The sequence below is a fragment of the Bradyrhizobium sp. 137 genome (assembly GCF_023074095.1).
GTDB lineage: Bacteria > Pseudomonadota > Alphaproteobacteria > Rhizobiales > Xanthobacteraceae > Bradyrhizobium.
The window spans coordinates 173,015-230,050 of sequence record NZ_JADPKU010000127.1 but is presented as its reverse complement, the minus strand read 5'-3'; the positions used below and the strand labels follow the sequence as shown (position 1 = coordinate 230,050).

49 protein-coding genes (1 of these 49 running past the window's edge) are annotated in these 57,036 nt (G+C 64.3%); 17 read left to right on the top strand and 32 right to left on the bottom strand.

Going from position 1 to position 57,036, the window contains the following annotated elements; genetic code table 11:
- Positions 1–91: 91 nt before the first annotated feature.
- The 7 genes from IVA78_RS32160 to flgB form a co-directional block, all read right to left on the bottom strand.
- A complete protein-coding gene (locus tag IVA78_RS32160) occupies positions 92–2,674 on the bottom strand; it encodes a PAS domain-containing protein (protein WP_247449105.1) in 2,583 nt (860 codons plus the stop codon).
- A gap of 154 nt (positions 2,675–2,828) precedes the next feature.
- Positions 2,829–3,908, bottom strand: coding sequence for a flagellar biosynthesis protein FlhB (flhB, locus tag IVA78_RS32155; protein ID WP_247421828.1), 1,080 nt, complete (start codon positions 3,906–3,908; stop codon positions 2,829–2,831).
- A 13-nt stretch (positions 3,909–3,921) separates the two neighbouring features.
- Positions 3,922–4,692 carry a flagellar biosynthetic protein FliR gene (gene fliR, locus IVA78_RS32150; protein ID WP_247278056.1) on the bottom strand — a complete coding sequence of 257 codons (771 nt, stop codon included), beginning with the start codon at positions 4,690–4,692 and terminating at the stop codon, positions 3,922–3,924.
- A gap of 17 nt (positions 4,693–4,709) precedes the next feature.
- The gene (fliQ, locus tag IVA78_RS32145) at positions 4,710–4,973 is read right to left on the bottom strand and encodes a flagellar biosynthesis protein FliQ (RefSeq protein ID WP_011088555.1); all 264 of its coding nucleotides are present in this window, start codon (positions 4,971–4,973) and stop codon (positions 4,710–4,712) included.
- Positions 4,974–5,129: 156 nt separating this feature from the next.
- On the bottom strand, positions 5,130–5,438 hold the full coding sequence (fliE, locus tag IVA78_RS32140) for a flagellar hook-basal body complex protein FliE (protein WP_247278057.1): 309 nt from the start codon (positions 5,436–5,438) through the stop codon (positions 5,130–5,132).
- Positions 5,439–5,454: 16 nt separating this feature from the next.
- Positions 5,455–5,880, bottom strand: coding sequence for a flagellar basal body rod protein FlgC (gene flgC, locus IVA78_RS32135; RefSeq protein ID WP_247278058.1), 426 nt, complete (start codon positions 5,878–5,880; stop codon positions 5,455–5,457).
- A gap of 36 nt (positions 5,881–5,916) precedes the next feature.
- Complete coding sequence (gene flgB, locus IVA78_RS32130; protein ID WP_247278059.1) at positions 5,917–6,321, bottom strand: flagellar basal body rod protein FlgB; 405 nt, start codon at positions 6,319–6,321, stop codon at positions 5,917–5,919.
- A gap of 352 nt (positions 6,322–6,673) precedes the next feature.
- Between flgB and IVA78_RS32125 the strand changes: the two genes are divergently transcribed.
- Both IVA78_RS32125 and fliP read left to right on the top strand, forming a co-directional pair.
- The gene (locus tag IVA78_RS32125) at positions 6,674–7,633 is read left to right on the top strand and encodes a flagellar biosynthetic protein FliO (protein WP_247421831.1); all 960 of its coding nucleotides are present in this window, start codon (positions 6,674–6,676) and stop codon (positions 7,631–7,633) included.
- A complete protein-coding gene (gene fliP, locus IVA78_RS32120) occupies positions 7,630–8,388 on the top strand; it encodes a flagellar type III secretion system pore protein FliP (RefSeq protein WP_247278061.1) in 759 nt (252 codons plus the stop codon). Before IVA78_RS32125 ends, fliP begins: the two co-directional genes overlap by 4 nt.
- 231 nt (positions 8,389–8,619) lie before the next feature.
- Here the strand turns inward: fliP and IVA78_RS32115 are convergent, their stop codons facing one another.
- The 3 genes from IVA78_RS32115 to IVA78_RS32105 all read right to left on the bottom strand — a co-directional run bounded on the left by IVA78_RS32115 (position 8,620) and on the right by IVA78_RS32105 (position 14,180).
- Positions 8,620–12,348 (bottom strand): tetratricopeptide repeat protein, encoded by a 3,729-nt coding sequence (locus IVA78_RS32115; protein ID WP_247421832.1) that lies wholly within the window; start codon positions 12,346–12,348, stop codon positions 8,620–8,622.
- Between the two features lie 224 nt (positions 12,349–12,572).
- Positions 12,573–13,418: a tetratricopeptide repeat protein gene (locus IVA78_RS32110; RefSeq protein WP_346015467.1), complete on the bottom strand. Its 846-nt coding sequence runs from the start codon at positions 13,416–13,418 to the stop codon at positions 12,573–12,575.
- 126 nt (positions 13,419–13,544) lie between these two features.
- Entirely contained in the window at positions 13,545–14,180 is a 636-nt protein-coding gene (locus IVA78_RS32105; RefSeq protein ID WP_247278064.1) for a FecR family protein, read from the bottom strand.
- Positions 14,181–14,562: 382 nt separating this feature from the next.
- On the opposite strand from IVA78_RS32105, the gene IVA78_RS32100 reads away from it, so the two are divergent.
- On the top strand, positions 14,563–18,717 hold the full coding sequence (locus tag IVA78_RS32100; protein ID WP_247469414.1) for a VCBS domain-containing protein: 4,155 nt from the start codon (positions 14,563–14,565) through the stop codon (positions 18,715–18,717).
- Positions 18,718–19,529: 812 nt separating this feature from the next.
- On the opposite strand, the gene IVA78_RS32095 is transcribed toward IVA78_RS32100, so the two are convergent.
- Genes IVA78_RS32095 through fliL form a run of 4 tightly spaced genes read right to left on the bottom strand, consistent with a single transcriptional unit; the run spans position 19,530 to position 22,466 of the window.
- Positions 19,530–20,291, bottom strand: a complete 762-nt coding sequence (locus IVA78_RS32095; RefSeq protein ID WP_247421840.1) for a flagellar protein FlbB — start codon at positions 20,289–20,291, stop codon at positions 19,530–19,532.
- Between the two features lie 10 nt (positions 20,292–20,301).
- Complete coding sequence (locus IVA78_RS32090; RefSeq protein ID WP_247421842.1) at positions 20,302–20,748, bottom strand: DUF6468 domain-containing protein; 447 nt, start codon at positions 20,746–20,748, stop codon at positions 20,302–20,304.
- Positions 20,745–21,947 carry a flagellar motor switch protein FliM gene (gene fliM, locus IVA78_RS32085; protein WP_247278069.1) on the bottom strand — a complete coding sequence of 401 codons (1,203 nt, stop codon included), beginning with the start codon at positions 21,945–21,947 and terminating at the stop codon, positions 20,745–20,747. The genes IVA78_RS32090 and fliM overlap by 4 nt, the downstream gene beginning before the upstream one ends.
- An 18-nt stretch (positions 21,948–21,965) precedes the next feature.
- A complete protein-coding gene (fliL, locus tag IVA78_RS32080) occupies positions 21,966–22,466 on the bottom strand; it encodes a flagellar basal body-associated protein FliL (protein ID WP_247278070.1) in 501 nt (166 codons plus the stop codon).
- Between the two features lie 377 nt (positions 22,467–22,843).
- Here fliL and flgF point away from each other — a divergent pair, with 377 nt between their 5' ends.
- From flgF to flgH, 4 genes are read left to right on the top strand one after another with little or no spacing between them, the layout of a single operon-like run.
- Positions 22,844–23,605: a flagellar basal-body rod protein FlgF gene (gene flgF / locus IVA78_RS32075; RefSeq protein WP_247421844.1), complete on the top strand. Its 762-nt coding sequence runs from the start codon at positions 22,844–22,846 to the stop codon at positions 23,603–23,605.
- A 16-nt stretch (positions 23,606–23,621) separates the two neighbouring features.
- Complete coding sequence (gene flgG / locus IVA78_RS32070; protein ID WP_247278072.1) at positions 23,622–24,410, top strand: flagellar basal-body rod protein FlgG; 789 nt, start codon at positions 23,622–23,624, stop codon at positions 24,408–24,410.
- Between the two features lie 10 nt (positions 24,411–24,420).
- The gene (gene flgA, locus IVA78_RS32065) at positions 24,421–25,551 is read left to right on the top strand and encodes a flagellar basal body P-ring formation chaperone FlgA (protein WP_247469412.1); all 1,131 of its coding nucleotides are present in this window, start codon (positions 24,421–24,423) and stop codon (positions 25,549–25,551) included.
- A gap of 4 nt (positions 25,552–25,555) precedes the next feature.
- On the top strand, positions 25,556–26,320 hold the full coding sequence (gene flgH, locus IVA78_RS32060; protein ID WP_247300082.1) for a flagellar basal body L-ring protein FlgH: 765 nt from the start codon (positions 25,556–25,558) through the stop codon (positions 26,318–26,320).
- A 339-nt stretch (positions 26,321–26,659) separates the two neighbouring features.
- Here the strand turns inward: flgH and IVA78_RS32055 are convergent, their stop codons facing one another.
- The 4 genes from IVA78_RS32055 to IVA78_RS32040 all read right to left on the bottom strand — a co-directional run bounded on the left by IVA78_RS32055 (position 26,660) and on the right by IVA78_RS32040 (position 30,132).
- Positions 26,660–27,439: a fumarylacetoacetate hydrolase family protein gene (locus tag IVA78_RS32055; protein ID WP_247421849.1), complete on the bottom strand. Its 780-nt coding sequence runs from the start codon at positions 27,437–27,439 to the stop codon at positions 26,660–26,662.
- 430 nt (positions 27,440–27,869) lie between these two features.
- The gene (locus IVA78_RS32050; protein ID WP_247449109.1) at positions 27,870–28,679 is read right to left on the bottom strand and encodes a phytanoyl-CoA dioxygenase; all 810 of its coding nucleotides are present in this window, start codon (positions 28,677–28,679) and stop codon (positions 27,870–27,872) included.
- 259 nt (positions 28,680–28,938) lie between these two features.
- The gene (dksA, locus tag IVA78_RS32045) at positions 28,939–29,304 is read right to left on the bottom strand and encodes an RNA polymerase-binding protein DksA (RefSeq protein WP_085966600.1); all 366 of its coding nucleotides are present in this window, start codon (positions 29,302–29,304) and stop codon (positions 28,939–28,941) included.
- A 216-nt stretch (positions 29,305–29,520) separates the two neighbouring features.
- Complete coding sequence (locus tag IVA78_RS32040; RefSeq protein ID WP_247421854.1) at positions 29,521–30,132, bottom strand: NAD(P)-dependent oxidoreductase; 612 nt, start codon at positions 30,130–30,132, stop codon at positions 29,521–29,523.
- Between the two features lie 151 nt (positions 30,133–30,283).
- On the opposite strand from IVA78_RS32040, the gene IVA78_RS32035 reads away from it, so the two are divergent.
- Positions 30,284–30,655, top strand: coding sequence for a helix-turn-helix domain-containing protein (locus IVA78_RS32035; RefSeq protein WP_247421857.1), 372 nt, complete (start codon positions 30,284–30,286; stop codon positions 30,653–30,655).
- A 221-nt stretch (positions 30,656–30,876) separates the two neighbouring features.
- Here the strand turns inward: IVA78_RS32035 and IVA78_RS32030 are convergent, their stop codons facing one another.
- Positions 30,877–31,290, bottom strand: a complete 414-nt coding sequence (locus IVA78_RS32030) for a flagellar assembly protein FliX (protein ID WP_247421860.1) — start codon at positions 31,288–31,290, stop codon at positions 30,877–30,879.
- 286 nt (positions 31,291–31,576) lie between these two features.
- On the opposite strand from IVA78_RS32030, the gene IVA78_RS32025 reads away from it, so the two are divergent.
- From IVA78_RS32025 to IVA78_RS32010, 4 genes are all read left to right on the top strand, one after another.
- On the top strand, positions 31,577–32,701 hold the full coding sequence (locus IVA78_RS32025) for a flagellar basal body P-ring protein FlgI (protein ID WP_247278668.1): 1,125 nt from the start codon (positions 31,577–31,579) through the stop codon (positions 32,699–32,701).
- Positions 32,701–33,069 (top strand): flagellar assembly peptidoglycan hydrolase FlgJ, encoded by a 369-nt coding sequence (flgJ, locus tag IVA78_RS32020; protein ID WP_247421864.1) that lies wholly within the window; start codon positions 32,701–32,703, stop codon positions 33,067–33,069. Before IVA78_RS32025 ends, flgJ begins: the two co-directional genes overlap by 1 nt.
- 11 nt (positions 33,070–33,080) lie before the next feature.
- The gene (locus IVA78_RS32015; protein ID WP_247300105.1) at positions 33,081–33,578 is read left to right on the top strand and encodes a hypothetical protein; all 498 of its coding nucleotides are present in this window, start codon (positions 33,081–33,083) and stop codon (positions 33,576–33,578) included.
- 161 nt (positions 33,579–33,739) lie between these two features.
- On the top strand, positions 33,740–34,099 hold the full coding sequence (locus IVA78_RS32010; protein WP_247334423.1) for a hypothetical protein: 360 nt from the start codon (positions 33,740–33,742) through the stop codon (positions 34,097–34,099).
- A gap of 119 nt (positions 34,100–34,218) precedes the next feature.
- Here IVA78_RS32010 and flaF read toward each other — a convergent pair whose 3' ends face one another.
- The 3 genes from flaF to IVA78_RS31995 form a co-directional block, all read right to left on the bottom strand.
- Positions 34,219–34,587, bottom strand: a complete 369-nt coding sequence (flaF, locus tag IVA78_RS32005; protein ID WP_008554779.1) for a flagellar biosynthesis regulator FlaF — start codon at positions 34,585–34,587, stop codon at positions 34,219–34,221.
- Between the two features lie 288 nt (positions 34,588–34,875).
- A complete protein-coding gene (locus IVA78_RS32000) occupies positions 34,876–37,116 on the bottom strand; it encodes a DUF1522 domain-containing protein (RefSeq protein ID WP_247449110.1) in 2,241 nt (746 codons plus the stop codon).
- A gap of 218 nt (positions 37,117–37,334) precedes the next feature.
- Entirely contained in the window at positions 37,335–39,581 is a 2,247-nt protein-coding gene (locus IVA78_RS31995) for a DUF1522 domain-containing protein (RefSeq protein WP_247458424.1), read from the bottom strand.
- 321 nt (positions 39,582–39,902) lie between these two features.
- Between IVA78_RS31995 and flbT the strand changes: the two genes are divergently transcribed.
- Positions 39,903–40,343, top strand: a complete 441-nt coding sequence (flbT, locus tag IVA78_RS31990) for a flagellar biosynthesis repressor FlbT (protein ID WP_247421873.1) — start codon at positions 39,903–39,905, stop codon at positions 40,341–40,343.
- A gap of 104 nt (positions 40,344–40,447) precedes the next feature.
- Here the strand turns inward: flbT and IVA78_RS31985 are convergent, their stop codons facing one another.
- The 8 genes from IVA78_RS31985 to IVA78_RS31950 all read right to left on the bottom strand — a co-directional run bounded on the left by IVA78_RS31985 (position 40,448) and on the right by IVA78_RS31950 (position 52,355).
- Positions 40,448–41,947, bottom strand: coding sequence for an aspartate aminotransferase family protein (locus tag IVA78_RS31985; protein WP_247421876.1), 1,500 nt, complete (start codon positions 41,945–41,947; stop codon positions 40,448–40,450).
- Positions 41,944–43,167 carry a hypothetical protein gene (locus tag IVA78_RS31980; protein WP_247421879.1) on the bottom strand — a complete coding sequence of 408 codons (1,224 nt, stop codon included), beginning with the start codon at positions 43,165–43,167 and terminating at the stop codon, positions 41,944–41,946. Before IVA78_RS31980 ends, IVA78_RS31985 begins: the two co-directional genes overlap by 4 nt.
- Before the next feature lie 10 nt (positions 43,168–43,177).
- On the bottom strand, positions 43,178–43,963 hold the full coding sequence (locus tag IVA78_RS31975) for a hypothetical protein (RefSeq protein ID WP_247421882.1): 786 nt from the start codon (positions 43,961–43,963) through the stop codon (positions 43,178–43,180).
- A 71-nt stretch (positions 43,964–44,034) separates the two neighbouring features.
- The gene (locus tag IVA78_RS31970) at positions 44,035–45,918 is read right to left on the bottom strand and encodes a flagellar protein (RefSeq protein WP_247421884.1); all 1,884 of its coding nucleotides are present in this window, start codon (positions 45,916–45,918) and stop codon (positions 44,035–44,037) included.
- 21 nt (positions 45,919–45,939) lie between these two features.
- Complete coding sequence (gene flgK / locus IVA78_RS31965; RefSeq protein ID WP_247421887.1) at positions 45,940–47,823, bottom strand: flagellar hook-associated protein FlgK; 1,884 nt, start codon at positions 47,821–47,823, stop codon at positions 45,940–45,942.
- A 34-nt stretch (positions 47,824–47,857) separates the two neighbouring features.
- Positions 47,858–50,119 carry a flagellar hook-basal body complex protein gene (locus tag IVA78_RS31960; RefSeq protein ID WP_247278680.1) on the bottom strand — a complete coding sequence of 754 codons (2,262 nt, stop codon included), beginning with the start codon at positions 50,117–50,119 and terminating at the stop codon, positions 47,858–47,860.
- A 178-nt stretch (positions 50,120–50,297) separates the two neighbouring features.
- Positions 50,298–50,810: a peptide-methionine (R)-S-oxide reductase MsrB gene (msrB, locus tag IVA78_RS31955; RefSeq protein ID WP_247421890.1), complete on the bottom strand. Its 513-nt coding sequence runs from the start codon at positions 50,808–50,810 to the stop codon at positions 50,298–50,300.
- Positions 50,811–50,897: 87 nt separating this feature from the next.
- Entirely contained in the window at positions 50,898–52,355 is a 1,458-nt protein-coding gene (locus IVA78_RS31950) for an FAD-binding oxidoreductase (RefSeq protein ID WP_247421893.1), read from the bottom strand.
- Positions 52,356–52,447: 92 nt separating this feature from the next.
- Between IVA78_RS31950 and IVA78_RS31945 the strand changes: the two genes are divergently transcribed.
- Positions 52,448–52,984, top strand: a complete 537-nt coding sequence (locus IVA78_RS31945) for a histidine phosphatase family protein (protein ID WP_247421894.1) — start codon at positions 52,448–52,450, stop codon at positions 52,982–52,984.
- Positions 52,985–53,033: 49 nt separating this feature from the next.
- On the top strand, positions 53,034–53,459 hold the full coding sequence (locus IVA78_RS31940; RefSeq protein WP_247421898.1) for a universal stress protein: 426 nt from the start codon (positions 53,034–53,036) through the stop codon (positions 53,457–53,459).
- Positions 53,460–54,569: 1,110 nt separating this feature from the next.
- On the opposite strand, the gene IVA78_RS31935 is transcribed toward IVA78_RS31940, so the two are convergent.
- Positions 54,570–54,806 (bottom strand): DUF1127 domain-containing protein, encoded by a 237-nt coding sequence (locus IVA78_RS31935; protein WP_247421900.1) that lies wholly within the window; start codon positions 54,804–54,806, stop codon positions 54,570–54,572.
- A 186-nt stretch (positions 54,807–54,992) separates the two neighbouring features.
- Between IVA78_RS31935 and IVA78_RS31930 the strand changes: the two genes are divergently transcribed.
- Positions 54,993–56,336 (top strand): PLP-dependent aminotransferase family protein, encoded by a 1,344-nt coding sequence (locus IVA78_RS31930; RefSeq protein WP_247469409.1) that lies wholly within the window; start codon positions 54,993–54,995, stop codon positions 56,334–56,336.
- Between the two features lie 7 nt (positions 56,337–56,343).
- Here the strand turns inward: IVA78_RS31930 and IVA78_RS31925 are convergent, their stop codons facing one another.
- Positions 56,344–56,925, bottom strand: coding sequence for a hypothetical protein (locus IVA78_RS31925; RefSeq protein ID WP_247469407.1), 582 nt, complete (start codon positions 56,923–56,925; stop codon positions 56,344–56,346).
- 78 nt (positions 56,926–57,003) lie between these two features.
- Here IVA78_RS31925 and IVA78_RS31920 point away from each other — a divergent pair, with 78 nt between their 5' ends.
- Positions 57,004–57,036: the 5' portion of a hypothetical protein gene (locus IVA78_RS31920; protein ID WP_247421907.1), read on the top strand. The gene runs 402 nt beyond the window's last position; only the first 33 of its 435 coding nucleotides appear in the window; the start codon lies at positions 57,004–57,006; the stop codon falls past the right edge of the window.

Below are 57,036 nucleotides of genomic sequence, written 5' to 3'. Positions count from 1 at the left end.
GGGGAACGGGGGTCGCTGGATACCGGCGGGTTTGCAATGCGATTTCCGCTTTCTCCCCTCGTCATTGCGGAATAACTGGAGAGGACGCGCCTCATCCCGCCTTCGTCATCGTCTCCTTCACCGCCGCCACGAGCTGGCTGAGCGTGAACGGTTTTGGCAGGAAGTCGAACTGCTGGCCTTCGGGGAGGCTCTTCTCGAACGCATCCTCGGCGTAGCCGGAGACGAAGATGAACTTGATATCCGGGTTCTTCTGCCGCATCGCCGTCAGCAGCGTCGGGCCGTCCATCTCCGGCATCACCACGTCGGAGACGACGAGATCGATCGCGCCGCTCTGCTCCTCCAGCACCTCCATGGCCTCGACGCCGTTCTCGGCCTCGACCACCGTGTAGCCGCGCGAGCGCAGGCCGCGTGCATTGAGGGCGCGCAGGCCCTCTTCGTCTTCGACGAGAAGGATGGTGCCCTGGCCAGTGAGATCGGTGCGCGGCTTGGCCTCCGCCGCCGGTGCGGCGTCCTTCGCGGCGCCATGGCTCGCGCTGACCACGGCAGCGGGCTGCTCGACCTGTAGCTCCGGCTCCGCATGATGGCGCGGCAGGAAGATATGGAACGAGGTGCCCTGCCCCGGTTCGGAATCGACGTAGATAAAACCGCCGGTCTGCTTGACGATGCCGTAAACGGTGGAAAGCCCGAGGCCGGTGCCCTTGCCCACCTCTTTCGTGGAGAAGAACGGCTCGAAAATCTTGTCGCGGATGTCGGCGGGGATGCCGGTGCCGGTGTCGGCGACCTCGATCCGGACATAGTCCGCGGCCGGCATGCCCTTGTAGGCGAGCTTGCCGGCATCGTCGCTGGTGACGTTGGCGGTGCGGATGATCAGCTTGCCACCATCAGGCATGGCATCGCGCGCGTTCACCGCGAGGTTGACGATCACCTGCTCGAACTGAGAGACGTCGACCTTGACCGGCCAGAGGTCGCGGCCGTGGACGAGATCGAGCTTGACCTTCTCGCCGATCAGCCGGCGCAGCAGCATGGTAAGATCGCTCAAAGCATCGCCGAGATCGAGCACCTGCGGCCGCAAAGTCTGCCGACGCGAGAACGCCAGCAGCTGCCGCACCAGGGTGGCGGCGCGCGTCGCGTTCTGCTTGATCTGCATGATGTCCTGGAACGACGGGTCGGTCGGTTTGTGCGCGTTCAGCAGGAAATCGTTCGCCATCATGATGGCGGAGAGCACGTTGTTGAAGTCGTGGGCGATGCCGCCGGCGAGCTGGCCGACGGTCTCCATCTTCTGCGACTGGTTGATCTGGTTCTCCAGCGCGCGCCGCTCGGTGGTCTCGAGCATGTGCACGATCGCGGCTTCCGCGTCATTCTCGGCCGAATCGACCGGCGTGACGAAGAACTGGCCCCAGCGCTCCTTGGTCCCTTCCAGCGCCACTTCGACCGGCGCGACGTCGGCCTGGCCTTCGGCGGCCTGGTTGATGGCCGCGATCAAAAGGTGCCGGTCGCGCGAACTGACCGCGCGGAAGATCGACTTAGAGGCGCTGTCGAGCCCCAAGGCTTGCCCAAGCTTGGCGTAGCGGGCGTTGGAGCGCACGACGTTGCCGGCGCGGTCGACGGTCGCGATTGCCATCGGCGTGTGGTCGAAGAAGCGCATGAAGCGCACTTCGGCGGCGCGGTCGGGATCGCTGCGCTCGTCGCGGGCACGGCTGATCACGAGCGTGCGCGACGGCCCCGGCGCGCCGTCGGCGCCGAAGGCAAGCTTGTGATAGAGCCGCACCGGCATGGTCTTGCCCGTGCGCATGCGCAGGTCGATATCGAAGACCTCGGTCTTCACCTCGCCAGGTACCGCCACGATCGAGGTCAGCAGCGAGGCGCCGTCGCCGGAGACGATGTCGGTAAGCTTCAATCCGCCCGAGCCGATCTCGGCGAGGTCGTAGTCGAGCCAGTTCGCCAGCGTCGCGTTGACATAAGCGAGCTCGCCGGCCGGATTGACCGAGAAGAAGCCGCACGGCGCGTGATCGAGATATTCGATCGCGTGCTGGAGCTCCTGGAACACGTCCTCCTGGCGCTCCCGATCGCGGGTGATGTCGGCGATCGACCACACCGCATATTTCGCCTCGCGCTTGCCGGTGCCGAGCGGGCGCACCCGCATGCGCAGCCAGCGGCCCTGGTTGCCGTCATGACCGGAGATGCGCACCTCCTCCTGCTGCCGTTTGCCTTCGCGGGCGGCTTTGAGCAGGCGGAACACGGCTTCGGAGACGTCGGGGTTGCCGATAAAGACGCGCTCGACCGGACGCACGTCCTGTGGACCGGTGGCGCCGGTCAACGTCAGATAGGCCGCGTTGGAATAGACCACATGGCCGCGCGCATCGGTGACCGCGAGCCCGTCGAACGCGTGATCGGAGATGCGGCCGATGATGGGATCGTAGAGATTGCGGTCGGCGAAGCGGATGATGCCGGCGGCGAAAGCGAACAGGTTGAACAGGCCGACCATCGCCAGCACGGCGAGGATGCCGAGAATATATGGCTGCGCCTGCGCGCGCCCAAGCGTCATCAGCCCGACGGCGACCGCGACGAGCCCGGCGGCCACCAGCAGCACGAGCGCGATGCTGCCCGAGCGCGGCGACGGCTCATGCGCCGCAACGGGCTCGCGTGACAGGTCGTGGTCGGTCTCAGCAGTCATTTCACGCTGGCGTAGCCTGTCGGCAGAGAATCAACGCGCTACGGGGCGCGCAGGGTCCTCCCTGCCTGAATCGGACCCGAAGGCGCAAGGGCAGCAGGGGCGAAAGGTACGCTGATTCCCAGATTACGGCCATTTCCGGTACTTTCCGGGCATTTTATCCCCGCCCGGCGCTGAATCCGCGCTTCAGCCGCATGACGTAGCCGATGACTTCGGCGACCGCATGGTAGTGCTCGGTCGGGATTTCCTCATCGATGTCGACGGTGGCGTAGAGCGCGCGGGCGAGCGGCACGTTCTCGACAATCGGAATGTCGTGCTCGCGCGCGATTTCCCGGATCTTGAAGGCGAGGTTGTCGACGCCCTTGGCGACGCAGACCGGCGCCGACATGCCGCGCTCGTAGGACAGCGCCACCGAATAGTGGGTCGGGTTGGTGATGATCACGGAGGCCTTGGGAACCGCCGCCATCATGCGCTTCTTGGCGCGCTGCTGCCGCAGTTGCCGGATCTTGCCCTTGATGTGCGGGTCGCCTTCGGACTGCTTGTACTCTTCTTTGATCTCCTGGAGCGACATCTTCTGCCGCTGGAACCAGCTTCGGTACTGGAAGAAATAGTCGGCGATGGCGACGATCGCGAGCGCCGCCACCACTGCCCCGAGCAGATGGATGGTCATGCTGATGGTGGCTCCGAGCATGGCAGCCGGATCGAGCTTGACCATCGCTTCCATGCGGTGCCGCTCCGGCCACAGGATCATGGCCATGACGACGCCGAGCCCGATCAGCTTGCCGAGACCTTTCAGGAAGTTCGCCGCCGCCTGCTTGCCGAAGATGCGCTTGAAGCCGGCACCGGGCGAGATTTTGCTGAATTTGGGTTTCAGCGATTCGGCGGACCACACCAGGCGATGCTGGAGCATGTTGCCGGCAATCGCCGCCAGCACCAGCATCAAGAGGGGCACGCCGATCGCGGCGAGCACGGCGAACTCGATCTGCTGCATCAGCGCGAGCAGAGCCCTGCCGTCGGTCTTGATCATCCAGGAATTGGCGAGCAGGTTGCGCATCGGCGTCAATAGCCCGCTGCCGACCGAGGCCGAGAAGGTCGAGACCACGAGCGTGCCGCCCGCCATCATGAACCAGGTGTTGATCTCCTGGCTCTTGGCGACGTCGCCACGTTCGAGTGCATCGTCGAGGCGCTTTTGCGTCGGGTCTTCTGTTTGACTCTCCGGATCGTTGTCCTCCGCCATCGATCGATCCCTATCATTTGAGCGGCATCATCTGGTGCATGACACCGATGAAGTAATCCAGATACGTACCCATCATCGCCGTGAGCACCACGGCGAGCACCAGAAAGCCCGCGAAGATCGACAGTGGCACGCCGACGAAATAGACCTGCATCTGCGGCATCAGCCGCGCCAGCACCCCGAGCCCGATGTTGAAGACGAGGCCGAACACCAGAAACGGTCCGGAGAGCTGCAAGCCGAGGCGAAAGGCGGCGGCGAAGGCCCGCGTTGCCAGCGAGGCGACATCGCCGCTCGAGACGGTCTCGCCCGGTGCGAAGATCGTGTAGCTGTCGTTCAGCGCCGCGATCACCAGATGATGGCTATCGGTGGCAAACAACAATGTCACGCCCAGCATGGTCAGGAAATTGCCGACCAGCACGCCCTGCTGTCCCTGCGTCGGATCGACCGAGGTGACGAAGCCGAGTCCCATCTGCTGCGCGATCACGGAGCCGGCGACTTGCAGGGCCGAGAGCGTCACACGGGCGGTCGCACCCAGCACGATGCCGATCGCGATCTCATGCAGCATGAGGACCAGGAGCGGCGCGAGCGAGCCCATGTCGACTTGATAGGCATTGCGATGCAGCGGCAGGATGATCAGCGTGAGCAGCAGCGCGATCGACAGCTTGATCCGCGTCGGAATGTTGGTCTCGCCCAGGCCGGGCAGCAGCATCACCATCGCACCGACCCGGGCGAAGGCGAGCATGAAGGAAGCGGCAAGCGCCGGCAGCAGCGAGATGTCGATGCGCATGACCGACGCATTGTGCCTCAGCCGCCGATGATTCGCGACGAGATCCGCAGCATGTGGGCATGGAGCGAGTCGGCCATGAACGGTAGCGCCAATAGCATCGTGGCGAAGATGGCCAGGATCTTCGGCACGTAGATCAGCGTCTGCTCCTGGATCTGCGTCAGCGCCTGGAACAGCGACACGATGACGCCGACCACGAGGCCGACCACCATCAGCGGCGACGACACGATCACGATGGTCCAGATCGCATCGCGCGCGACGTCGAGGGTTTCGGGTCCGGTCATGACACAGTTCCTTTGTTCAAGTCTCATCCTCATCATTCTGACGGGAGGGAATGTTCTCTCCCCGTCATTGCGAGCGTAGCGAAGCAATCCAGACTGCCGTCTGCGGAAAGATTCTGGATTGCTTCGCTGCGCTCGCAATGACGACGGAGGCCGAAATCAGATCGGCATCTTCATGATGTCCTCATAGGCCGCGATCACGCGATCGCGGACTGAAACCAGCGTGGACACCGCGACGTCGGTGTCGGCAACCGCCGTCACCACGTCCATCACGTTGGCTTTGCCGGCGGCCATCGCCACCGTCTGCGCGTCGGACTTGCGGCCGGACTCCATGACGCTGCCGACCGCGTCTTTCAGCAGTGAAGCGAAGGATTGTCCGGTGGGCTCGCTGCCCTTGCCGGCACCGCTGTTTTCCAGCACGCGGGCGAGATTGGCGTAAGCATTGGCGGCGATTGTCGGTGATGCCATGGCTCAGATGTCCTGTTCAGCTCTTGAGGATGTCGAGCGTGCGCTGGATCATCCGGCGCGTCGCACTGATGATATTGAGATTGGCCTCGTAGGACCGCTGCGCGTCACGCATGTCCGTCATCTCGACCACCGAGTTCACGTTGGGATATTTGACATTACCGCTCGCATCGGCGGCCGGATTATTCGGCTCGTATTTGACGCGGAAGTTGGACTGGTCCGGCTTGATCCTGCCGAGCGTGACAACCTGCGCGTCGAGCGTGCGGTCGAGCGCGGACGAAAAGGTCGGCACCTTGCGCCGGTAGGGCTCGCCGCCAGCGGTCTGCGAGGTCGAATCCGCGTTCGCGATGTTCTCCGAGATCACCCGCATGCGGCCGGCCTGCGCCCGGAGGCCGGAGGTCGCGATCGCCATCGAGCGGGCAAAGTCGCTGCTGTCATTGGCCATGATGCGTCTCTAGCTCTTCCGTTCCGGGATCATGCTCTAGCCCTTGCCGATCGCGGTCTTGAGCAGACGCAGGCTCTTGGAATAGAGCGAGGTCGCCGCCGCGTAGTCCATCTGGTTGCTGGCGGCCTTCATCATCTCCTCTTCGAGATTGACGGCGTTGCCGGCAGGGCGGGTCTCAAAACCCGCATTCTTGTTCTGGTCGAATGCGGAGGCCGCCCCTAGCGGCGTCATGTGAGAGGCGCTGGTGCGGGCAAGGGCCAGCGGCCCCATCGAGCCTGTGACGGCGCCGGTCCTGTCGAGCTTAGGCTCGACCAAGTCGCGGGGCCGGAATTTGGGGGTATCGGAGTTGGAGACGTTCTCGGACAGGACGCGCTGGCGCTCCTGGTGCCACTGCATCTTGGTCCGAAGCGCCGACAGCACCGGGAGGTCGTTAATGGACATCGTTGCGGCTCCTTCCACCCCTTGCGGACCTTGAGATCCGAAGCTAGGCAGAATTTGCCGCCTGTATGGTTAACAGCTGGTTAAAGACATCACAGGCACCGGTTCCCCGATGGACACGACAGGCGGGCAGTTCCGATTCGACCTTTCCAAAAGTGGCATTAACCCAACCATTTGGCGGCGCGTACACGGGCCAAGAAGTCGTTTTGGATCGAGCGATTCATGGGTTATTAAGAGTTGGGGACGGCAAAACTTGCCGTGGAACGTTAAGAGATCGCAGTTTGGGGCATCGTATGCCGGTGGTTGGCGCGTCTGACCACGGGCACGAGAAAAGCGCCATTTGTCGGGGACAAGTATGCAAGGCAGCCCTATCACCTTCATCGTCGCGTTCATCGTCGTTCTGGCGTTGATCGGCGTCGCTGCATGGCTGGTTCGCCGATTCGCCAGCAGCCGGCTGGGCGCCAACACCCAGCGCGGCAGGATGCCCCGACTCGCCGTGATCGATGCCGCCGCCGTCGACGGCCGGCGGCGCCTGGTGCTGGTCCGGCGCGACAATGTCGAGCATCTCCTGATGATCGGCGGCCCGACGGACATCGTTGTCGAGCCCAATATCGTTCGCGCCGGGTCCGGCCGCGACCAGTTTCCGCAGCGCTCCAGCGCTGCCGAACCGCCGCGCCTCGCCCCCATGCCCGATTCCGGCGCCTGGGCCGACGAAGCGCCGCGACCCGAACTGCTCGATCACCCCGAGCCGCAAATGCCCGAGCCGCCGCCACGGCCCGCGCGCCCGTCCTTCGCCGACGAGGTGCGCCGGCCCGCTCCCGCGCCGGCCGAGCGCCGCGGCGATCCCCTGGCCGGCTTCCCGCCCGAGCCGATCGCGCCACGGCCCGAGCGCGAACCACGGCCCGAGCCGCTGCCGCCGCGCATCGCCCGCAGCGAGCCGCCGTTGATGCCGCGTCCGCCGCGCCACAACGACCCGGGGAAGGTGCCGCCGGTGCGCGCCGAGCGTGCGGCGCCGCCGCCGCCTCCACCGATTCCACAGGCGGCTCCGCCGGCCCCTGCCCCGGCCGCCACGAGCGCCGAGCAGAATCTCGCCGAAATGGCCCAGCGGCTCGAAGCTGCGCTGCGGCGCCCGGCCGGCGAGACGGTCGCGCCTCCGGTTGCGCCGGAACCGCCGGCCGCTCCCCCACGCGCGGCACGGAGCGATCCGCCGGCGCCACCGGCCCCGCCCGCAAAGCCGGCCACGGAAAAGACCAGCTTTGAAAATCTGGAAGACGAGATGGCGTCCCTGCTCGGCCGTCCGAAGCCGTCTTCGTGAGGTTGCCGGCCCTCCCGCGTAGAGTTCTTTTTCTTTCTGTCCTAATCGGCGCGGCCTCGCTCGCGAGCCTTTCGCATGCGCAGGACATCAGCATCAATCTCGGCGGAGGTCCGGGTGGCGGCGGCGTCACCGAGCGGGCGATCCAGCTCATCGCCCTGCTCACGGTGCTGTCGATCGCGCCGTCGATCCTGATCATGATGACGTCGTTCACGCGCATCGTGGTCGTGCTGTCGCTGCTGCGCACGGCTATGGGCACGGCGACCGCCCCGCCGAACTCGGTGATCATTGCGCTGGCGATGTTCCTCACCTTCTTCGTGATGGGACCGGTCCTGCAGAAATCCTACGACGAGGGCATCCGCCCGCTCGTCGCCAACCAGATCGGCGTCGAGGACGCACTCCAGCGCGCCTCGGTGCCCTTGCGCGGCTTCATGCAGAAGAACGTGCGCGAGAAGGACCTCAAGCTATTCCTGGATCTCTCCGGCGAGGCACTGCCGGCCACGCCTGACGATCTCGCACTGCGCATCCTGGTCCCCGCCTTCATGATCTCCGAGCTGAAGCGCGCCTTCGAGATCGGCTTCCTGTTGTTTCTACCCTTCCTGATCATCGACCTCGTCGTTGCCTCAGTGCTGATGTCGATGGGCATGATGATGCTGCCACCAGCAACGATCTCGCTGCCGTTCAAGCTGATCTTCTTCGTGCTGGTCGACGGCTGGTCGCTGGTGGCGGGAAGCCTGGTGCAGAGCTACGGGGGGTGATGGGGCGTTCGGCGGCAGCTTCGCGCGACGGATCCTCTCCACTCCAGCGCTGGCCTCTCCCCGTCATTGCGAGGAGCCCTTGCGACGAAGCAATCCAGACTGCCGCTGCGAAAAGACTCTGGATTGCTTCGACTGAGCCTGTCATCGGACCGCGCTTCGCGCGGGCCCGTGGCTCGCAATGACGGAGAATGCGGCGCTCTCACAGGCCGCGCTTCGCGCGGCATCAGTCCCCTACCGCGTCATCTTGATCTGCCGCACGACCGGGATCGTGGGCAGCGAGCCGGTGTGGTCCGTCTCGTCCTTGGCCTGCGGCGCGCTAGGTGCGCGGGCGGTGGCGTCAGGGAAGCGCTGCTTCATCTCCCGTAGGAAGCCGTCGAGCGTATCGACGCTGGCGGCAAGCTTGGCGATCTCGGCGAATTCGGCGCTCGAGGCCGCGGCGGGCTTGCTGGCGATGTCGAAGGCGAGACGGTCGGCGCTCTCGCTCATCAGCGGGGCGTATTTCTCGCGGAAGCGCGACAGGCCGATCGAATCGTCGGCGAGCGCGTAGCCGACTGCGGCACGGATGATGTCGCTCTTCTCGACCGCATTGAGCGGCTTGAAGTCACGGAAGCGCTCGCCGTAATAGAGCTCGATCTGCTCGGCGGATTCGCGCCAGCGCCGCGCGGCCCAGAAGATATCGGAGCGCAGGCGCAGCACTTCGCGCCCGGAGACGTTGGAGACGATATCGAGCGCCAGATCGTGACGGCCGACGTCGCTCTGCGCCCGCCCCTCCAGGAGGAGGCGCTGCTGCCTGAGCTCGCCGGCGAGATCGCTGATGCGGCTCGCGCGCAGCGCGGTGATCGCCATGTCGGGCTTGCGGTTGGCGAGATAGATCATGGCAAGGCGCGCGGCGACCTGGGCGCGGGCGGCGCCTTCGAGGCGGTGATCGACCTGGTATTGCAGAAGCTCGGCGGCCTGGTCGAGCAGATCGACTGAGGCGAGACGATCGGCGAGACGGCGGATCAGCTCGTCGCCGCGGCGGCCGATCGGTGTGAGCTCGCGGAACTCGTAGAACATCCCGAGCGCCTCGACCGGCGGCAGATCGTCGCCCTTTGGTCCTAAGAAGATCTGCGTGAACAGGTCGGAGGCGAGATCCTGCGCCTGGCGCGAGGCTTCCGCGTTCGGCTGGAGCTTCGTCGCGGTGCGCGCCGCCGTGAGCGCGTCCCGGTAGCGCCCGTTCTCGGCATAGAGCTGCGACAGCATCTGCAGCGTCTTGACCTCGATCGCATCGCCGCGCCAGGTCATCGATAGCGTCTCGAGCTCGCGCAGCGCTTCTTCCTTGCCGATCTCGTCACGCTTCTGGCGCAGCGCGACCTCGAGCTGCTTGGCCTCGGCCGCTGCCGGTCGGTCGCTCGAGGCGACCGCGTATTTGTAGTCGTCGAGCGCATCCTTGTCGTGGCCGAGTGCCTCGGCGAGCCGGCCCCGCAGCACGGCGAAGCCGGGCGCAGCTTCGGGCGAGACGCCGACCACCTCGAGCTCGCTGCGGCGCTTGGAGGCGCCGGCATAGTCCTTCACCTCGAGCGCGGCGCGCATCGCGTCCATCGTCACGATGCGCTGGATGTCGAGCGGCAGCGAGGCGATGGCGAACTCGACGTTCTTGAATTTCTCGCGCGCGTCCGCCCATTTGCCCTGGCGCGCATAGGCGAGCGCCTTCCAGAGCTGGGAATCATGGCTGTTGCCGATCACGGGACTGGCGAGGTCCTTCAGGCCCTGCGCCGGCCGGCCGATCAGGATGTTCGCGATCGCATGCATGATCAGCGCGCCGCTCTCCTCCTTGTTGAGGGGATCGCTCAGCATCAGGTCCGTCACGGCCTTGGCCTCGTGATACATGGCCCGCGACATGTAGAACTGCGCGAGGTCGAGCCGCGGCAGCGACCGCAGCGCGGGCTCGACGGCCGAGATCGCCGTCGTCAGCTCGCTCTGGCGCGTCCAGAAATTCTCCGACTGCCCCTTGCGCCAGCCTTCAGGACTGAAGATCGGGCGCACCGCGGTCGGGGCGCGCTCGGCCGAGATGTCCACCGGCGACAGCGTCAGCCCGCCCTTCTTGCCGAGAATGACCTTGTCGGCGCCGACCTCGACCCCGACCTCGTCGGAGTTCGGCCGGATCGCGATGCCGTGCGCCGATTCCAGCAGCGAGAGATCGACCAGGTCCTGCCGCTTGATGAAACCACGCACCGGCCGCTGCGCCGTGACGACATAGAGCGTATCGCCGGCATCAGGGTCGGTGAGCTTGTGCAGCAGGCCTGGATTGGCGAAGGGGATCGCGATGTTGGCGAGCGCAGGATCGGTGATGTTGCGCGACATCATCAGCGGCAGCGGCGTCGCCTGGATCTTGTCGGCGAGCGTCAATAGCCAGTTGGTCTCCTTGCCGACCTCCTCGCTCGTCAGCGAGTAGACCAGCGGACGGGTGAGGCGGATGTGAACCGCCTGCCCCTTGTCGAGCGGCACGCAACCGACCTCGCCAATCATCGCCCCGCCCTTGCTGCGGATCGCCTCGACATCGATCGGCCTCAGTGTATCGAACACCAGCCAGACCGTATCGCCGCGGCGGAACGCCGCCGCAGGCGTTGCGACCTGAAGCGGGAACGTGACGCGCAGGCCGTCGCTGTCACGGCGCACATCGACGCCGGCAATACCGGGCTGCACAGCCGCCGGCCCCTGCGCAGGAGCAGCTTTCGGAGCTTCCTTGACGGATTCCTTGGCCGGCTCTTTCGCAGCTTCCTTTACAACCTCTTTCGGTGCTTCGGCAGGGGCGGCTTCGGCAACGTGCGGCGCCGGCTTCGAGGCTTCCATGGGCGCTGCCGGAGCGTGCGCAGCCTCAGTCGCGGGCACCGGTTTCGGCGCTTCGACCGTCGGCATCGCGGCGAGCCCTTCCGGCTTCACCTCGGGCTTGACGTCGGGCTTTGCCTCTATTCTGGCTTCACGCGCGATCGTCTCGGACGTCGGCGGCACGATGTCGCGATGAGCGTCCTTCGGCTTCTCGGCCGCCGGCTTTTCAGGCGCAGGCGCAGGTCCGTGAGATGCGGGCTTGACCTGCGCGATCGCCGCCTCGGGGGTCGCCGCCGCTCTGCCCCTGTCCGGCTGGAAGGCGATGTCGACAATATAGTTCTTCTCGTCGCGGAACGAGTGCACGTCGGAATCGCCGATCAGAGCGATCTCGACACTGGTCTGGTCGATGTCGGCCTTCTGCTTGATCGAGGCGACGTTCGGCGGCGCAGCAACGACCGCATCCGCCAGATCGAAATTGAGGTTGGCGTTGAACGCGAGCGTGAGCTTCTGCTCGTTGAGCACGGAGGACACGCCGACGCCGTCGGGCATCTCGAACACGAAGCGGACGAAGGTCGGCTGCACCGAGGCGCGGACGCGGATCTGCGGACGCTTCTTGGCCTCGGCCGCGGCGCGCTGGGCGCGCAGCGCACGTTCGGCGACGCGCGCGCGCTCGGCCAGCTCCTTGACCACCTCCATCGGCAGGCTCGGCGGCGGCCCCTTCCAACCCTCCGGCAACAGGTCGATGAAGGTGCGCTCGCCGGCATTCATGGTGTTGACGGTGACCCGGCGCGCCAGCGACAGGCGGATGGCGCCGCCATCGGGATCGCGCCGGGCGGAGTTGACGTAGTCGGGCGCGCCTTCCGGAACGCGGTCGACGGGAACGTCGACGGACCGGTCGAAACGGATCACGAGAATGGAGCCGGCCGTCGTCACCTCGGAGGGAACGTCCTCGCCGAGCTTGATCACGAGACGGGCAAAACCGCCACCGGCGGAAAAGCTCGCTTCGCCCCTGACAGGATCGGCCGCCCGGGCAGGCGCAGCGAAACCGATCAGCAGGCAGGCCGCGAGCACCGCGTTGCGGATATGACGCGACAGCCCCAGCGCCAGGGCGCGGGCTCGCGATACAAATCCAGCGGCAGCCTTTCGCGCCATTAGCGGCATTTCTTCCGGTCTGACAATCCATGCCGGCAATCGCGCCGGCCGGTGCCGTCGACTGTAGGTCTCGCCAATTAAGGACTTGTTAATGCTATATCTTGATTTGCTGTGGAGAGAGCACGCCTCGTCAAATCGAGCGTGGGCGGTCCGCCAGCTTTGGATTTGAGACGCAGGCGGTTAAGGAATTGTTCACACCTGCCCAACTGCGCTGCCGCCACCAGTCAATCGTTCGAGGGCACTCCATAGCGGGCAAAGTCCTCGCGGATTCCAGCGTCGATTCTTCTTGCCGCCGAAATATCGCTATCGCCGCCAGCTCTGTCGCCGAGCTTGAGTCTGGCAACCCCGCGGCCGTAGAGCGCGCTCGCAAGCTTGGGCATGAACCGCAGCGCCGAGTTGTAATCATCGATAGCCGCGGAGAGTTGCCCCATTTTCAGGTTTATCAGAGCTCGCGAATCGTATGTTGCGGCGTTGTTTGCTTCGAATAGAAGCGCTCTGTTGCAGTCTTCCAGCGCAGCCTGCAAAGCCCCGAGGACGGCCCGGGCCCAACAGCGTCCGCTCCACATCGCCTCGAGATTCGGATCGAGGCGAATTGCCTCGTCATAGTCCTGCGCTGCACGGTCGTACGCATTCCTCTTCAGGTAGGCCGCCGCACGGTTGGCAAAAGCAGCGGCATAGTTCGGGTTGAGCTTGAGCGCCTCCTCAAAAGCGCCAAGGGCCAGGTCGTACGCGCCCGTTCTTAGATAGGCCACGCCGAGGTTGTTGAAGGCTTTCGGATAATTCGGGTTAAGCCTGGTCGCTTCAACGAAATCCTTGATCGCGCGTTCATAGTTGTTTTTGGCGCTGTAGGCATTGCCCCTGTTGTTGTGGGCGACAGCGAAGCCGTTCGCCGTCCCATCGCCGGCATCGATAAAGGCCGTGCAACCATCGATCCGAGCTTCGGGCGACACGCGGTCTGAGCCGTTACACAGTTCAACATTCTTCAGGGAGCTGCCCTTCTTCGGCTTCTGCGCCCAGCCCGACGAACCGGACAGCACAAGGATAACAATGAGCATCACGGCCTTGATCAAACTGGCTCTTGCGGTCATTTCCACACCAGGCGTCCGACTCCGACAGCGAGCGAAGCGCTAATCCTGATCTCTCTGCCCGGCCGGCGCTGCGCGCGCATTACCGCGGCTTCGGGCCAAGCAAAGTTCTCAGCATCCCCGACAGATGTTGAGCCTGCGATTGCTGCTTCGATCAGGCTCCGGCGCCGCGGATGTCGCCGGCTTCTTCAGGAGCTTACTTTTGCCCTCTTCGATCAGGGTCGAAAACTTGACCGACCCATCATCCGAAATCTCGATATGCGGCGTCGTGCCTCGGATTCCCAGCGTGGCGACGGGAGTCTCGACCTTCATGTCGCCGGTCTTTGCGACACTGCCAGCAACGAACGTGAACGTGCCCCTGGCGAGATTGAACAGGGTTGCATTGGAATTGCCGGCCGGCTCATACACATAATGATCCAACACCATACGGGCGTTGCTCGATAGATTGAACGAGCTGCCGTCGGTGAAGTTGATTCCCACTCGGCCATCGGCCCCGGTCAGCACCACATCACCGAGATATACAGGATCACCGGTGTTGGCCCGGCCGGGCTCACTCGAGACATTCGCCTGAACGACCACTGCGCTCGCATGCTCGATGGTGACCCAGCCTGTGGCCACCACCACCTTCCCAATCGGTTTCGATGACGAGGTAGCAAGGGCGGGCTTGGCGGAATCGATTTGCCCTCGAGCCGCACTCGGCAAGAAATTGGCAAGCGCCAAAACAAGGCCGGTTGCCAAAGCGACCATCGTAGGTTTGCACATGATCCCCCCTTTCTGAGAAGATCTTGTCGGTCGGCATCGGCGGCGCATTGAAGCCGCGAACGCAGCACAACAAATATAATTGTTGTTTAATTAGTTTAATTGACTTAATTTATATCCAATATTGCGAAAGCGCCACCTATTTAAATCGTTTGTCAATGCAATCACTTTGGCGGGAGGGGCATGTCGGGAATGACAGTACGGCATCGCCGTCCCCGAGAATGCGTCTCTCTCTAGAGCGGATTTGATTATTTCGGCGGGCGAGCCTCGGCTGCCAGCGCCTGGGATATCTGTCCCTTGGCGAGGGTCGCCCTGAGAAGACCATGGCAGCACGCCGAGCCTGAATCGATCACCCAGGCGAGGTCGAACGATGTTAGTTGCATCCGGCATCGAGGTTGGTAACGGGGCCGCCGTGGCCCTGCCCGTCGAAATCATCGGCCATATTCATAAAGTGATCGGTTGCGGTACGCTTACGCGAGCGACCGGCATCGCCACACAGGCGGTAGCTGGTGCGCTTGTCTACCGGGGCGACGTGCTGGAGACCGATGCCGACGGACAGATCACAATTGGCTTCCTCGACGGTACTTTCTTCAACATCGCCTGCGGCACTCGCGTAGTGCTGAGCGAGTTCGCCTTCGACGTCGAAGGCATGTCACCTGCAGCCTTGTTCGACGTGACCCGAGGGAGCTTCAGTTTCGTACCAGGCCGGCTAGTAGAAACCGGGTCATTCCAGCTGAATACCCCCATCGCAGCCATTCGCGCCCGGAGCCACGCGGGCGGCTTCGGGATGCTGACGCTTGCGGCATTGACTTTCTCGACCGCGCAAAATGCCGAGGCCGCGGATCCAGATGTCACATTCTTGGATGACGATTCCATCACTTACAAGGACCTCGCGCACGGTGCATTTGAGCTCGTGACCAAGGAACCGATCCCGCGCCACATCATCGTCGAGGATCCGGGCGAGACGATCGTCCTCAAGAAGGTGGGATCCACCATCAGCGTCAATCAAGTCGCGAACACCGCCGCTCGCATGGACGAGTTGCGCGCCGCGCAACAGGATGTGCTCGCCAATCTCACACAAGGGCAAGGGCCGCATGGCTCGAGCACCCCTCCGTTCGTCAAATCCCAGCCGCTGCAGCCGATCAACTTCGTTCCGCCTGATACGCCGGAGCTGCAGACTTTGCCGATTGTGTTGCCCTTCGCCATTCTGGAGCCTGTGGGACGTCTACCGCCGACGCTCAGCACCGGGGCTGGGCCAGCTGAACGCGACACGGTGGTGTTTGACACATTCACTGCGACAACAGGAACTTTCAGTGCCAGTAGCACCAACGGCGGCGGCCAGCTGACTTTCGGTGTCATCGGGGCGAACGCCGCTCATACGGTCCTGGATGGGGTGACGTACGATCTGTCGAAGACAAGCCCCTACGGGATACTCTACGTCAACAGCACAAGCGGCGCCTATACGTTCGTGCCTAACGACGCTGCGATCAACGCGCTGAAGGCGCCCACGACTGACGGTTTCGTTATCACGGTCTCTGATGGATTCACCTCGGTCAATCAGACGTTCACGGTCACCATTAACGGTGTCAACGACGCTGCAGTGATCTCCGGCACCACGACCGGTTCGATCATCGAGGCTGGCGGTATCGCGAATGGAACGCCCGGCACGCCGATTGCGACCGGCACCCTTTCCGATACCGACGTCGACGATCCGCCCAATACGTTCACGGCCGTGAGCTCGCCAACGACGAGCGCCGGCGGCTATGGCACTTTCACGATGACGGCGGCCGGCGTGTGGGTCTACACCTTGGACAACGCCAACGTCGCTGTGCAAGCGCTCAATGCCGGCGAGACGCTGACCGACAGCTTTACGGTGACCACGATCGGAGGCACCGCCCAGGTAGTGACGATCACCATCCACGGAGCCAGTGACGCGGCGGTCATTTCCGGCACGACGACCGGCGCAGTGATCGAGGCTGGCGGCATCGCCAATGCAAATCCCGGCACGCCCACCGCGACCGGCACGCTCATCGACACCGATGTCGACACGACCGCAAATGCTTTCACGGCAATCGGCTCGCCAACAGCGAGCGCAGCCGGCTACGGCAACTTCACCATGACGGCAGCGGGCGTGTGGACCTACACGCTCGACAACACTAACAGCGCGGTGCAGGCGCTCAATGCCGGCCAGACACTGACCGACACGTTCACCGTGACCACGCTGGACGGATCCGCCCAAGTAGTGACGATCACCATTCACGGCAGCAACGATGCTGCCGTCATTTCCGGCAACACCGCCGGCTCGGTGACCGAGGCCGGAGGCGCTTCCAACGCGACACCCGGCACGCCGAGCGCAACAGGCACGCTCGTTGCGATCGACGTCGACAATACGTCCAATACCTTCACAGCTGTGAGTTCGCCCAAGGCAAGCACGAATGGGTATGGCACCTTTACGATAACCGCCGCCGGCGTGTGGACCTATACGCTCGACAACGCCAACGGCGCGGTGCAGGCGCTCAATGTCGGCGGCGCGCTCACCGACAGTTTCTCTGTCACAACCCTCGACGGCACGCCGCAGGTGGTGACGATCACTATTCAGGGCAGCAACGACGCGGCTATCATTTCCGGCACCACGACCGGCTCAGTGACCGAGGCAGGAACTTTCTCACCCGGCATTCCGATCGCGACCGGCACGCTCACCGATACAGACGTCGACAACGCGCCGAACACGTTCACCGCAGTCTCCTCGCCTGCTGCGAGCGACGATGGATATGGCACGTTCACCATGACGGCGGCCGGCGTATGGACTTACACCCTCGACAACAACAACAGCGTGGTTCAGGCGCTCGAGGTCGGCGACCCGTTGACCGACACTTTCACCGTAACTGCCATCGACGGTACCAGGCAGGCGGTGACCGTCGCCATCCATGGCGCCAGTGACGCAGACCCGAATGACTTTGATTATCTGGCCACCGGATCTGTCGTGATCTCCGATCCACCCAACGTGTATGGGACGCCGGGGCCCGAAACCATCGCGGGCGGCGGCGACACAGGTCAGATCATCTACGCGGGGGCCGGCAATGATACCGTCAATGGCACCGGCAAAGCGGACGTTCTCTATAGCGGCTCCGGCAATGACACGATCAAAGGTAACGACGGGGATGACGCCATCTACGGGGGCTCGGGCAACGATACAATCAACGGCAACAACGGCGGCGACACCATAACTGGTGGATTTGGTGCGGACCAACTCACCGGCAGCAATGGGAACGACCGTTTCGCTTATTTGTTCGTAGCCGATTCCAACGCAAGCCAGTTCGACACCATCACCGATTTCGCATCGGGGTCCGACAAGATCGACTTGACCGCTCTTGGCGCGCTTGGGTTCGTCATCTTGGCCTTGAGCTCAACCAGCACGGCCGTGCCGGCACATACGATCGCCTGGCTCTATGACAGCGCGGCGAATGAAACCATCGTGTACGTCAATCCAACGGACCAGACCCTGCACATCGGCGATTCCGGTCTGCTCGAAATCCATTTGCAGGGGATTGCAACCATCGACGCGTCGGACTTCCTCTTGGCGCCAGCTGCGGCACCTGTGATGGCGGCTGCCAGCGAACCGCTCGACCTCAGCGCAACCGCGCAGAGTGACGCGACGATGATAGCCACTTCCGAGGTCTCGTCCGATTCCGGGAGCGGCGACGGCACGCTATCCGCCAATGGGAGTTCCACGATCCCCTCAAGTGAGGCGACCTACAGCCTGAATTGGAGCTGGGACCAGATCGGACCGACCGAATATTCCAGCCTCTCCAGTTCAGACGACGTGCAAACGCACCTGACCGAACCGCCCCGCAATGACGCATTAGCTCCCTCAGCCAGCGGACTGTCTACGATCTTGCACCACATGGCCGCACCGACGGAGGTCACTTTTATCTTCGATCAGATCGATGTGGCCGACACGGAGACTATCATTGGCAAGAATGGCGAGCTCGCCGGAAGTGCCCACATGCCTGATGTTGCTCTTGCAGCACTGGACATGGCCCACAACCCCGCTGAACAGCACGCCGGGCTTGCGCTGGGGAGCGTTGCCGGGAATCATGGCGCCGCGAGGTCGGAAAACGCTGACAATGCCGCTCTTGCTCACGGCCACACCGGCCATGACGGCGCAGACACGACGCCCAACCCGAGCCTGCTGAAATCGGCTGGCGGCGTCAATCATTCGCCCTCAAGTAAAGCGGCCGACGAGGAGCATGATCCGCACCATGCACCGTCTGGGTCAGCGCCTGCCGATCCCCAGCAGCTCGGCGAATCATTCGAATTCAAGGATGACACTTCACACGGCCGGCGGTCACTGCCCAACGCAGAGCTCGATGATCTTTCTAACCCGGCCGATCATCACGACCACGCTGGAGGGGCCCACGGATCCGAGCTGGTGGCTATGCCTGAACTGTCCCCGCCAAATATTGATCCAACTGACCGGGCAGGTACAGCTCACGGCCACGTGCTGCACGATCTGATCGTGTGACGCCCAACTGCGTCTTCAGTGCTGTTTCCGGTGCCATCCGGCGCGGAGGAGTTCTGTTGATCGAGAGAAGATTCATCATCGTTGCCGTCGACTCCTTCGGGCGGCGCTGCATGCTGATGGCTTAGCGCCGATATCCAGGCGGACGTCATCGCCGCTATGAGGACCCGGTTGACGGCCTCAATTACGCGTTCTGCTGCGGACGAGTAGTTCATGGCCTCCTCCTCCCGCGCTGCTGATTGCGAATGGCCCAAGCCTACGACGATCCCTCGAGTGCCACTGTCCGCTGCTTCACACCCGCGCGCGTCAACTCACCGCAGTCTCAGAAGATGCCGCGTGCGGCAGCTGCACCCGCGACGGGAGGTTGATGTGCTGCATTGATGAGTTGCTGAGCGCGCGCACTCACAACCTTGGAGGCGTTGCGCTTCGCACGCGACTCTGAATCAGATGTGATCTCGGCGATGCGAATCGATTGGTTAGCTTTGGGGGTAATCAATGAGCGGAGAAGCCGGTTGCATTGTGTGTAGCAGGGCAAGAGCGGTCGTAGCGATCGTTCCGATTGCCAGAGGATATGCCCTGAAAGTATATGAATGCTCCTGTTGTCATAGCACGCTGCAGCTCGTGACTCGCGTCACGAAGGCCGCGCTGATCAAGCAGCAGCTCAATACTCTTCCTCGCGTTGAGAAGCAGTTGCGCCCGCCTGTTCGCAGGGTGCAACAGGCGCTTGCAAACTAACCAAGCAAGGGCGTCTCGCTGGGCTGCAGTCGGACAACCGCGCGAACGCAGGTTGCCAAAGCACGCTTCGCCTCGCGCCCTCAATTCGGCTTTTGCGTCGGCTTGCCGTCGATCTTGGGCAGATCGCCGGCCGAGGCGGACTGATCTCCGCCGCCATTGGCCCGCCGGGCCATCTCGACGGTGAGCCGCTCGGCCGCCTCGGGCGACATCAGTCCGAGGATGTCCGACATCTTGCGCGGCGCGATGGCCGAGGCGATCTCGATCAGCACGCCCATCTCGAGCCGGTCGAACACCCGCGCGGCATCCTTCGGCTTCATGCCCTCATACATGGTGACGAGGCCCTTCATGCGCTGGGCTTCGGCCGCCTTCTGCTCGGCCTGGGTTGCGGAGATGCGGGTCTCCACCGCCTTCATCTCCTCGACCTTGTTCTCGATGCGCTTCTCGGCCGACTTCAGCAGGCTCTCGCGAATGTCGATCTCGCGCTGGCGGGCCTCGATCTCCTGGCGGCGCGCCTGCAATCGCTCGAGGATCGCGCGCTCGGCGGCCGAGACCTGCGGCTGGGCCTCGTCCATCTTGATCACGGTGCCTTCGGGCTTGCTTTCGGGAGCAGCCGGCTTCGGCGCCTCCTTGGGCGCGCCATGAGTCGATCCGGTGATGTCAGGATCCTCGCGACCGGTTGGGAAGTTCAGATTCTCCTGCGCCCAGGATTTCTTGGCTTGGTTCGGATTGTAGTCGAACACATAGCCGCCATTGATCGCGAGGCCCGCGACCTTCAGCGTGGCGAGACCTGCGACGGCCACCAGAACGACGGGGATGACGCGGATGTTACGAAAGGACTTCATACCCCTGACTTCATGCGGCAAGGCCGTTGGATCGCCGGCGCTCGGAGAAAGCTTCAGCCGCCGCCGCGACCGCCTTCGCCGTCGTAGGCTTGGCCGCGGGGACGGCAACCGTTTCCGGATTGGTGACGGGACGCGCGGCGGTCGCGATCTTGGACAGGCGCCGCACCACGTTGTCGGCCTCGCCGAGCTGCTTGTGGAGCTGGTCAGACATTTGCGTCGCTGCCGCGAGCTGGCTGCCGAGGTTCTCGTTAACGTCGCGCACGGCGAGCTTCAGTCCGCCGATCGCGCGCTCGGCGATTTCAGTCGCGGTGATCAGCTCGCCGATTACCGCCTTCAGCGAATGCTCGTCCGCCTTCAGCCGCGTCAGCCGCTTGTTGAGCATGACACAATAGACGATCGTCAGCATCAGCAGGATAGCCACCAGCGACTCGATCGCCATTCCCAGGGAGTGGTTCATGGGGCCTCTATCATCTTGTTCTGCTCGTCAACCTTCTCGAACATCGCAAGTGTCGTACTTGGCTTGCGCAGGGGTTTCGTCACCCGGATCGCGACCCGGTCGCCGACCCGGCCCATCCGTCCTTCGGTCAGGGTGACGCTGCCGCAGCGCACCGACACGTTGGCATCCGCGCGCATCTCGAGCGGCAGCGTGTCGCCGACCTTGAGCCGCATCAGCTGCTTGAGCGGAATGTCGGCCTCGTAGAGCACGGCGTCGACGGCGATCTCGGCCTGCACGATCTCGGTTGCGAAATGCCCCTCCCAGACCGGGTCGCGGCCGAACTTTTCGCCCATGAACATCTGGAGCAGGACGCCCCGGATCGGTTCAATGGTCGCGTAAGGCAGCAACAGCTCGATGTTGCCGCCGCGGTCTTCCATGTCGATGCGCAGGCGCACCAGGATCGCGGCGTTGGCGGGACGGCTGATCGCGGCGAATCGCGGATTGGTCTCGAGCCGGTCGATCGTGAAGGTCACTGGGGAGAGCGGCCGGAACGCCTGCTCGGCATCGGCCAGCACCACCTCGACCAGCCGCTTGACCAGCTCGGTCTCGATCGTGGTATAGGGCCGCCCCTCGATGCGGAGCTGGCTGGTGCCGCGGCGGCCGCCGAGCAGCACGTCGATCATCGAGTAGATCAGGTTGGAATCGACCGTCGCCATGCCGAAGTTTTCCCACTCCTCGGCCTTGAACACCGAGAGCACGGCCGGCAGCGGGATCGAGTTCATGTAGTCGCCGAAGCGCACCGAGGTGATGCGATCGAGCGAGACTTCGACGTTGTCGGAGGTGAAATTGCGCAAGCTCGTCGTCAACAGCCGCACCAAACGGTCGAAGACGATTTCGAGCATCGGCAGACGCTCGTAGGAGACCATCGCCGAATCGATGATCGCACGAATGCCGGAGTGGTCGTCGAGCGTGACATCGCCGACGGTGAAGCCGAGGAGATTGTCGATCTCCTCCTGCGACAGCACCCGCTCGCCGGAATTCTTGCCGCTGCCGAGATCGCGGCTGCCGTCCTCGACCATCGCCGCCCATTGCAGGGCCATGGTCTCGGAAAGTTCGTTCTCGGCGGCAGCCTTGGCGGCCTCCGCCGGATCCTCCGAATCGAGCGAGGCCTCCCATTGGGCGGCAATCGCATCCTGGTCCATCTGCTCGGTGCCGGCCATGGCGCTAGCTCATTCCCCTCACTGCACCACGACTTCCTTGAACAGCACCGCGCTGACCTGGATCGGGGCGACCGCCGCGTTGACGCGCTTGGTCAGTTCCTCCTTGAGGCGGAAGATGCCGGCGGAGCCGTTGAGGTCGGAGGGGCGAAGTTCGCGCACATAGGTCTGGAAGATGTCGGTGACGCGCGGCATCGTCGGCTTGATCGCCTCGATCTGCTTTTCTTCCTTCAGCTCCAGCACGATCTTCAACCGCAGATATTGCACGCGCTCGCCGGGCGCGCCGGCGAGGTTGACCATCATGTCGGGAACGTCGACGAAAGCCGGCGGCTTCGGCGGCGGCGCCGCCTCGGCATGGTGCTCGTCGTCGCCATGACGGAAGAAGAAGAACCACGTCGCAGCACCGCCGCCGAGGACGGCGAGCAGGCCGACGGCCATGATGATAAGCTTGAGCTTGTTCTTCGGCGGAGCGGCTTCCGCGCCGTCAGCGGCTGCGCCGCCTTCCGCTTCATTCTCTGCCATGATCGCCGCGCCCGGATCTCTCAAAGGGGTCGAAAGAGCGAAGCCTCAGACAGTGACGCGATACAAATGCCCCAGCGCGATGCGCTCCTCTTCATGGCAAACGCTACGGTAATAATGGTTAACGGAACCTTTCGATTGGGCCTCCGCTAGGAAAAATCTGCCGGGCAAACATGGCTAACAGAACCTTTCTGCCGCCCTCCCGCACCCCTCAAATTTCATCAAGTGCTTTAAATTACACGACTTTTAGAGTTGGCACGGCTTTCGCTGAGAAAGGGCCGAGACCCGACGGTTTGGGAGAACCAGACGGTCTCGTTCACGGGGTCCGCCAAGGCGCTTGGGAGAGCGAGGTGGCAGATCTCACTCAGGGGAGAATTCCGATGCAGAACGCGCTTCTGATCGGCTTGTCACGGCAGATGACGTTGGAACGGCAGATGGATGTCATCGCCAACAATGTCGCCAATGCCAATACCAACGGCTTCAAGGCCGACCATTCGCTGTTCGAGGAGTACCTCAACTCGAACGCGCGTGAGGACAATTTCCTCGGCTCCGACCGCCGGGTCTCCTATGTGCAGGACCGCGGCACCTTTCGCGACGTCGGCCAGGGGCCGATGGAGCCGACCAACAACCCGCTCGACATGGCGATCGACGGCAACGCCTATTTCGCGGTGCAGGCCAATGGCGGCGAGCGTTACACCCGCGACGGCAAGTTCTCGCTCAACAGCACCGGCCAGCTCGTCACCTCCGACGGCAACCTCGTGCTGAGCACCGCCGGCCCGATCACCTTCCAGCCGACCGACCACGACATCAACGTTGCACCCGACGGCACCGTCACCGTGCTCGAGGGCACGGCGAAGACCGACTCCATCCGCGGCAAGATCCGCATGGCCTCGTTCGACGATCCGGCCAAGCTGACCAAGCTCGGCGCCAACCTCTATGACATCGGCTCCGCCGTCCAGCAGGCCGACACCAAATCCAGCGTGCGCCAGGGCTACGTCGAGAAGTCGAACGTCAATGCGGTCGGCGAGATGAGCCGCATGGTCGAAGTCATGCGCAGCTACACCGCCATCGCCAGCCTGCTCCAGCAGCAGAGCGACCTCCACAAATCGGCGATCGAAAAGCTCGCCGACGTTCCGGCCTGATTGAAGGAGAACTGACATGCAGGCGCTTCACACCGCAGCGACCGGAATGGCGGCACAGGAACTCAACGTTCAGGTGATCTCCAACAACATCGCGAACCTCCGCACCACCGGCTTCAAGAAGCAGACCGCGGCGTTTCAGGACCTGATCTACGAGCACGTCCGCCGCGTCGGCGCGCAGTCATCCGACCAGGGCACCATCCTGCCGGTGGGCGTCGACATCGGCGGCGGCGTCAAGACCGTCGGCACGCCGCGCAGCATGACGCAAGGCACGCTGTCGCAGACCGGTAACGATCTCGACCTCGCGGTCTCGGGCGACGGCTTCTTCAAGATCCTGATGCCCGACGGCACCTACCAGTACACCCGCGACGGCACCTTCCAGATGGACAATCAGGGCCGCATTGTCACCGCACAGGGCAACCCGGTGCAGCCGACGATCACGATCCCGAACAACGCCTCGGGCCTGACCGTCAACGTCCAGGGCCAGGTCTCGGTGACCCTGCCGGGCTCGTCGACCTCGACCATCCTCGGCCAGATCGGCCTAACTCGCTTTATCAATAAGGCCGGCCTCCAGCCCGTCGGCAGCAATCAGTTCACCGAGACACCCTCCTCCGGCCCGCCGCAGGACGGCACCGCGACGGCCGAAGGTTACGGCAATATCACGCAAGGCAGCCTCGAGCAGGCCAATGTCGACGTCGTCTCGGAAATGAGCGACCTGATCGCGGCCCAGCGCGCCTACGAAATGAACGCCAAGGTGATCAGCGCCGCCGACCAGATGATGCAATCGACGACGGCGCTGTTCCGCTGAGGTGATGACCATGATCCGGACCACCCTCGCCACGATCTTCGCTCTGCTCGCGCTGGCACTGCCGGCAGCGGCGGCCGACGATTTCATCGCAGCGCCGACGCTGCGCGCGAGCGTCACCGTGACCTCGGACGTGGTGCGGGTCGGCGATCTCATCGACAACGCAGGATCTGCCGCGCTGATCCCCGTCTACCGCTCGCCCGATCTCGGCACCACCGGCGCACTGCCGGTCGCGCAGGTGTTGTCGGTGCTCCGCGCAAAACAGGTGATCGGCATCATGACCGGCGACATCAAAGAGGTCCAGGTCACCCGGCTCGCCCGCACGCTCGCCAGCAAGGACCTCGAAACCGCAGTCGCCTCCGCGCTCGAGCGCCGCTTCGGCCTCGGGGAAGCCGCCAACATCACCGTCACGTTCGACCGCGGCATCTCCGACATGCGGTTGGATGCCTCCAACACCGGCGCGCTCCAGCCGGTTGCAACCCGCTATGACGCCCGCAGCGGCCGTTTCGACGTCGCCTTCGAGATCAACAACGACAACAATCCGACGCCGACCAAGCTGCGCTTCACCGGCACCGCGATCGAGACGGTGGAAGTGGCCGTGCTGACGCGCGACATCGACCGCACCGAGCTCCTGAAATCTTCGGACGTCGCGCTGGAGCGCCGGCCGAAGGCCGAGGTCACCGGCGAGCCCGCCTCGCGCGATCGCACCGTCGGGATGCAGCTGCGCCGGCCGATGCGCGCCGGCATGCCGATCCACGTCGCCGACATCGTCAAGCCCGACTTCGTGGTGCGCGATCAGACCGTGACCATCATCTACCAGGTGCCCGGCCTCCACCTCACCACGCGCGGCAAGGCGATCGAGAGCGGCGCCGAGGGGGACACCGTCAGCGTGCTCAATTTGCAATCCAAGCGTACGCTGACCGGAACCGTCACCGGCCGCGGCCAGGTCACCGTCCAGGGCGCCAGCCAGTCCGCACCGATGACGCCCGCGATCGAGCAGACCTCGTCGATCAAGCGTGACGACGTGCCGGCGGCCGCAGCCCTCGCCCAAAGTCTGGTCCAAGCCCCTGTGTCTCCGGCCCAGATCGCACAAGCCCAGATCGCGCAAGTTCGCGTCTCGCAAGCTCCAGCCAAGTCAGAGTAAGTTCATGTCTCCGTTCAGTTCGGCTTTCCACCTTCGTCGCATCGCGATCTCTGCCCTGCTGCTGGCGACTTGCGCCCTCGCAACCGGCTGCTCCTCGATCGACCGCCTGTCGCAGATCGGCGAGCAACCGAAATTGTCGGCGATCGACAATCCGACGACGCAGCCCGGCTACAAGCCGGTGCAGATGCCGATGCCGAAGCCGGAAGTCGCCTCCTACAATCCAAACTCGCTGTGGCGCAACGGCAGCCGCGCTTTCTTCAAGGACCAGCGCGCCCGCCAGGTCGGCGACCTCCTGACGGTGACCGTGAACATCACCGACAAGGCCAACCTCTCCAACGAGACCCAGCGCAGCCGCACCAGCAAAGAAGACTCTGGAATTACGGACTTCATCGGCAGCCAGACAGTCACGCAGCCGCTCAAGGTTCTCCCCGGACGTCTTCTCACCACTGACTCGACATCCTCGGCCGACGGCAAGGGCTCGGTCAACCGCCAGGAAGCGTTGCAGACCAACGTCGCCGCGGTGGTCACGCAAGTGCTGCCGAACGGCAACCTCGTGGTCGAGGGCAAGCAGGAAATCCGCGTCAACTACGAGATCCGCGAGCTCGTGGTCGCCGGCATCGTTCGCCCCGAAGACATCCAGAGCGACAACACCATCGATTCCAGCAAGATCGCACAGGCCCGCATCGCCTATGGCGGCCGCGGCCAGATCATGGACGTGCAACAGCCGCGCTATGGCCAGCAGGTCATGGACGTGCTGCTGCCCTTCTAAGCTTCTTTAAGAGCTCCCACATCGTGTTCGCGAACCTAGGCGCGAACGACGATGTACGACGCGGCCTCCGGTAGCTCCCCTGCCGGAGGCCGCATGTATTTTGGAGGTGGATGCTAGCGGGCTGTGAGTCAGGTCGCGCCATAGAAACGACGTCGCTGCCTCAAACACCGTCGCAATGACGAGCTTGCCGGGCGCTATCTACTCTCCCCCCCTGTCATCGTCCGCGAAGGCGGACGAACGATCCAGTACTCCAAGGCGCCCGTTGCTAAATCGATGCGGCGCGGCTTACTGGATTCGCCGCCTTCGCGCGGAATGACAGCATAGAATGCCGTAGCCCCCTCACGTAAACTCCGCCTCCACCGTCCCCAATCCGTCCAGCTCCATGCGCACCTTGTCGCCGGCCTTCAGCCAGAGCGTCTTCACCAGGCTGCCGGTGAGCACGAGCTGTCCCGCATGCAGGCTCTTGCCTTCGGCGGCGAGATGGTTGGCGAGCCAGGCGAGTGCGTTGTGGGGATGACCGAGCACGTCGGCGCCGGTGCCTTGGCTCACCTCCTCGCCGTTGACGATGGCCCCCCCCTTCACCGCGTTCAGATCCGGCACCGACGAGCGCGGAACCAGGGGCCCCAGCACGCAGCCCGCGGCGAAGAAATCGTCGGCGATCAGCGTCGGCGCCCCCATCGTCTCCCACTTCACGTAGCGATCGTCGACGATCTCGATCGCGGGATGGTAGGCGTCGACGGCCTCGCCGACCCATTCGGCCGTGAACGGCGCCTCGCCGGCGGCAAGGTCGCGCTTCAGCCGCACCGCGATCTCGCATTCGACGCCGACGCGGACATAGTTGGACGCGGCGAGCTTGGCGCCGCTGTCATGGACGCCGTTCTGGAACACGCCGCCGCCGCAAGGGTGCGGGATACCGATGTAATCCTGCATCACCTGGCTGGTGCAACCGATTTTGTAGCCGACGAGCGGCCCGACATGAGGCAGCAGGAGATCGTGCAGCGCGCGCTGGACCTGATAACCCTCGGCTTCGTCCGTGGGGGGGCGCTTCAGCGCCGCGAGCGGCGCATGGTTGCGGCGCGCCTGCGCGATCGCCTTTGCGGCTTCGAGAATCCTGTCCATCGGCGCCGCCTCCCACGCTACGCAACATTGCGGCTCAGTTCAGCATTCCCGCCCGCGCCTGACAAGCGCTGCTCGGCGCTGGGCCGAGCCGATTACGGGGGCTCCCGCCGCTTAAGAAAATATTGAGTTGGTTCGGGCCTTATGGAGCCGCGCGCCAGGCCCACTCGCCCCACGCAGCACCGAGGCTCGGATTGCAGCGATGCGTGAAGCCGCTGCGGCGGCGCATCAAGTTGCCGGTCGATCTCGTTGATGCGACTCGCAAAACCCTCCCCGCAGCTGAAGTGAATGTTGTTTCTCATGTGAACTCATGTGAGCTTGCAGGAATCGACGCTACCTCATTGATCCTGATTCATATTTCGCGATCATGAGACGGGCGCCTTGTCGTGGTGCCTGAACCAGCACCACGACAGGCCAAGCGAAGCTGCTCGCCTCAGGCGTAGCCGAGCGCGATCCGGATCGCAATTTCGACCGGCGAGTAGTCATGGTCTACACGGTCCAGCCGATAGGGCTCGGCCGGAGGAAGGTCGGGCTGTGCCATGAAGCGTGGTGTCCGTCCGCGGTGCTTTTGCGCAGCGTGCACCAGGAAAGGATGGCACAGATAGACCGTGCCCGCCTCGCCCGTCGCAAGGGCGATCTCGCAATCGGCCCCCATGTCATCCAGCACCATCCGCGCACGACCCGCCTCTCCCGCCGGCGCGAGATAGCGCGCCATCGGCATGTGCGAGCCGCTCCTGATCCGCGTCGGCGCGTCGTGCTCGCCAACATCGGAGAACAGGAACAACATCAGCAGCGCGCGGCCGCGCGAGACAATATTGGCTCGCCACGCCGAATAGTCGTGCCGCTCGTTGGGGTCGCAGTCCTCGCCGGGAAAGCTGAGGTCGATGTGCCAGCCAGCATCGCCGGGATCGTCCGGATGTGGGAAGCGCACCGCAAAGGTGCCGCCGATATCCTTGCGCGCCCGCCAACGGCCGGCGCCGACCAGCTGGTCGAACGCGCGATGCAGCACCGGCATGTTGGCGATCTCTCGAAATGGCGGACCGCCATAGCCGGACAGCCGGATCACAGGGCGCGTCCAGGTCGACGGATCGTGTTCGCTGCACGGTAGATCGCGCCACAGGATGGCTCGTGCTTGCTCGGCGAGTGCGCGGGGAAAGGCGTTGTCGATCCGGACAAAGCCCTGTTCAATGAATTCCTGGATTTGCGCAGGCTCAAGGGCAAGCGCGTCATCTCGATCGCTCATGATTATTGTCTCTCAAGCTATCGCCAGCCATCCTTGGGCCCGCGTCATGCGGAGCCTGGCCGGCTCATTTCGGTTCACTGGAGTCAGGCCAGGCGGCAGCCTGCGCGGTCGATCAGCGCTTCCGGCTGGAAGCGGGATCAGCCCAAGCGATATTGAGAGTGCGAATCATCATAGCGGCGCGATCTACGCGCCAAACCAGCGGCGTTCAAGCGACGCCCTGCCTCCAAAAACAAAGAGCCGCAACTCTGCGGCTCGGGCTCTATTCGTCGCGATAGACCTTCTCGCGCTTCTCGTGGCGCTCCTGCGCCTCCACCGAGAGCGTCGCGATGGGCCGGGCCTCGAGCCGCTTCAACGAGATCGGCTCGCCGGTTTCCTCGCAATAGCCGTAGGTGTTGTCCTCGATGCGCTGAAGCGCGGCGTCGATCTTCGCGATCAACTTGCGCTGGCGGTCGCGGGCGCGAAGTTCGATGGCACGGTCGGTTTCAGACGAAGCCCGATCGGCGAGATCGGGGTGGTTCACGTTCTCCTCCTGCAGGGCTTGCAGGGTGAGCTTGGACTCTTTGAGGATCTCATCCTTCCAGGCGAGGAGCTTCAGACGAAAGTACTCCTTCTGCCGGTCGTTCATGAAAGGCTCTTTGTCGGTCGGACGGTAGTTTTTCAACTTTTCCAAAGGGCGGCCTATCTGTCTAAGCAACGACTCGCAAACGGAACGGGGTCCGTCGAGCGGGGCGTTATATAGCGGCCTCCTGTGACAGACAATATTTCCCTGCCGCCTCGGTCGCCGCCCCCAAGCCCTTGCACAGGAAGGTTTATCCGCAAAGGCCCGGGGGCGGCTGACAGCTCAGTAGCCGACCGTGAAACGCTGCCTCGGATGGGCCGGCCGCTCGATCTCGTCGGCGAGCGCAATGGCGTAGTCGGCGAAGGTGATCCAGCTCTTTCCGTTCGCATCTGCGAGAAGCTGGTCGCTCCCGAGCCGGAACTTGCCCGTCCGCTCGCCCTCGACGAACAGCGCCGACGGCGAGATGAAGGTCCAGTTCAGGTCCTTTTCCTGCCGCAACAGGTCCAGGAAGGCCCCGCCCTTTTCCGCCTCCGCCTTGTACTGGGCGGGAAAGTTGGGAGTCGTCACCAGTTTCACGCCCGGCGCCACTTCCAGGCTGCCGGCGCCACCGACAACGAGGTAGCGGCCAACCTTGGAGTCCTTCGCAGCGCCGATCAGCCGGAGCGGGTCGCTGGCCAGGAAGTGCACGGAACTCACGGCGACGTCGTGCCCATCCCACAGCTTGGCAAGGCCGGCCTGATCGCGCACGTCGCCCCTGGTGGGCGTGACGTTCGGCAGGGCGGCGATCTTTTCGGGGTTGCGAGCAATGGCGGTGACGCTATGGCCGCGACGAGACAATTCTCTGGTGATTTCCGACCCGGCCCGGCCCGAGGCGCCGGCAACTGCGATTTTCATGGAAGGCTCCTTTGCTTCTCTAGTACCTAGTAGTAACTTGATATCGCAAAGAATGCTGGTGTTAAGAGAGCACTTCGTGCTTACCTGATAACGCTGGAGTAACCGGCGAGCATATTCGCAAAGCACTAGGATGGAATCCGAGGACTCGACGATGAAGCCAGACGTCTATGCAGCGAACTGTCCGACGCGCCAGATCCTCGATCGCGTCGGCGACAAATGGGCGGTGCTGATCCTCTTGCTGCTGCGCGAGCAGCCGATGCGTTTCAATCAGTTGCGCCGCACGATCGAAGGCATTTCACAGAAGATGCTGAGTCAGGTTCTCAAATCGCTCGAACGCGACGGCCTGATCAGGCGCCGCGCCATCGCGACGGTGCCTGTCACGGTGGAATATTCGATCACGCAGCTCGGGCTGACGCTGGCGGCGGCGGTCGATCCCCTGCGCGATTGGGCCGAGCAGAATTTGAAGGACGTGCTCGCTGCCCAGCGCCGCTACGACGCACAACAGAAGGAGGAAGCGGCGTAGGCGCTCTCGCAGGAGCGCGCTCTGCACCCCAACCTCCGCTGTCATGCCCCGGCTTGCCGCCTTCGCTAAGCTCCGGCGGGCCGAGTACTCTTGTGGCCCCGGCGTAGCGTTGGCGGAGACGGGACCGGGCCATCCAGTCCGCCGCGGCTTCTTGAATCAACAACGTCTGTCTCTGGAATACTGGATCGCCCGCCTACGCGGGCGATGACAGCCTGCCTGTCTTACGCCCGGCCGGCCTTCGCCAGTTCGACCTCCACGCGCAGCTCGATCTCCGAGAGCACGGAATCAAGTCCGGGATCGCCCGACGACGACTTCAGGTTCGCCGCCGCGTCGCGCAGCCGCATCACGGTCGAGGCGTCGAGATTGCCGGAGAGGAGCCCCATCTTGAGATCGTCAAGCACGTCGAGCGCAGTCTTGCCGCGGGCGACCGAGCGCTTGCGGCGCGCGACCGGATCTTCTTCGACGCCTTGCAGTGCGAGCAACGCATCGATGTTCCCGGCGGCTTTCGGCGCGGCAGCGCTCCGCGTCTCCTGCGCCGACGAGGTGTCGGGCAGGACAAAGGTGCCGGAACCCGTCCGCCGGGCCTGGCTGGCCGTCGTTCCAAGCGTGGTGCCGTTCGGTCCGTAGATGCGCATCGCAGCAATCCGGGTGGTCGATGCCTCACCTTCGCCGTTTTATGGTTAACGGCGCGTAAACGGCTCGGCAAAATCTGCCGACAGGCGGCAGTTTCGCTCCTCAGGGCGAACGCCGGCTGACACCGGTCGGAACAGATTTACTCAACCTATTCAGCCATCTACCCTGCTGCCCTCGCTTGGCACGGCGCTCGCAAGGAAAGCGCCGGACCAGCTCGTCATGGGAGTGTCGCAGACGGTCCTTTGATTTGAGGAGCCCTTTTTGGGGGGGACCTTTGGGGAGCAGAGGATGCCAGGCGTTCGTTGGGTGAGGATTGTTGGGGTGGCCTGTGCCGCGCTGTCGGCGCTGGCGCTCTCGGTCACGCCTGCAAGCGCGACATCGCGCATCAAGGACCTCGCCAATATCGAGGGCGTGCGGCAGAACCAGCTCATCGGCTACGGCCTCGTCGTCGGCCTCAACGGCACCGGCGACACGCTCAATAACATCCCCTTCACCAAGCAATCGCTGCAGGCGATGCTCGAGCGCATGGGCGTCAACATCCGCGGCGCCACCATCCGCACCGGCAACGTCGCCGCTGTGATGGTGACGGGCAATTTGCCGGCGTTCGCCACCCAGGGCACGCGCATGGACGTCACTGTCTCCGCGCTCGGCGACGCCAAGAACCTCCAGGGCGGCACCCTGCTCGTCACCCCCCTGCTCGGCGCCGACGGCAACGTCTATGCGGTCGCGCAGGGCTCGCTCGCGATCTCCGGCTTCCAGGCCGAGGGCGAAGCGGCGAAAATCGTGCGCGGCGTGCCGACCGTCGGGCGCATTGCCAACGGCGCCATCATCGAGCGCGAGATCGAGTTCGCGCTCAATCGCCTGCCGAACGTCCGCTTGGCGCTGCGCAACGCCGACTTCACCACCGCCAAACGCATCGCGGCCGCCGTCAACGACTATCTCGGCGTCAAGACCGCCGAGCCGATCGACCCCTCGACGGTGCAGCTGTCGATACCACCGGAGTTCAAGGGCAACGTCGTCGCCTTTCTCACCGAGATCGAGCAGCTCCAGGTCGATCCCGATCTCGCCGCCAAGATCGTCATCGACGAGCGCAGCGGGATCATCGTGATGGGCCGCGACGTCCGCGTCGCCACGGTTGCGGTGGCGCAGGGCAACCTCACCGTGACGATCTCCGAGAGTCCCCAGGTGAGCCAACCCAACCCGTTGTCGCGCGGGCGGACCGTGGTTGCGCCGCGCAGCAGCGTCACCGTCACCGAGGACGGGAAGAAACTGGCCGTCGTCAAGGACGGCGTATCGCTCCAGCAACTCGTCGACGGCCTCAATGGCCTCGGCATCGGTCCCCGCGACATGATCAGCATCCTCCAGGCGATCAAGGCCGCCGGCGCGATCGAAGCCGACATCGAGGTGATGTGATGCAGACCGGCGCAATCAACACCCCGCGCGTCGCCAACGCTTCGGCCTTCTCGGTCGAGAGCCGCAACGGCCGGCCGGATTTCGAGCTCGCGAGTGCCTTGCAAAAGGTCTCGCCGCAACAGCAGGCCAAGGCGCAGAAGACCGCCACCGATTTCGAGGCGATGTTCCTCAACAGCATGTTCTCGCAAATGACCTCCGGCCTGAAGGGCGAAGGCCCATTCGGCGACACGCCTGGAACCGGGGTGTGGCGCTCGATGCTGACGGAGCAATATTCGAAGAACTTCGCCAGTGCCGGCGGCGTCGGTGTTGCCACCGAAGTCTACCGCACCCTGATCATGCAGCAGGCGAAAACGATCCGCACGGCATAAGGTCAACCGAGATGAACCATTCCCACGCCTCACGTCAGCCGATGCAAGCGCAGCGCCCAAACCCTGTGCATGGCAGCGCCGAGGCACGTAAGATCGGCGAGAACCTGATGGATGCTATGAGCGCCCTGCTCGGACTGATCGAGCGCGAGACCGAGCTCGTCCGCGCCGGCAACGTCCGCGAGGCGATGACGCTCGAGGGCAAGAAGCAAGAGTTGTCGCGCAACTATGTTGGCGCCGTCAGCCAGCTGAAAGCGAACCAGGCCCAGCTCGCCAAATCCGCGCCCGAGTTGCTCTCGACGTTGCATCGCCACCACGATGCGTTCCGCGCCATGCTTCAGGTCAACCTCACCGTGCTCGCCACCGCACACGCGGTGTCCGAGAGCGTTGTGCGCGGCGTCAATGCCGAGATCCAGAAGCGCAACGTGCCGAACACCTATACGGCTGCGGGTCGTCGCGCGGCCCCTGGCCCGCGCCACATCACGCCGCTCGCGGTCAGCCGCTCGCTCTGAGCGCCCGCAAGAACAAGAGACAATTTTACGAAAAACCGCGCGGCGATGTCGTCGCGCGGTTAGGCACGTTTGCTTACCCGGTCTTCAGTCCTGGTGTTCCATGCTTGCGCAATGAGAGGGGTTGGGATTTGACTCAATACTAGGCAACCAGGAGGCTGCCAATGAGTACAGATTTCAGCATCCGGCCGGTGGGGATCCCGGCCCCCGTGCAGATCGTACCGACGTCCAACGCGGCGGCGAACGAGGCTGTGCAAACTGATCTTCCGGTGCGGCAGACGGTCGCCGCCAGCGATACGGGCGCGCCCGTGCGCAATGATCCGCCAAACCACGAGAACGTCTCGCGCCAGGTCGTGTTCGACCAGGCGGCCGCATCCTTCGTCTTCCAGGTCGTCAACGACAAGACCGATGCGGTGGTCAACCAGTTCCCCGACGAAGCGATGCTGCGCCGGCGGGCCTATTTCCATGCGCTGGATCTGAAGTCCGAACCCTCGCGCCCGCTCAGCACCGACCGCAGCGCCTGACGATCAAGCGTCGAGCGGCGTAACGGCAATATCGAAATAGGTCTGGCTTGCCGCATCTGTCGGCGTGACCTTGGCCCGCACTCGACAGAATGCTCGACCATGACGCAGACGGCTTGCTGTCACGGCCTTCCGGACAGACCAGCTGCGATATTGCGGTTGATCTCGATCAGCGGACGGAAGTGATCGAACTGCGGGCTCATCTGCAGCGCGGCGGTCTGGCTCAGCACGAAGACGCTGATGTTGGCGATCTTCTGCCGGACGTCGATCGGTTGCGGATTGTTGTCGCGCATCGCCTCGCTCAAGAAGATGGTCCAGAGCTTGCGGTTGAACATCAGGGCCTGCATGGTCTGCTCGCTGAGCGGATCGGCGTTGTTCACCGCATCCTGAAGCTTGTTCGCGGCCTTGAGCAGGGTTTGAGCCTCGATGTCGCGAGGAGATGCAGTGGTCGTTGCAACACGCGCGTAGGCCGAGGCAGCGGAATTCGACATCAATCACACCCTGGAGGTTACCTAGCGCGTTGAACGCGCTTAAGGATTTCTTTCCCGACCCTAGGCAGCACCGCTTAAGATTTTGCTTACGTGACGAGTGGAAGGACTCCGGATTATTACGGTCGCGGAGTCCTTCGTCACCGCAAGGCTAGATGCGCGCACGCATGCTGTAAACACGCCTCGCACGACGCGCATCAATCTCGGCTAATCCTGCCTTAGCGATCTCCATAAAAACGGCGGAGCGTGAGCCCCGCCGTGATGTTCAATTCAGTATCTTGCATCGTGAAATTAGCGGAGCAGCTGGAGCACGCTCTGCTGGGACTGGTTGGCCAGCGATAGCGCGGAGACTGCGATCGACTGCCGGGTCGACAGCGCCTGGCTGTTGGCCGCTTCCTCGTTGGTATCGGCGAGCGTCAGGTTCGACGAGCCGGTCTGGAGCACGTTGATCAGGTTCTTGGAGAAGTCCTGACGCACCTGCACGATCGAGAGGTTGGAGCCGAGAGCAGAGCCTTCCGAGCGTAACGTGCTCGAGGCCGCATTGAGGCTCGCGAGCACCCTGTTGGTGGCGCCGTTGTCGATGAAATCGACGCCGTTGACGAGATTGGACAGGCCGAGGCCCGCCGCGTTGAACACCACGCCATTGATGCCGAGCGTCGAGCTGCCGGTCTCATTGAAGATCAGCTTCAGCGTGTCGCCGTTGAGCAGGTTGACGCCGTTGAAGGAGGCGTCCTGCGACGTCGTGTCGATCTGGGCCAGGATGTTGTTGAACTGGTTGACCAGGTTCGAGCGCGCCGTCTGCGCGACCGGATCCTGGATCGGCGGCTGGGCCGTCGTAAAGGCAACCGTACCGGTGATCGTACCACCGACGACGCCGCCGGCCGCCACCGAGCCGAGCGTCGAAGACGCGTATTCGTTCACGGTGGTGATCGTGAGCACGCCGTTGGCGTCGATTGTCGCCGTGAGGTGATTCGCCTGAAGCTGCGAGTTCAGCTGATCGAGTGTCTTGACGGTGCCGTTGGTGCCGTCGCCGAAGGTGACGTTGACCGCCGTGCCGCCGTTGAAGGAGGTAAATGTCAGGGTCTTGCCCGAGATGCTGCCTACTCCCGGCGCGCGTCCCGCGGTGAAGGCCGTGCCGGTGCCGGTGGGACCGGTCAGACCGAACGAGGACAGCGCGTTGCCGGTTCCAGTGATCGACAGATCCGCCGTGGTGCCGGTGCTGAGCTTGAGAGCGCCATTCACGACCGAGGACAGCGACGAACCGCTCGCCGCAACCACGGCGCCGCTGCTGACGATGCCGGCCCCCGAAGCCAGATCGATCGCGTTCAACGAATCCTGAACGTTTCCGCCCTGGAGATACACGACGGAGTTGCCGTTGTTGTCCGTCACGATGTTGCCGATCTTGGTGGAGCCTGTCGGCGCGGCAGCAGGAGCGGCCGCATTCTTGAACGTGACCGTCTTGCCATCCACATTGAGCGTGGAGCCGTCCTGAACGAGAGTGCCGAGCGTCGCCGAAGTCGTCAGGCGCGCCTTGGTCACATTGACATTGCCGGACCCGGTCGCGGTTGTCAGACCGAGCGCCTTGAGGAAGTCGGCCTTGCCGGTGATGCTGAGGTCGGCGCCGGTACCAGTGGTGAGGGTGAGAACACCAGAGGTGATGGAGGCGTTGGCGCCGGACGAGCTCGACAGCGTCGCGGTGCCGCCCGTGATGGCAGCCTTTTGCACGCCACTTGCAAGGTCGATCGCATCCATCACGTCCTGGACGGTTGCGGCCGGAGCGGCGTTTGTTCCGAGATAGACAGTCGAGTTGCCATTGCCGTCCGTGACGACGTTGTTGTTCTTGCCGGAGCCGGCAGGAACGTTGGCCACCGCGGGCGCAGCGCCGGCCCTGAATGTGATGGTCTTGCCGTCCACGACGAGCACATCACCATCAGACGGAGCACCGTTCGTCGCGATAGTGCTCGCGCTGGGCGTGCCGAGCAGCGTCAGACCCGCAGCCAGGCTGGCCGCGGTGCCGGCACCATCAGGAGCAGCCGAGCCGACCAGCGACTGCGAGATGCCGCCGAGCGTGGTCGTGGTGGTCGCCGGTGTCGTACCGCCAGCGGTACCGTTGGTGACCACATTGCCGGTTGCCGTTGCGTATGTATAGCTCGTGGTGCCGCGCAGATCAGCCGGCGTCGCGCCAGGGATCGTGGTCGAGATGTTCGACTTGGTCGAGTAGCCGACCGTGGTCTGGAGCGCCTGGTTGGCGATCGACTTGGCGCTGTCGATCAGCTTCTGCAGCGAGGTGATGCCGGTGTTGGCGGCCTGCAACACCTGCACACCGTTGTTGATGCCGTCGAGGAGATTGCTGATATCGCTCGCCCTATTGTCCAACCCCTGTGCCGTGAAGAAGTTGGTCGGGTTGTCGAGCGCGGTGTTGACCTTTTTCCCGGTCGAAAGGCGCTGCTGCGTCGTGGACAGCAGGTCGGCCGTCGACTGCAGCGACAACAGGTTCTGGCGAACTGACGCCGAGAGAACGATGTTGGACATTGGCGAGTCTTCCTCTTGAACCGGGTACGAATCGGCCGCGCGGTCTCGAAAGCGGGCTTCTGTCCAGTTTTAGGAGGTGTCCTTTAAAGTATGGTTAACGCCGGTTTAAGCGATAGGGTTAATAGCGGGTGAACGCCCCTGCCCGCCTCCGGACGCAAAAAAGAGCGGCGGGAAAATAGCCCCGCCGCTCGATTTTATCCAGTTAGTTCAGTCGCTTATTAGCGGAGCAGCTGGAGCACGCTCTGCTGCGAGGTGTTGGCCAGCGACAGCGCGGAGACCGCGATCGACTGCCGGGTCGACAGTGCCTGGCTGTTCGCTGCCTCGACGTTAGTGTCGGCCAGCGTCAGGTTGGACGAGCCGGTCTGCAGCACGTTGATCAGGTTCTTGTTGAAGTCCTGACGGATCTGCACCACCGACAGGTTTGAGCCGAGCGCCGAGGCCTCCGAGCGCAGCGTGCTGGACGCGGCATTCAGATTGGTCAGCACCCGGTTGGTGGCAGCGTTGTCGATGAAGTCGACACCGACTGTCAGCGCGGCGAGACCCAAACCCTTCGAGTTGTAGGTCACGCCGGTGATGTTCAGGCTCGACTTGCCGGTTTCGTCGAACACCAGCTTGAGCTGGTCGCCATTCAAGAGGTTGACGCCGTTGAAAGAGGAGTCGACGGAGGTGGTGTCGATCTGGTTCAGGATGTTGTTGTACTGCGACACCAGATTTGCGCGAGCCGACTGAGCCACCACGTCCTGGACCGGTGGGGAGGCGGTCGTGAACGTCAGCGTGCCGGTGATCGTACCGCCGATCGCGCCGCCAGCCGTCGCTGAACCAATCGTCGACGACGCGTAGTCGTTGGATGCCGTGATAGTGAGTTGACCGTTGGCATCGATCGTCGCGGCCAGGTTGTTGGCCTGAAGCGCGGTGTTGAGTTGATCGAGGGTCTTGACCGTTCCGTTGGTGCCGTCGCCGAAGGTGACGTTGACCGCCGTACCGCCGTTGAAGGAGCTGAAGGTCAAGGTCTTGCCGTTGATGCCGCCGGTGCCGGAGGTGCGGGCCGCGGTAAACGCCGAGGACGTACCGGTGTTGCCGGCAAGACCGAGCGCGGACAGCGCGTTGCCGGTGCCGGTGATCGACAGGTCGGCATTGACGCCGGTGGACAGCTTGAGCTGGCCGGAGGCGTTGATCGACGAAGCCGTCTGACCCGAGGCGGTCGCAAGCGTACCGCCGCCGCTGCCGTTGAGCGTGAAGGTCTGCACGCCCGTGGCGAAGTCGATCGCCTTCAGCACGTCGGCGATCGTCGAGCTCTGCAGGTAGACCGTCGAGTTGCCGTTGCCATCGGTGACGACGTTACCCGACACGCCCTGGGTGGAGGCCAGCGAAGCCGCCGTCGGCGTCGGACCGTCCTTGAAGGTGATGACATGGCCATCGACGTTCAGGGTCGAACCCGACGAGATGAACGACGACAGGGTCGCCGAGCTCGTGGTACGGGCCGCCGTCGCAGTGACGCTGCCGGCGCCGGTCGCGCTGGTCAGGCCGAGCTTGTTGAGGATGTCGGCCTTGCCCGTTACGCTGAGGTCAGAACCGATCGTGCTCTTCAGGACGAGCGCACCGCCGCCGCTGACGGACGAGATCGTCTGGCCGCTGTTGACCGTCAGGGTCCCGGCAACGTTGCTCTGCACCCCGCTGGCGAGGTCGATGGCAGTCAGGACGTCGCCTACCGCAGCCTTCGTGCCCGAACCGAGATAGATCGTCACGTTACCGCTGGTGTTGTCCGTGTAGACGTTACCGGTCGTGATACCGGTGGCAGCGACCCGGGTCTGACCGGTCGGGGCGGTCGTGGGCACGTCGCCGGCGGCAAAGGTGATGGTCTTGCCGTTGACGGTGAACGTGTCGCCCGCGGCAACGCCGGCGTTGGCGTCGCCAGCGGTCGCTGTGCCGTTCAGCAGGCTCGCACCAGTGGTCGCAGCGTTGATGACGGTTCCCGTATTCGTGCCCTGAACGCCACCGAGCTTGGTACCGGACGCAGCAGCGGTTACACCGCCGGCCGCACCGCTGTAGAGCACGTTGCTCAGCGCATCCGCGCTGGTGTAGCTGGTCGTGCCACGCAGATCCGAAGCTGTCGCACCGGCGATCGTGGTGGAGACGTTGGACTTGGTGGAATAGCCGACGGTGGTCTGAAGCGCCTGGTTGGCGATCGACTTGGCGCTGTCGATCAGCTTCTGCAGCGAGGTGATGCCGGTGTTGGCAGCCTGCAGCACCTGCACGCCGTTGGCGATGCCGTCGAGCAGATTGTTGATGTCGCTGGCGCGGTTGTCGAGCGACTGTGCCGTGAAGAAGTTGGTGGGATTGTCCAGAGCCGAGTTGACGCTCTTGCCGGTCGACAGACGGTTCTGGGTGGTGGCGAGAAGATCGGCGGTGGACTGGAGAGAGAGCAGGTTCTGACGAACCGATGCGGAGAGGACGATACCGGACATGACACTGTTACCTTTCTGGTAAACGACGCTACTGTTACGCGTCAGCTTGGATCGAGATCGACCCAGCGACCGGCGGACCGTGGCGCCGAGACCTCTAACGAAACATGAAATGAAATCCGTGCTTTTGCCGGGCCGTGCGTGATTCGGGCGTGGAAGTTGCGCACATCGCCGCACCGCCACAACAGATACAACATTGATAATGTTGCACTTTCCCGCGCATACGCCGGCGATTTACAGCTCGTTAACTAATTCCGGGCGAGAATCACGCCCTGATGAGCCGCAACGAACGCTCGGTTACAAAAGCGTTGATGGAGAACAGGCATGGCCCTCAAGGTCGAGCTCAGACCGCACGAACGCATCATCGTCGGTAACTGCGTGATTACCAACACCGACCAGCGCGCCCGCCTCCTGATCGACGGCGACAACGTGCCGATCCTGCGCGAGCGCGACATCCTCACGCCGGAGACGGCAAACACGCCCGCCAAGCTGGTCTATCTGGCGGTCCAGCTCATGTACATCTCGCCGGATCCGCAGACCCAGCACGGCACCTATTTCAATCTGGTGCGCGACATCGTCACCGCGGTGCCGAGCGCCTGGCCGATCATCGAAGGCATCAACAACAACATCCTCAACGGCGACCTCTACCGGGCGCTGAAAGACGCTCGCAAGCTGATCGCTTATGAGGAGAAGCTGCGGGATCAGTTCGAAGCCACGCATCCGAAGGCCGAAGCGGACAAGGACAACGTCAGCACCGCCGCGTGACCACACGCGTTCGCGCTGCACGCCGCGCGAACGATCAAGCCGCGCGAACGACAACGGCCCCGGATCACCTCCGGGGCCGTTGTCGTCTCAGGCATGCATCGCTGCTAGAGCGCCGCGAGCGGCGGCGCCTCGACCTCAACCACTCCGTCGCCGCTCCGGCGTCCACCGAACTCCAGCACGGCCGCGACCAGCGCGTCGATGTCCCTCTCGTCGGTGCGGTGATTGACGATCGCGGCACGGATCGCAAACCTGCCGTCCAGCGTGGTGCTCGACGGTGCCGCGACGCCCGACTCCTGGATGTCGGCGACGATCTCGCGATTGACCGCATCATCGGCGCGATAGCGGAAGCAGACGATGTTGAGATTGACCGGCGCCAGCAATTCCAGCCGCGGCTCGGCCAGAATGCGCGCCTCCAGATATTTTGCAAGCGCGCAGCTTCGCGCGATCGCCGCACCGAGCCGATCGGTGCCGAACGTCTTCAGAGTGAACCAGGTCTTCAGCGCACGGAAGCCGCGCGACAGATCAGGTCCGAGATCGCAAGGCCAGACCGCACCCGCCGCAAGTCCCCTCGCCTCCCGGCGCAGATAGGCCGCGGGCTGCGCAAACGCCTGCCGATGCTGCTCGCCGTCGCGCACCAGCAGGAAGCCGGCGTCATAAGGCACTTGTCCCCATTTGTGGAAGTCGAGCGCAATGGAATCCGCGAGCTCGATGCCGCCAAGCAGCGGTGCGAGCTCGGGCGACATGATCGCGAGCGCTCCGAAAGCGCCGTCGACGTGAAACCAGATCCCTTCCTCGCGGCACAGCTCCGCGACGGCCTTGAGATCGTCGATCGCGCCGACGTCGACCGTGCCGGCCGATGCGACCACCAGGAACGGCTTGAATCCCACCTCGCGATCAACAGCGATCTGCGCGCGCAGCGCGGCAACATCGATGCGATGATCGGCATCGACACCGATCTTGCGTAGCGCGTCCGTGCCGAGCCCGGCAATATCCATCGCCCGCGAGATGCAGCCATGTGCGGCGTGCGACGTATAGGCCGTGAGCAGCGCGCCATCATTGCCGATACCGTGCTGGCGTGCCAGCGCGCCGAGCGCGTTCGTACGTGCCACTAGCACGGCCATCAGATTGGCCATCGACGTGCCCGTGACGAAGATGCCGCTCGCGTCGTCCGGAAACGCGAACAGGCGGCGCATCCACGCAATGATCTGGCGCTCGACCTCGATCGGCATGTGGTCGCGTCCGCCAAGATTGGCATTGAGGCCGGCTGCGAGCATCTCCGCGAGCATGCCGACCGCTGTGCCGCCGCCATGGACCCAGCCCATGAAGCCCGGATGGACGTTGCCGGTCGCATAGGGCTCGACATGCTCGACAAACTCGCGATAGACATCGGCGAGGCGGCTCGCCTGGCGCGGCACGTCGGCCTTGAACGCCGCGCGGACCTCGTCGGGGATCGGCTGCCAGACTGGACGCGCCCGGATGTTGGCGATGCCGTCGATCGCCTCGTCCAGCATGCGATGGGCCAGCGCGCGAAACTCGCTCCAGTCCTGCGGATCGAGCGAGGTGTGGGTGACCGAGCCGGGCGTGTTGCGGATGATCTCATTCATGCTGCGCTCTCCTTGCCCGCGCGCGCATGCCGCGACAGCATCGCCGTGAACGCCGCAAATATCTTGCGCATCTGCGGCGGCTTGTACGGAAACACGACCGGGGAATCCATGTTGTGCACGACAGCGGTGTTGTCGGCTTCGAAGACCAGGAGCTCACGGTCCTGGTTCTCGGCGCAATCGACGATGAAATAGTCGAGCCCGACGCGTCTGCTCATCTCCTCGAGCGCGCTCCTGTGGCGCACCGCGAAGGTGTGGTCGAAGCCGAGCATGAAGACGGCCTCCTCGGCCCGCTTCTCCTCGCTGAATGCCATGTAGGCGTTGAGATACCAGATGTCCCAGCGATCGGCGATCGCCATGTGGCAAGCGTAAGGCTTGCCGTCGACCATGGCGAGGCGATATTTGCGATAGAGCCCGTCGGGACTGACATAGTCGACGAAGCGTGCGACGAAGAAGTCCTCATCCTTCCGTTCGGCAAGATAGGCCGAGAGCGCTGCCGCATCAGCGACCTTCGCGAGCCCGACGCCGGCATGCGAGCCGCGCGGTCGCGCGATCATCGGAAAGTGCAATTCTTCCGCGATGGAATCGCAGGCGATCCGCCCCAGCGCGAGCTCCGACAATTGCGCGCGCGTGGCGTGGACGGTCGCCGGAATGTCAAGGCCGGGCACACCCGTCAGCAGCCGGTACAGCTTGTCGCGATCGAGGTTGCCGATGAGATCGGGGCGATTGAGCAGCGGCCGCGGCCAGTGTGGCGCGGCCTTCTCGATCAGCGCGAGCGCGTCCCGGCATTCCTCGGAGTCGGACGCAACCACGATGGAGACGTCGTGCTCGGGCAAGTTCTCCGGCAGACCGACGCCCTTGACCACGTAGAGGGTCAACAGCTCGATGTCGGACCCTTCGAGTAGGAAGTCGATCGGCGTGTTGCCGCCCATGTCGATGTCGGCTGCAAGCGCGAGTACGCGCAAGCCCGGCTTCGGGGCAGCGCTGGGCGTACGAAATAACTGATGGAAGGTCAGCACCTCCGACTGGATCGCAAGCCCCGCCTCCTTGTCGCCAAGGAGCTGGACGATCAGCGACAGATCCAGGCCTTCGCCCGCCTGTGCCGTCCCCTCTCTGATCCGGGCCACGAGCTGGTCGCGCAACGGCTGCAAATCGACGCCTTCGAAAGCCTGGCGCGTCAGCTGCGCAAAGCCGATGCGGTCGGCGTACGCGCCGGCGCTCATCCCGAAAGGCTCACGCCGCATCGGCCGCCGCCGCTGCGGGCGCCGGCGCGAATTGCGAGGCGATATCGCCGTGGAACACCGACGGTCCGACGTGATCGAGCGAACTCTGGATGTCGGCCCAGATCTCGCCGCCGATGTCGGTCCAGCGCTTGCAGAAGGCGAAGTCCTCGGAAAGATACGTTCCGGTCGCTGGATCGATCATGCATTCGAACAGCGCGAACCGGTTGCGGCTCGCCGCCAGCGTATCCTGCGAATGCTCGCGGAAGAATTGCAAGTTGGCGTAGTCGGGGTGGCGGCACATCGCTTCCAGCACGTGGCGCCGGATCATCAGGAAGCCGGTGCCGGCATAGCGCACGCGGGTGAAGCCGTTGACGACCACGATGCGCTCGGGATCCTCGATCTCCAGCACGTAATCGAGCGCGGCCGCCGGCACGTCAGCGCGGCCGGCCTCAATCGCACGCTTCGCCTTGTCCCAGTTGACCCGCTTGATCGGATAGCAGCCGGCGACGACGTCGGCGCCGCATTCGATCAGCCGGAACACCTGCTCCGGCTTGAAGCCGATGTCGGCATCGATGAACAGGAAATGCGTCACCTTGGGATCGTCCAGGAACAGTGCGACCAGATTGGCCCGCGCGCGCGTGATCAGCGCGTCGCCGTCGCGCAAGTGCACCTTGAGCTCGAGATTGGACATGCCGTGCACGGCGCGCTGGAGCGCGAAGATCGAGCTCGCATAGATGCTCGACACCTGCCCGCCGAAGCATGGTGTCGCCACCACCAGTTGTATCTTGTCCGGCATCCCCAGCTCCGCCCCGCTCCAGTCCTCACCAAGAGGTAAAGAGGCATGGTTAACGGCGCCTTAACGCGTCCTTACAGGAACTTGACGAGCGAGAGCTGCGCCAGGCTCGAGGTCACCTGGTAGGACGCCTGGAGCGCATTCTGCAGCGCCAGGATCTCGCTCGCGACCTGGTCCGGCGAGGCCGATTCCGCTTGGTCGATGATGGTCTGGAGCTGCGCCTTGGCCTGGGTCTGGCGCGTGGACGCATCCTTCATCGTGTTCTGGGCCATCGCGATGTCGGTCTGGATGTCCTCGATGCGCTGCTGCCCGGGCTGCTGGGTCAGCGCCTGCGTCACCCGCAGGCTCAGCGCGGAAACCTGCCCGCCCGAATATTGGCCGGTCGGCGAGGTCGAGAAGGTCCCGAACACCGCGATCGCCTGCAATTGCCGGCGGATCGCATCCTCATTCGCCTGGGCGCCATATTGCACCGTCACGGCATCGTCGACCCGCGCCATCGCGGTCGAGCGCGGCGAACCCGGCCCGTCATTGCCCAAGTACCATTTCACTGTATTGGCCGAGCCGTTCACCAGCGTGGTTGCCGAACTCGCCGGCGACGAGCCGACGCGCAGTGGCGGTTGCGTGGCGGTCACGGGCGTCGAACTGAAACCGAGCGAACTCAGCGCGCCCGTATTCGAGCTCGTGATGCTGAGGCTCGCCGCATCGTCCGTGTTGATCGTGATCGAGCCGCCATGGACGGTCGAGGGCTTCGACGTCCCCGTGATCTGGTCAATCCTGCTCAAGAGGGTCTGGATGCTATCGGTGACGTTGAGCTGGTTGCCGGACGCGCCGGAAGCGACGAAGGTCAGCGTGGTGCCGTTGATGGTGATGGTGTCGCCGGCGACGAAGCCCGGCGAGATCGAGTCCGAGGGGCTCGCGCCGGACAGTGCCGTCGCGCCGGAGACAGGGGCCGGCGGCGTCGCCTGGTTGTTGACGGGCGCGCCGATTGCAGAGCTCGCGCTGTTGAAGAAGTTGTCGCCGGCGACGACCGCGGATGCCGCCACCAGCGAGGTGTTGGCGAGCTTGGTGATCGCGGTGTTCAGCGCCGTGTTGAGGTTCGCGGCCGTGTTGTTCGGGTTGACGGGGACGCTCGCATCGATCGCGAAGCTGCCGAGCGGGGTCGGCGTCGCCGTCGAGGCGGTCAGGTCGATCTGCTCGATCGTGCCGTCCGGCAGCGTGAACTGGACGCTCAGCTTGTCGCCGTTGTTCGGGTTGACGCCGTTGAGATCGACCGAGAACGACACCGGCGAGCCGCTCGGGCCGGTGACGGTCGCACCGGTCAACGTCGAGGAGACCGACTTGATCTTGAGCCCGAACGGTGACCCGGCGGCGTCTTCCGCGACTTGCACCGAGCTCAGCGTCGGCTGCGTCTGCACCAGACGGCCCATGCCGTTGGCGCCGAGGTCGGCGGCTTGGCGCTCCGCCATGACGGTCTTGAACCCCGCCTGCGTCGTGGTGCCGTTGATGATGTCGCCGGCATCGGCGACCGATTGGGTGTTGACGGCCGTTCCGGAGAACAGATAGCGGCTGCCGGTCTGCGTGTTGAGAACGCCGACCATCGAGCCGAACTGGGCGGCCGCGGTGTTCTGCGCGACCGTCTGGCCGTTGACGTTGAGATCCTGCGCGGTAGAGGCCGAGCCCGTCTGCACCGTGCTGCGGATCTTCGTCAGCGACTGCAGGGCGGTATTGGCGAGGTTGATGCTGACATTGACGTTGGTGATCGTGTCGGTATAGGCGGCGATGTTGGAGAGCTGCGCGCGCCCGGCGATCGCAAAACCCTCGTTGGTGCCCATGCCGGAATAGTTCTGCGACAGCTTGCCGGTCGAAAGCTGCGTCGACAGATCGGTGAGCTGCTGATTGATGTTGCGGATCTGCGAGCCCAGAACCGACGACGAGTAGTTGATGCTGCTGATCGACATGTTTCAGAGCCCTGTTACTTGTTACCCTTGAGCCTGGAGCAACGTGTTCATCATGCTCTGCACCACCGACATGACGTGGGCGTTGGCGGCATAGGCATTCTGAAGCTGGATCAGGTTCGACATCTCCGAGTCCAGGTTGACGCTGGAGGTCGAGTTGAACTTGGCCTGGAGCGTCGAGACCACGACGCTCTGGCCCTGCTGGAGCTGGGTCGCCTGGGTCGCGGCATTGGCCTGCACGCTCAGGAACTGCTGGAGGTAGTTCGAAACGCTGCCGGTGAAGGGCTGGCTCGCCGAGCCGAGCCCGCTCTGCGGCGAATAGGAGAACACGGCATTGGTGAGCTGGGAATAGAGATAGTCCGAACGCGTGGTGTCGCCCGCGGACGTCACCGGCGAGGTGTTGTAGACCGACAGCCGGGTCGGATCGGAAACCAGCTGCGTGTTCACGGCGATGCGTCCGGCAAGGCCGGTCATCTGCGAACCCGACGCGGTGATCGCGCCGGTGTAGAGCGCCTGGCCGCCGTCGGTGAACAGCGGCAGTTGCGGGTTGCCCGAGGTCAGCGTCGAGATCGTCTTGGTGGTCGAGGCCGAATTGACCTTGGCAAGGCCGGTGTTGTCGTCGGCTACCCGCAGCGTCGTGGCCGTCGCCGGCGACGGGGCGGCGGCGAACGACAGATGCGTGCCTGATAGCGCGGTGTTGAGCGCAGAGGCGATCGCGCCCATGCCGCCGGCGAAGTTGATGCCGATCCGCATCGGGTTGGCATTCGTCGCGTTCTGCAACGGCAACGCGGCCGGATCGGTCACGTTGACCAGCGTGATCTGGCGCTGCGTGTTGGTGGTCGTGTCCGTGTAGGTGATGTTGACGGTGTTGCCCGGCGCCGCACCGGCGAGGTCGAGATCGAATCCGGCCGGCGGACCGGAGACCGTGCTGCCGGCCGTGGTCTTGTCGGACAGCGCGCTCGACATCGTGGCGGCGAGCTGGTCGATCTGGTTCTGCGCCTGCACCAACGTCTGGTCGCGCAGCTTCAGGTCAGCCGCGATCTGGCCGGAAGACACCACGTTGTTGGCGACGACGTCGACCTGCGAGCCGTTCGGCAGCTTGATGTTGAACGCGCCGACGCCGGACTTGGCCGGATCGATGTTGTAGAGCGAGGTCGCCGACAGCGCGCCCGCGGACGCAAAGGAGAATTCCGAGGCGAGCCCGGCGCCGACGAGCTGAATCCCGGTCGTGGTGTAGATGTTGGCCTGGTTCGAGCCGTCCGTCGTGACGCGGACGTCGACATATTTCGACAGCGTGTTGATGGCCTGGTCGCGCTGATCCATCAGCGTCGCGGCGGAGGGATCGTTGGCCGACAGGCCCTGGAGCCTGGTGTTGATCTCGGCGATCTGCTGCATTGCCGCGTTGGCGGCTTGCGCCGAAGTGCCCAGATCCTGCTCGACGTTGGAGCGCAGCGACTGGATGCCTTTGGTCGTGACATTGAGCTGCTGTGCCAGCGCCTGGGCCGCGCCGAGGGCCACGGTCTGCGCCGACGACGCGCCCGAGCTTGTCGACAGCGCCTGCAGCGCCGTGGTGAAATTGTTCAGCGCAGTTTCGAGCGTGCCGGAATTGCCGGGCGTGCCATAGACATTCTGAAGCTGCTTCAGGATGTTGGCCATCTGGTCGGCGTAGCCGCTGCCACCGGTCTCGGTCCGTAGCTGGTTCAGCACGTAGCTGTCGAGCTCGCGGCTGACACCGGTGGTCATCGCCGTCGAGCCGAAGTCGCCAGTGGTTACCTCGATCTGGTTCGGCGTCTGGACGACGTAACCCGGCGTCTGCGAATTTGCGACGTTCGAGGAGACGATCGAGAGCGCGGCCTGGTTGGCACGCAGACCGCTCATCGCACTGGCGAGGGCCGAACTCAAACCCATGTTACTAGCCGCCTTTGGTTACGTTACGCGCCGATCAGCGCAACACGTTCAAGAGGTCCTGCACCATCGAATTCGCGGTCGTGATCACCTTGGTGTTGGCCGAATAGGCCTGCTGGGTCACGATCAGCTTGGTGAATTCGTCGGCGATGTCGGTGTTGGATCCCTCCAGCGACGAGCCGCTGATGGTGCCCGAAGCGCCATCGATGGCGTCTCCCGACTGTTCAGTCGCGGCATAAGCGCCGCCGTCGAGCGCCTTCAGATAGTTTGTGCCGTTGAAATGCGACAGCTGGACCTGAGCGAGGTTGAGGTTCTGGCCATTCGAGAAGGTTCCGACCACGATGCCATTGTTGTTGACGGCAACCGAGCGGAGCTGACCGGCGGAATAGCCGTTCTGGGTGATGGTGTTGATGGTCACCGCGCCGCTCGTGCTGGCATATTGCGTTAGCCCGCCCGAGGAGATGTTGAAGGCGACGGAGCCGAGCGACTGGCCGCTCACGCTGACATTGTTGATGGTGATGCCCGAGCCGCTCGGCGAGGTCAGCGAGCCGTCCGAGGCAAAAGTGAAGGCCTGGCCGGTATTGACCCAGCCGACCGTCGTGCCGGTCGCATTCGGGTCGGTCTGGTAGAACAGGTTCCAGGTATCGGAATGGCCCGCGCCCAGCGAAGCGCTGTCCGTCTTGGCCCAGCGCAATTGCAGATTCACCGGCGTGCCGGCGGCGTTGTAGGCGGTCACGGCACCGCCGCTGATCGATTCCTTGGTGAAGGTGGCGATGTCGTTGCCGATCACACCGCCGGTGCCGGCGGTGCCGCCGCCGTCGCGATTCTTGGTGATGGTCGAGGTGAAGCCGAGCGCGGCAAAGGCCGCGCTGTTCGAGCTCGACACTGTGAGATTAGAGACGGTGCCGGTATTCAGCGTGATCACGCCACCGCTGCTCACCGACGACCCCGACCCGCCGGAGAGTGCGTCGATCTTGCCGAGCAGGGTCGTGATGTTGTCGGTGATGTTGATCTGGTTCGGACCCGAGGCACCCGAGGCGACGAACGTCAGCGTCTGACCGTTGACGGTGATCGTGTCGGCGGGCGGGCCTGCGGAAAAACCCGACGAGAGCACTTGCGCGCCGCCGGCGGTCGCCGTGCCGCTCAGCACCGTTGAGCCCGAGATCGCGGGCGAGGACAGCACGTTTCCGCCGCGCGTCACGCTGCTGATGCCGAGCGCGGTGGCTGCCGTACCGCTGCCCACCGCCACGTCGGTACCGGTACCGCTGGAGATCACGATGTTGCCGCTGGCGGAGAGCGACGCCGTGACACCGGCGCCGCCGGCGGTCTGGATCGCGTTCAGGATGTCCGCCACCGTAGCCGTCGTGCCCGCACCGAGACCGATCGTGGTGTTGCTGCCGACCGTCGAGACCGTCGTGCCGGCGTTGAAGGTGACCGTGTTGCCGTTAATGGTCAGCGTCTGGCCGCTCAGCGCGGTGAGAATGCTAGAGGCGAGATGCGTACCTACCGTGTTGTCGAGGGAGGTGGTGGTCGAAGCCACGGCGGACGAATTGTTCTGAAGCGCAACCGTACCCGTGCCCGTGGTCGACGAGTAGGGCGAGCGGACGTTGCCGGTCGCCGCCGCGCCGGAAACTTTTGCGTTGGCATAGGGTGCCGGCGGTGTGCCGACGGGCAACGGGTTGGCGGCGAAGTCGGATGGGTTCAGTCCACCAGCCGCCAGCAGCGTGCCCGTCGCCGCCGTCGTGCTCGCCACCGTGTTCGGCTGCGTCGGCAGGTTCGCGGCGTACTGGATCGAGGTGGTCGCCTGCGCCGGAATGAAATTGTTCTGGAATTGCAGGACGGTCGCCACGTTGCCCTGCGGATTGCCCGTCTTCGGGTCGACCGTGACGCCCATCAGGTAATAACCGGCGCCATTGACCAGATTGCCGTTGGCATTGAGCTGGAAGTCGCCACGCCTGGTGTAGTAGGTGACGCCGCTGAACACCGGTACGTTGTCGACGACGCCGGTCGCCTTCTGGATCGAGAAGAAACCGTCGCCGGTGATCGCCATGTTGGTGGCGACGGTGGACGACGAGATCGTTCCCTGCGTCGTGATGGTGGCCTTGGCGTTGGCCGTCACGCCGCCTGCGACCTGCTTGCTCGGCACGGACGAGTCGGGAATGAGATCGACGAAGCTGGTGCCGATGCCCTTGTAACCGGTGGTCGATGAGTTCGCGATGTTGCCGGAAATGTTCTGAAGCGCGAACGACTGCGCCTGCAGGCCACCCACCGAGGTGTTCATTGCATCGAAGATACCCATAACTTTGTCTCCAAATCCGATCCCGGCGGCCGGTCGAGCCTGGCCGCAGTCGGAGGAGACAGTCGCAAAGGCTATGCCAATGCGGGTATCTTCAGGAAATCAACGACTTAAATCAACATGCCCCGGTCGGACGACCGGGGCACAATTGCCGGGCCGGCAACAATTGCCGGATCAAACTTCACGTCGCCGACGCCGCCGCGGGATGGAAGACCAGCCCGAAACCATCGATGCAATAGCGCAGTCCGGTCGGCTTCGGACCGTCGTCGAAGACGTGGCCGAGATGGCCGCCGCAGCGCCGGCAATGCACTTCGGTGCGGATCATGCCGTAAGCACGGTCCTCGGTCTTGCCGACATTGCCCTCGATCGGCTGGTAGAAGCTCGGCCAACCGGTGCCGCTCTCGAACTTGGTGTCGGAGCTAAACAACGGCAGGTCGCAGCCGGCGCAGGCGAAGATGCCCTTGCGATGCTCCTTGAGCAGTGGGCTGGAGCCGGGCCGCTCGGTGCCGTGATTGCGCAGGATCTCATATTGCTGCGGCGTGAGCTGGGCACGCCATTCGGCCTCCGTCTTCACGATCTCGAACTTTTCCGCGGCCTTCTCGCCAGCCTCGGCCGGCGATGCCCTCAGCCAGCGGAAGGCCGAAAGGCCGAACAACCCGGCGGCAGTCGATAGCAGGATGCGGCGATCAAACATCTCATTCTCCGTGCGGGAGCGTTCACGCCCTGAGATACGGGCTTCTGACGGCCGACGTTACACTTCCGGGCAGAATTATTCTCGGGTCTATTGCGAGACGCTGTCCTCCTGCGGGGCTGGTTCCGACGCCTGGGCCGCAGCTCGTGGCGGCGGTGCCGGCCGTGGCCGGACCCCGGGCGGCAGACGGCGCGGACCGGTGCCAGCCGCCCGGTTGGCTTCGGCGAGGCGCGCCTCGCGTTTCCCGTCCTTGACCCGCGCCCGCTCGCGGTAGCGGGCGAGCGAGCCGGCGGCCGCGGAACTCGCCCTGCCCCAGAGCCCGACCAACTGGCCCGCGACCCGTCCGGTCATCCCTCCCGCCCAGACCAGCTCGAAGGGCGAAAACAGGCGCCAGCGTTCATCACCCCGCAGGATGCTGCGCGCGATCAACTGTCCGGCCATGGCCGAGGTGTTCATGCCCTGGCGGCCGAACCCGCTCGCCACCCACAGGCCTTTGCGCAGTTGGCCGATCTGCGGCATGCCGTGCACCGTCTGGCCGGTGGCGCCGCCGAACATATCGGTGATCTCGACATTGCCGAGCTGGGGAAAAATCGTGCGGATCCGCCGCCTGACCGCGCCGGCGAAACGCTGCGGACGCGCCGCCCAGGTGGTCACCGGGCTCTCCCACATCAGCCGGTCGCCGTCGACGATACGGAAATGGTCGATGCCGCCAGCATCCATCACCGATCCTTTGAAGGCGGTGATCTCGTGCACGCGCTCGCCAAGCGGCGCGGTGATGCCGGCATAGCGCCAGACCGGAAGCAACGTCTCCGACAGGCGCCGCAGGGGCGCGCCGAGATGGATGTTGCCGGCGAGCACGATATGAGTCGCGCGCAGCCGCGCCGAGGGCGTGACGATGCGCTTGCGGATGCCGGAATGATCGATGCTGACGACCGGGGTATCCTCGAAGATGCTGGCGCCTGCCCGCCGCGCCAATGCCGCAAGGCCGTGCACATATTCGCGGCCGTCGACCTGGAACGCGCGGGGATAATGGATGCCGTGGAAGTAGCGATCGGTCTTGAGCGCTGCGCGGACGCGATCGACCTGCCAGCCCTCGACCTCGGTGTCGAAATCCTCGTGCAGCATCTGCAGCCGGCTGATCAGCCGGTCGCCGTCATCGACATTGGACACTTCCAGCGCGCCCTCGCGGAGGCCGATCCCCGGCATGTTCTCTTCGGTGGCGTTGGCGCGGACGAACTCGGCGCCTTGCTTCGACAGCGTCCACAATTCGCGCGCGTCCTCGAGACCGACGCGCTCGATCAGATCCGCGAGCGACAGTGCAAAGCCCGGCATCACGGTGCCGAGCTGGTTGCCGGAGGCGTTCCAGCCGATATGGCGGCCCTCGAGCACCGCGACGCTGGCCCCGAGCCGGGCCGCCTCCAGCGCGATGGAGAGGCCGGCAAGCCCCGCCCCGATCACGCAGATGTCGGCATCGAGATCGAACGTCAGCCGCGTCCGCTCGCGAAAGCCGGCTTCTTCCTGGGACACGCTTGTGAAAGTCTCGCTCATGTCGTTTCTTAACGGACCCATCGGGCGCTTGTCACCTTGTCCTCAACCCGCGCCTGTTGATTATCCTGGATGCGTAACGATTCGAGAATGCCATGCGCCGTTTGATGCTGCTGCGTCACGCCAAGACCGAGACCGACGCGCCGAGCGGCCGTGACCAGGATCGCCGGCTCGACGACCGCGGCCACAAGGATGCTGCGCGGATGGGCGACTGGATCGCCGCCCATCCGCCCTTCCCCGAGACCGTGCTGGTGTCGCATGCCGTCCGGGCCCGGCAGACCTGGGACATCGCCTGGGAGGCAATGAAGGACCGCGTCGCTGCGCCGCAGGTCGAGGTCCTGCCGGAACTTTATGGCGCCGATCCCGCGCAGATCCTGGACGCCATTCGCACTGCAACCGCCCCGGCCGACCCTAAGCAATTGCTGCTGGTCGGCCACAATCCCGGCATGCACGAGGTCGCGCTCATGCTGATGGGCGGCGGCGATCCGGCCGGCGCGCGGGCACTCGGCCACAACCTGCCCACCGCGGGGCTTGCGATCTTCGACTTTGACGTCAAGGATTGGGGTGACGTGGCCTACCGCCGCGGCAAACTGGTGCTGTTGGTCAGCCCCAAGCTGCTTCGATCGGGATGATCGCGCGACGTACCGCTAAGACGTGCTGACCGAAAGATTGGAGGCGCAGATGTTCAAGTCCATCCTCGTGCCCATCGACCTCGCCGACACCGAACTCGCTAAGCCGGCGATCGCGACCGCGGCGACGTTGTCGCAAACCTGGGGCGGCGTTGTACGCCTGCTCAACGTGCTGCCGATGACGCCGGTGATGCTGGCCGAATACGTGCCGGCCGATTTCGACGAGCAGCAGCGCCAGACCTCGGAAGAAGCGCTCGCCATCGTCGCGCGGGAGTCCGGGATCGAACCCTCCCGCATCTCCAGCGTGGTGCGCCAGGGCGGCATCTACCACGAGATCCTGGAGGAAGCGGTGCACATGAAAGCCGACCTGATCGTGATGACCTCGCACCGGCCGGCGATGCGCACCTATTTCCTCGGCTCCAACGCCGGACACGTCGTGCGCTACGCCAAATGCTCGGTGCTGGTGGTCAGGCACTGAGTGTCGCAGCCAACTCCGTCATTGCGAGCGCAGCGAAGCAATCCAGAGTCTTTCCGCGGCGGCAGTCTGGATTGCTTCGCTGCGCTCGCAATGACGATGGCGAGGCACCGTCCGCCCATTGCTCGGCCTACAAGATCTCGCGTTGCCTGTCGGGCAAAACACGCCAGGGCTGGGTCAACCCGCGCCGTTCGATATATTCCGCTTTACCGAAATTCGGAAATGACGTATGCCTCTCCGCAACCCGGCCCAAGCAAGAGGGGCGTATCGCGATCGTCACGACACGCGGGCCGGGCGGCGGTGGACGCAGGTCACATCGGCACGAAGGACTTCGCAGGGCGGAGAGCCGTGAGCGGGGACCTCGCGCACTCGACCGGTGTGATCGGCGTACGGCGAAATCGTGTGGTCCTGGCGCCCGGGGTCTGTGCGCCAAGTCTTGCAGTGATGTGAGCGGCCCAACCGGACCGCGGCATCAGTTATCGGCAAGGCGACGGGGGCAATAGTGCATCGCTCCCCGGGGAGCACCGCGACATAAGCCGTTCCAACCATCCGCGCAGGGAAGGCCGGGATGTCTCCGGTTGCCCTGTTGTCCGCTATGCATGAAGCACACGCAATCTGCTCTTGGCATGGCGGCCCATGGGAGCCAACCGGCTCCCGGTCTTCCCTGCGCCCTCTTCAATTATGAGGGCAAGGCACCGAAGCAGAGCTCGGGCGAACAAGCCGCGAGGATGCGAAGGTGTGTCTACGATTGAAATGCGAATTGAAAGCGCGATGCCATCACCCCACACTCCGTCATTGCGAGCGCAGCGAAGCAATCCAAAAATGTATCCGCGGATAGATTCTGGATTGCTTCGCGGAGCCTGTCATCGGGCCGCGCTTCGCGCGGACCCGTTGGCTCGCACCGACGATGTTGATGCAGGCGCGCGACAAAACTCCCCGCTCGTGCCCTGGACGCAGCGCAGCGCTTCTTCATCGGTGCGCTCAAGAGCCGGGGCCCATCCATCCGCTAGTGCGGTGGCCTGCTGGGTCCCGACTCTGCGCCGCAGCGTAAACGCTGCAGCGTGTCTGAGACACGCGGAGGGCGAACGCCGTCACCCCACCTCCGCCATCGTCTCACAAATACCGCGTCAGCTCGGCCTTGAACTGCCCGTAGACGGCGTCCTCGATCTGGCTGCGCGTGATGCCGATGTCGCGCAGGGCGCGGTCGTCGAGCTGGTTCAGCGTCTTGACGGCGGAGCGGCGCTCGAGGCGGTCGAACAGCGCATAAGTGGCGGCGACGAGCGTGCTGAAAAATCCGCTCGATGAGGAGGGGCGTAAACTCCGCCCGGCAGTTTGCGAGATCGTGGTCATTGTTCTTCTCCGGCGTGCTGTCCCGCGCGGCGAAGCCGATGCCGTTGGCGCAGACGCTTCGAGCGCTTGCACCTCATTTGCCGTGGGATTGCTCTCGCTCTCCTCGGCTCAATCGCGGAACTTGATGGAACCTAAATGCTTCAGTACACTGCTCGGAGCAAGTAAAACATTGCTCTCGGTGCAATAATGTCCAAGTTCGAGTACGTGAAGCTCGCCGATGCCATTGCGGCCGATATCACTAACGGCAGGTTAAGGCCCGGCGACCGGCTGCCGCCGCAGCGCAATTTTGCCTATGACCGCGGCATCGCGGTCTCGACCGCGAGCCGGGTTTACACCGAATTGCTCCGTCGCGGGCTCGTGGTCGGCGAGGTCGGCCGCGGCACCTTCATCTCCGGCGATGTCAGGCGCGAAGTCGAGACGATCAGGGAGCCTGTCGACGCGCGCATCAATTTCGAGGTCAATTATCCGCTGCTGCCCCAGCAATGGGCGATGATCGCCAAGAGCCTTGCGGGGCTCGAGCGCGTCGACGCGCTCGAATCCGCGCTGCGCGTCTCGACCAGCACCGGCACCAAGAGCGCGCGCGTGGCGGCCGCCGCCTATCTCGCACGCAAGGATTTCGCGCCGCAGGCCGAGCAGATTTTCTTTACCGCCAACGGCAAGCAGTCACTCGCGGCCGCGCTCGCAGCGCTCGTCCCCACCGGGGGCCGCTGCGGTGTCGAGGCCCTGACCTATCCCTACGTCAAGAGCATCGCCGCGCGGCTCGGCGTGACGCTGGTCCCGATCCCGATGGACGAGCACGGCGCGCGGCCCGACGCCATCCAGAAAGCGCATCGCGAAGCCCACCTGTCGGCGCTGTATCTCCAGCCCATCATCCAGAATCCGCTCGGCGTCACCATGAACGCAACGCGGCGCGCCGACATCATGCGCATCGCCGAGAAGCTCGATCTCACCATCATCGAGGACGCCGTCTACGGCTTCCTCGCCGACGACGCGCCGCTCGCGGCGCTCGGGCCCGACCGCTGTATCGTGCTCGACAGCCTGTCCAAGAAGGTCGCGCCCGGCCTTGCGCTCGGCATCCTGGTCGCGCCGCCGCATCTGCGCGAGAGCGTGATGAGCGCGATCCGCACCGGCGGCTGGATCGCCTCCGGCCACGCGCTGGCGTCGGGCCAGCGGCTGATGGCCGACGGCACCGTCGCCGAGCTGACAAGGCTGAAGCGCATCGACGCCGCGCGCCGCCAGCAGACCGCAGCGAGGCTCTTGGCCGGCTACCAGCTCGCGGCCGATCCGCGCGCCTATCATCTCTGGCTGACGCTGCCACCGCATTGGCGTTCGCAGACCTTCGTCGCCGCGGCAGCCCGGCGCGGCATCGCGCTGACGCCGTCCTCGACGTTCGCAATTGCTCATGGTCATGCACCGAATGCGGTGCGGCTCGCGCTCGCTCCGCCGTCGCCCGAGCAGCTCGATTCCGGCCTGCGCACGATCGTCTCGCTGCTCGGCAACAAGGAAGAGGATTTCGACTCGACGGAGTAGCGATCGTCTATGGCAGCAAGGACCGGGGCAATTGATCGAAGCTGTAGCTCCGCGGCTGGTTGCGCCGGACGAAGCCGCCGACCTGCCAGGCGAACAGCGCGGCAAAGCCGAGGATGAACAGCGCGCCGGCGAACTCGCCGATCATCAGCGCGCGAATCAACAGCACCGCCGTCGCCGCCGTCAGCACCGCAAGGAAGACCAGCACCGCCGCATAGGCCATGCGGCCGAGGCCCGCGCTCAGCGTCGCCCGGCTGCCAGCCTTGGCCATGCGTGCATGCAGCGCGACGATGAACTGGCGAAAACCGCTGTCCTGCGGCGCCATCAGCGCGGCCGTTTGCCAGCTCGTCGACAGGATCGCGATGCGCCCACCATCGGCGTGGCTGACATCGGCGCGAAAGCGGTGCTGCTGCATCGAAACTGGGCGGAACGACAGCCGGATCGCGCTGATCTCGTCATAGCGCCACAGCGCGGAGCGCCCGGCGATGTGCCAGGACAGGCCCTCGTCCGTCAGCTCGAAGCGGTGCGCCGAACCGATCAGCGAGGCCTTGTAGGCATAGCTCGTGACTGCGTCAGCATCCGAAACCTGCATCTCGACATCGATCCCGTCCGCGCGATCCCGTCAGCGATCCGCTTGCGCGAACACCCTCGCCCATCCTACAAGCGGGGCATGGCTGAGACGACCTTTTTTCCGCGCCGCCTG

What these genes read in the sequence shown, in the direction of transcription:
- IVA78_RS32160 (WP_247449105.1), bottom strand. Translation starts at nt 2,674, where the DNA reads ATGACTGCTGAGACCGACCACGACCTGTCACGCGAGCCCGTTGCGGCG.
- flhB (WP_247421828.1), bottom strand. Translation starts at nt 3,908, where the DNA reads ATGGCGGAGGACAACGATCCGGAGAGTCAAACAGAAGACCCGACGCAA.
- fliR (WP_247278056.1), bottom strand. Translation starts at nt 4,692, where the DNA reads ATGCGCATCGACATCTCGCTGCTGCCGGCGCTTGCCGCTTCCTTCATG.
- fliQ (WP_011088555.1), bottom strand. Translation starts at nt 4,973, where the DNA reads ATGACCGGACCCGAAACCCTCGACGTCGCGCGCGATGCGATCTGGACC.
- fliE (WP_247278057.1), bottom strand. Translation starts at nt 5,438, where the DNA reads ATGGCATCACCGACAATCGCCGCCAATGCTTACGCCAATCTCGCCCGC.
- flgC (WP_247278058.1), bottom strand. Translation starts at nt 5,880, where the DNA reads ATGGCCAATGACAGCAGCGACTTTGCCCGCTCGATGGCGATCGCGACC.
- flgB (WP_247278059.1), bottom strand. Translation starts at nt 6,321, where the DNA reads ATGTCCATTAACGACCTCCCGGTGCTGTCGGCGCTTCGGACCAAGATG.
- IVA78_RS32125 (WP_247421831.1), top strand. Translation starts at nt 6,674, where the DNA reads ATGCAAGGCAGCCCTATCACCTTCATCGTCGCGTTCATCGTCGTTCTG.
- IVA78_RS32115 (WP_247421832.1), bottom strand. Translation starts at nt 12,348, where the DNA reads ATGGCGCGAAAGGCTGCCGCTGGATTTGTATCGCGAGCCCGCGCCCTG.
- IVA78_RS32105 (WP_247278064.1), bottom strand. Translation starts at nt 14,180, where the DNA reads ATGGTCGCTTTGGCAACCGGCCTTGTTTTGGCGCTTGCCAATTTCTTG.
- IVA78_RS32100 (WP_247469414.1), top strand. Translation starts at nt 14,563, where the DNA reads ATGTTAGTTGCATCCGGCATCGAGGTTGGTAACGGGGCCGCCGTGGCC.
- IVA78_RS32095 (WP_247421840.1), bottom strand. Translation starts at nt 20,291, where the DNA reads ATGAAGTCCTTTCGTAACATCCGCGTCATCCCCGTCGTTCTGGTGGCC.
- IVA78_RS32090 (WP_247421842.1), bottom strand. Translation starts at nt 20,748, where the DNA reads ATGAACCACTCCCTGGGAATGGCGATCGAGTCGCTGGTGGCTATCCTG.
- fliM (WP_247278069.1), bottom strand. Translation starts at nt 21,947, where the DNA reads ATGGCCGGCACCGAGCAGATGGACCAGGATGCGATTGCCGCCCAATGG.
- fliL (WP_247278070.1), bottom strand. Translation starts at nt 22,466, where the DNA reads ATGGCAGAGAATGAAGCGGAAGGCGGCGCAGCCGCTGACGGCGCGGAA.
- flgF (WP_247421844.1), top strand. Translation starts at nt 22,844, where the DNA reads ATGCAGAACGCGCTTCTGATCGGCTTGTCACGGCAGATGACGTTGGAA.
- flgG (WP_247278072.1), top strand. Translation starts at nt 23,622, where the DNA reads ATGCAGGCGCTTCACACCGCAGCGACCGGAATGGCGGCACAGGAACTC.
- flgA (WP_247469412.1), top strand. Translation starts at nt 24,421, where the DNA reads ATGATCCGGACCACCCTCGCCACGATCTTCGCTCTGCTCGCGCTGGCA.
- flgH (WP_247300082.1), top strand. Translation starts at nt 25,556, where the DNA reads ATGTCTCCGTTCAGTTCGGCTTTCCACCTTCGTCGCATCGCGATCTCT.
- IVA78_RS32055 (WP_247421849.1), bottom strand. Translation starts at nt 27,439, where the DNA reads ATGGACAGGATTCTCGAAGCCGCAAAGGCGATCGCGCAGGCGCGCCGC.
- IVA78_RS32050 (WP_247449109.1), bottom strand. Translation starts at nt 28,679, where the DNA reads ATGAGCGATCGAGATGACGCGCTTGCCCTTGAGCCTGCGCAAATCCAG.
- dksA (WP_085966600.1), bottom strand. Translation starts at nt 29,304, where the DNA reads ATGAACGACCGGCAGAAGGAGTACTTTCGTCTGAAGCTCCTCGCCTGG.
- IVA78_RS32040 (WP_247421854.1), bottom strand. Translation starts at nt 30,132, where the DNA reads ATGAAAATCGCAGTTGCCGGCGCCTCGGGCCGGGCCGGGTCGGAAATC.
- IVA78_RS32035 (WP_247421857.1), top strand. Translation starts at nt 30,284, where the DNA reads ATGAAGCCAGACGTCTATGCAGCGAACTGTCCGACGCGCCAGATCCTC.
- IVA78_RS32030 (WP_247421860.1), bottom strand. Translation starts at nt 31,290, where the DNA reads ATGCGCATCTACGGACCGAACGGCACCACGCTTGGAACGACGGCCAGC.
- IVA78_RS32025 (WP_247278668.1), top strand. Translation starts at nt 31,577, where the DNA reads ATGCCAGGCGTTCGTTGGGTGAGGATTGTTGGGGTGGCCTGTGCCGCG.
- flgJ (WP_247421864.1), top strand. Translation starts at nt 32,701, where the DNA reads ATGCAGACCGGCGCAATCAACACCCCGCGCGTCGCCAACGCTTCGGCC.
- IVA78_RS32015 (WP_247300105.1), top strand. Translation starts at nt 33,081, where the DNA reads ATGAACCATTCCCACGCCTCACGTCAGCCGATGCAAGCGCAGCGCCCA.
- IVA78_RS32010 (WP_247334423.1), top strand. Translation starts at nt 33,740, where the DNA reads ATGAGTACAGATTTCAGCATCCGGCCGGTGGGGATCCCGGCCCCCGTG.
- flaF (WP_008554779.1), bottom strand. Translation starts at nt 34,587, where the DNA reads ATGTCGAATTCCGCTGCCTCGGCCTACGCGCGTGTTGCAACGACCACT.
- IVA78_RS32000 (WP_247449110.1), bottom strand. Translation starts at nt 37,116, where the DNA reads ATGTCCAACATCGTTCTCTCGGCGTCAGTTCGCCAGAACCTGTTGTCG.
- IVA78_RS31995 (WP_247458424.1), bottom strand. Translation starts at nt 39,581, where the DNA reads ATGTCCGGTATCGTCCTCTCCGCATCGGTTCGTCAGAACCTGCTCTCT.
- flbT (WP_247421873.1), top strand. Translation starts at nt 39,903, where the DNA reads ATGGCCCTCAAGGTCGAGCTCAGACCGCACGAACGCATCATCGTCGGT.
- IVA78_RS31985 (WP_247421876.1), bottom strand. Translation starts at nt 41,947, where the DNA reads ATGAATGAGATCATCCGCAACACGCCCGGCTCGGTCACCCACACCTCG.
- IVA78_RS31980 (WP_247421879.1), bottom strand. Translation starts at nt 43,167, where the DNA reads ATGAGCGCCGGCGCGTACGCCGACCGCATCGGCTTTGCGCAGCTGACG.
- IVA78_RS31975 (WP_247421882.1), bottom strand. Translation starts at nt 43,963, where the DNA reads ATGCCGGACAAGATACAACTGGTGGTGGCGACACCATGCTTCGGCGGG.
- IVA78_RS31970 (WP_247421884.1), bottom strand. Translation starts at nt 45,918, where the DNA reads ATGTCGATCAGCAGCATCAACTACTCGTCGTCGGTTCTGGGCTCGCAG.
- flgK (WP_247421887.1), bottom strand. Translation starts at nt 47,823, where the DNA reads ATGGGTTTGAGTTCGGCCCTCGCCAGTGCGATGAGCGGTCTGCGTGCC.
- IVA78_RS31960 (WP_247278680.1), bottom strand. Translation starts at nt 50,119, where the DNA reads ATGGGTATCTTCGATGCAATGAACACCTCGGTGGGTGGCCTGCAGGCG.
- msrB (WP_247421890.1), bottom strand. Translation starts at nt 50,810, where the DNA reads ATGTTTGATCGCCGCATCCTGCTATCGACTGCCGCCGGGTTGTTCGGC.
- IVA78_RS31950 (WP_247421893.1), bottom strand. Translation starts at nt 52,355, where the DNA reads ATGAGCGAGACTTTCACAAGCGTGTCCCAGGAAGAAGCCGGCTTTCGC.
- IVA78_RS31945 (WP_247421894.1), top strand. Translation starts at nt 52,448, where the DNA reads ATGCGCCGTTTGATGCTGCTGCGTCACGCCAAGACCGAGACCGACGCG.
- IVA78_RS31940 (WP_247421898.1), top strand. Translation starts at nt 53,034, where the DNA reads ATGTTCAAGTCCATCCTCGTGCCCATCGACCTCGCCGACACCGAACTC.
- IVA78_RS31935 (WP_247421900.1), bottom strand. Translation starts at nt 54,806, where the DNA reads ATGACCACGATCTCGCAAACTGCCGGGCGGAGTTTACGCCCCTCCTCA.
- IVA78_RS31930 (WP_247469409.1), top strand. Translation starts at nt 54,993, where the DNA reads ATGTCCAAGTTCGAGTACGTGAAGCTCGCCGATGCCATTGCGGCCGAT.
- IVA78_RS31925 (WP_247469407.1), bottom strand. Translation starts at nt 56,925, where the DNA reads ATGCAGGTTTCGGATGCTGACGCAGTCACGAGCTATGCCTACAAGGCC.